The 57,671-nt window shown below is 63.2% G+C and carries 47 protein-coding genes; 30 read left to right on the forward strand and 17 right to left on the reverse strand.

Going from position 1 to position 57,671, the window contains the following annotated elements; translation table 11 throughout:
• Nucleotides 1-638: 638 nt before the first annotated feature.
• Nucleotides 639-1,601, reverse strand: a complete 963-nt coding sequence (gspK, locus tag GDV60_RS15000) for a type II secretion system minor pseudopilin GspK (protein WP_159907901.1) — start codon at nt 1,599-1,601, stop codon at nt 639-641.
• Between the two features lie 161 nt (nt 1,602-1,762).
• On the opposite strand from gspK, the gene tatA reads away from it, so the two are divergent.
• Genes tatA through tatC form a run of 3 tightly spaced genes read left to right on the forward strand, consistent with a single transcriptional unit; the run spans nt 1,763 to nt 3,017 of the window.
• Nucleotides 1,763-1,978 carry a twin-arginine translocase TatA/TatE family subunit gene (tatA, locus tag GDV60_RS15005; protein WP_070995708.1) on the forward strand — a complete coding sequence of 72 codons (216 nt, stop codon included), beginning with the start codon at nt 1,763-1,765 and terminating at the stop codon, nt 1,976-1,978.
• Nucleotides 1,978-2,274, forward strand: a complete 297-nt coding sequence (gene tatB, locus GDV60_RS15010; RefSeq protein ID WP_159907904.1) for a Sec-independent protein translocase protein TatB — start codon at nt 1,978-1,980, stop codon at nt 2,272-2,274. The genes tatA and tatB overlap by 1 nt, the downstream gene beginning before the upstream one ends.
• Nucleotides 2,271-3,017: a twin-arginine translocase subunit TatC gene (tatC, locus tag GDV60_RS15015; protein ID WP_029300586.1), complete on the forward strand. Its 747-nt coding sequence runs from the start codon at nt 2,271-2,273 to the stop codon at nt 3,015-3,017. Before tatB ends, tatC begins: the two co-directional genes overlap by 4 nt.
• 6 nt (nt 3,018-3,023) lie before the next feature.
• Here tatC and GDV60_RS15020 read toward each other — a convergent pair whose 3' ends face one another.
• On the reverse strand, nt 3,024-4,007 hold the full coding sequence (locus tag GDV60_RS15020) for a helix-turn-helix transcriptional regulator (protein ID WP_104912529.1): 984 nt from the start codon (nt 4,005-4,007) through the stop codon (nt 3,024-3,026).
• Nucleotides 4,008-4,263: 256 nt separating this feature from the next.
• Here GDV60_RS15020 and GDV60_RS15025 point away from each other — a divergent pair, with 256 nt between their 5' ends.
• Nucleotides 4,264-6,291, forward strand: coding sequence for a TonB-dependent receptor (locus tag GDV60_RS15025; RefSeq protein ID WP_256679304.1), 2,028 nt, complete (start codon nt 4,264-4,266; stop codon nt 6,289-6,291).
• Between the two features lie 355 nt (nt 6,292-6,646).
• Here GDV60_RS15025 and GDV60_RS15030 read toward each other — a convergent pair whose 3' ends face one another.
• Genes GDV60_RS15030 through GDV60_RS15040 form a run of 3 tightly spaced genes read right to left on the reverse strand, consistent with a single transcriptional unit; the run spans nt 6,647 to nt 13,089 of the window.
• Entirely contained in the window at nt 6,647-8,788 is a 2,142-nt protein-coding gene (locus tag GDV60_RS15030; RefSeq protein ID WP_159907907.1) for a TonB-dependent receptor, read from the reverse strand.
• 33 nt (nt 8,789-8,821) lie between these two features.
• Nucleotides 8,822-11,926, reverse strand: coding sequence for a hypothetical protein (locus GDV60_RS15035; protein WP_159907910.1), 3,105 nt, complete (start codon nt 11,924-11,926; stop codon nt 8,822-8,824).
• A complete protein-coding gene (locus GDV60_RS15040) occupies nt 11,923-13,089 on the reverse strand; it encodes an ABC transporter ATP-binding protein (protein ID WP_256679305.1) in 1,167 nt (388 codons plus the stop codon). Before GDV60_RS15040 ends, GDV60_RS15035 begins: the two co-directional genes overlap by 4 nt.
• A 31-nt stretch (nt 13,090-13,120) precedes the next feature.
• Between GDV60_RS15040 and GDV60_RS15045 the strand changes: the two genes are divergently transcribed.
• The 11 genes from GDV60_RS15045 to GDV60_RS15095 all read left to right on the forward strand — a co-directional run bounded on the left by GDV60_RS15045 (nt 13,121) and on the right by GDV60_RS15095 (nt 26,719).
• Nucleotides 13,121-14,842 carry an ABC transporter ATP-binding protein gene (locus tag GDV60_RS15045; RefSeq protein WP_159907913.1) on the forward strand — a complete coding sequence of 574 codons (1,722 nt, stop codon included), beginning with the start codon at nt 13,121-13,123 and terminating at the stop codon, nt 14,840-14,842.
• The gene (locus GDV60_RS15050; RefSeq protein WP_159907916.1) at nt 14,839-16,584 is read left to right on the forward strand and encodes an ABC transporter ATP-binding protein; all 1,746 of its coding nucleotides are present in this window, start codon (nt 14,839-14,841) and stop codon (nt 16,582-16,584) included. Before GDV60_RS15045 ends, GDV60_RS15050 begins: the two co-directional genes overlap by 4 nt.
• A gap of 119 nt (nt 16,585-16,703) precedes the next feature.
• On the forward strand, nt 16,704-17,216 hold the full coding sequence (locus tag GDV60_RS15055; protein ID WP_159907919.1) for a MarR family winged helix-turn-helix transcriptional regulator: 513 nt from the start codon (nt 16,704-16,706) through the stop codon (nt 17,214-17,216).
• A 50-nt stretch (nt 17,217-17,266) separates the two neighbouring features.
• The gene (locus GDV60_RS15060; protein ID WP_070995700.1) at nt 17,267-18,196 is read left to right on the forward strand and encodes a GNAT family N-acetyltransferase; all 930 of its coding nucleotides are present in this window, start codon (nt 17,267-17,269) and stop codon (nt 18,194-18,196) included.
• A gap of 34 nt (nt 18,197-18,230) precedes the next feature.
• A complete protein-coding gene (locus GDV60_RS15065; RefSeq protein ID WP_133714743.1) occupies nt 18,231-19,097 on the forward strand; it encodes a class I SAM-dependent methyltransferase in 867 nt (288 codons plus the stop codon).
• On the forward strand, nt 19,087-20,724 hold the full coding sequence (locus GDV60_RS15070; RefSeq protein ID WP_178121307.1) for an FAD-binding oxidoreductase: 1,638 nt from the start codon (nt 19,087-19,089) through the stop codon (nt 20,722-20,724). The genes GDV60_RS15065 and GDV60_RS15070 overlap by 11 nt, the downstream gene beginning before the upstream one ends.
• On the forward strand, nt 20,721-21,485 hold the full coding sequence (locus tag GDV60_RS15075) for a DNA alkylation repair protein (RefSeq protein ID WP_159907922.1): 765 nt from the start codon (nt 20,721-20,723) through the stop codon (nt 21,483-21,485). Before GDV60_RS15070 ends, GDV60_RS15075 begins: the two co-directional genes overlap by 4 nt.
• A gap of 19 nt (nt 21,486-21,504) precedes the next feature.
• A complete protein-coding gene (locus GDV60_RS15080; RefSeq protein WP_159907924.1) occupies nt 21,505-22,146 on the forward strand; it encodes a peroxiredoxin-like family protein in 642 nt (213 codons plus the stop codon).
• 63 nt (nt 22,147-22,209) lie between these two features.
• Nucleotides 22,210-23,880 carry an NAD(P)/FAD-dependent oxidoreductase gene (locus GDV60_RS15085; protein ID WP_159907927.1) on the forward strand — a complete coding sequence of 557 codons (1,671 nt, stop codon included), beginning with the start codon at nt 22,210-22,212 and terminating at the stop codon, nt 23,878-23,880.
• 5 nt (nt 23,881-23,885) lie between these two features.
• Nucleotides 23,886-25,358 carry an amidase gene (locus GDV60_RS15090; protein WP_256679306.1) on the forward strand — a complete coding sequence of 491 codons (1,473 nt, stop codon included), beginning with the start codon at nt 23,886-23,888 and terminating at the stop codon, nt 25,356-25,358.
• Between the two features lie 23 nt (nt 25,359-25,381).
• Complete coding sequence (locus GDV60_RS15095) at nt 25,382-26,719, forward strand: cation:proton antiporter (RefSeq protein WP_070995695.1); 1,338 nt, start codon at nt 25,382-25,384, stop codon at nt 26,717-26,719.
• Between the two features lie 158 nt (nt 26,720-26,877).
• Here GDV60_RS15095 and ycaC read toward each other — a convergent pair whose 3' ends face one another.
• Together ycaC and GDV60_RS15105 are read right to left on the reverse strand one after the other, a co-directional pair.
• Nucleotides 26,878-27,504, reverse strand: coding sequence for an isochorismate family cysteine hydrolase YcaC (gene ycaC / locus GDV60_RS15100; RefSeq protein ID WP_029300559.1), 627 nt, complete (start codon nt 27,502-27,504; stop codon nt 26,878-26,880).
• 63 nt (nt 27,505-27,567) lie between these two features.
• Complete coding sequence (locus tag GDV60_RS15105) at nt 27,568-28,257, reverse strand: isochorismatase family protein (RefSeq protein ID WP_038447913.1); 690 nt, start codon at nt 28,255-28,257, stop codon at nt 27,568-27,570.
• Between the two features lie 304 nt (nt 28,258-28,561).
• Between GDV60_RS15105 and GDV60_RS15110 the strand changes: the two genes are divergently transcribed.
• Both GDV60_RS15110 and GDV60_RS15115 read left to right on the forward strand, forming a co-directional pair.
• On the forward strand, nt 28,562-29,551 hold the full coding sequence (locus tag GDV60_RS15110) for a LysR substrate-binding domain-containing protein (RefSeq protein WP_159907933.1): 990 nt from the start codon (nt 28,562-28,564) through the stop codon (nt 29,549-29,551).
• A gap of 55 nt (nt 29,552-29,606) precedes the next feature.
• Entirely contained in the window at nt 29,607-30,128 is a 522-nt protein-coding gene (locus GDV60_RS15115; protein ID WP_159907936.1) for a ClbS/DfsB family four-helix bundle protein, read from the forward strand.
• 79 nt (nt 30,129-30,207) lie between these two features.
• Here the strand turns inward: GDV60_RS15115 and GDV60_RS15120 are convergent, their stop codons facing one another.
• Nucleotides 30,208-31,110, reverse strand: coding sequence for an AraC family transcriptional regulator (locus GDV60_RS15120; RefSeq protein ID WP_243733215.1), 903 nt, complete (start codon nt 31,108-31,110; stop codon nt 30,208-30,210).
• Between the two features lie 382 nt (nt 31,111-31,492).
• Between GDV60_RS15120 and GDV60_RS15125 the strand changes: the two genes are divergently transcribed.
• Entirely contained in the window at nt 31,493-32,749 is a 1,257-nt protein-coding gene (locus GDV60_RS15125; protein WP_029300551.1) for an MFS transporter, read from the forward strand.
• 41 nt (nt 32,750-32,790) lie between these two features.
• Here the strand turns inward: GDV60_RS15125 and GDV60_RS15130 are convergent, their stop codons facing one another.
• Genes GDV60_RS15130 through GDV60_RS15155 form a run of 6 tightly spaced genes read right to left on the reverse strand, consistent with a single transcriptional unit; the run spans nt 32,791 to nt 43,003 of the window.
• Nucleotides 32,791-34,134 carry an MFS transporter gene (locus GDV60_RS15130; RefSeq protein ID WP_154906074.1) on the reverse strand — a complete coding sequence of 448 codons (1,344 nt, stop codon included), beginning with the start codon at nt 34,132-34,134 and terminating at the stop codon, nt 32,791-32,793.
• A gap of 16 nt (nt 34,135-34,150) precedes the next feature.
• Nucleotides 34,151-35,365 carry an MFS transporter gene (locus tag GDV60_RS15135; RefSeq protein WP_133714750.1) on the reverse strand — a complete coding sequence of 405 codons (1,215 nt, stop codon included), beginning with the start codon at nt 35,363-35,365 and terminating at the stop codon, nt 34,151-34,153.
• Between the two features lie 60 nt (nt 35,366-35,425).
• Nucleotides 35,426-38,143, reverse strand: coding sequence for an AMP-binding protein (locus GDV60_RS15140; protein ID WP_159907938.1), 2,718 nt, complete (start codon nt 38,141-38,143; stop codon nt 35,426-35,428).
• Nucleotides 38,140-39,942 carry a CoA transferase gene (locus GDV60_RS15145; protein ID WP_159907940.1) on the reverse strand — a complete coding sequence of 601 codons (1,803 nt, stop codon included), beginning with the start codon at nt 39,940-39,942 and terminating at the stop codon, nt 38,140-38,142. The genes GDV60_RS15140 and GDV60_RS15145 overlap by 4 nt, the downstream gene beginning before the upstream one ends.
• The gene (locus tag GDV60_RS15150; protein WP_159907943.1) at nt 39,939-40,976 is read right to left on the reverse strand and encodes a methyltransferase; all 1,038 of its coding nucleotides are present in this window, start codon (nt 40,974-40,976) and stop codon (nt 39,939-39,941) included. Before GDV60_RS15150 ends, GDV60_RS15145 begins: the two co-directional genes overlap by 4 nt.
• A 17-nt stretch (nt 40,977-40,993) precedes the next feature.
• Nucleotides 40,994-43,003 (reverse strand): TonB-dependent receptor, encoded by a 2,010-nt coding sequence (locus tag GDV60_RS15155; RefSeq protein WP_159907945.1) that lies wholly within the window; start codon nt 43,001-43,003, stop codon nt 40,994-40,996.
• A gap of 305 nt (nt 43,004-43,308) precedes the next feature.
• Here GDV60_RS15155 and GDV60_RS15160 point away from each other — a divergent pair, with 305 nt between their 5' ends.
• The 8 genes from GDV60_RS15160 to kynB all read left to right on the forward strand — a co-directional run bounded on the left by GDV60_RS15160 (nt 43,309) and on the right by kynB (nt 50,226).
• Nucleotides 43,309-44,148, forward strand: a complete 840-nt coding sequence (locus tag GDV60_RS15160; protein WP_159907948.1) for an AraC family transcriptional regulator — start codon at nt 43,309-43,311, stop codon at nt 44,146-44,148.
• A gap of 33 nt (nt 44,149-44,181) precedes the next feature.
• On the forward strand, nt 44,182-45,273 hold the full coding sequence (locus GDV60_RS15165; RefSeq protein ID WP_159907951.1) for an aminotransferase class I/II-fold pyridoxal phosphate-dependent enzyme: 1,092 nt from the start codon (nt 44,182-44,184) through the stop codon (nt 45,271-45,273).
• Between the two features lie 106 nt (nt 45,274-45,379).
• Complete coding sequence (moeB, locus tag GDV60_RS15170) at nt 45,380-46,543, forward strand: molybdopterin-synthase adenylyltransferase MoeB (protein ID WP_029293802.1); 1,164 nt, start codon at nt 45,380-45,382, stop codon at nt 46,541-46,543.
• A gap of 10 nt (nt 46,544-46,553) precedes the next feature.
• Nucleotides 46,554-46,967: a M67 family metallopeptidase gene (locus tag GDV60_RS15175; RefSeq protein ID WP_133714755.1), complete on the forward strand. Its 414-nt coding sequence runs from the start codon at nt 46,554-46,556 to the stop codon at nt 46,965-46,967.
• Between the two features lie 21 nt (nt 46,968-46,988).
• Nucleotides 46,989-47,261, forward strand: coding sequence for a MoaD/ThiS family protein (locus tag GDV60_RS15180; protein ID WP_029293797.1), 273 nt, complete (start codon nt 46,989-46,991; stop codon nt 47,259-47,261).
• Nucleotides 47,262-47,285: 24 nt separating this feature from the next.
• Nucleotides 47,286-48,140 (forward strand): tryptophan 2,3-dioxygenase, encoded by an 855-nt coding sequence (locus GDV60_RS15185; protein ID WP_133714756.1) that lies wholly within the window; start codon nt 47,286-47,288, stop codon nt 48,138-48,140.
• Nucleotides 48,141-48,163: 23 nt separating this feature from the next.
• Nucleotides 48,164-49,549, forward strand: a complete 1,386-nt coding sequence (locus GDV60_RS15190; protein WP_133714757.1) for an NAD(P)/FAD-dependent oxidoreductase — start codon at nt 48,164-48,166, stop codon at nt 49,547-49,549.
• A gap of 20 nt (nt 49,550-49,569) precedes the next feature.
• Nucleotides 49,570-50,226 carry an arylformamidase gene (kynB, locus tag GDV60_RS15195; RefSeq protein WP_133714758.1) on the forward strand — a complete coding sequence of 219 codons (657 nt, stop codon included), beginning with the start codon at nt 49,570-49,572 and terminating at the stop codon, nt 50,224-50,226.
• A gap of 52 nt (nt 50,227-50,278) precedes the next feature.
• Here kynB and GDV60_RS15200 read toward each other — a convergent pair whose 3' ends face one another.
• A complete protein-coding gene (locus tag GDV60_RS15200; protein ID WP_133714759.1) occupies nt 50,279-50,797 on the reverse strand; it encodes an isochorismatase family protein in 519 nt (172 codons plus the stop codon).
• A gap of 162 nt (nt 50,798-50,959) precedes the next feature.
• Complete coding sequence (locus GDV60_RS15205; protein WP_159907954.1) at nt 50,960-52,408, reverse strand: PLP-dependent aminotransferase family protein; 1,449 nt, start codon at nt 52,406-52,408, stop codon at nt 50,960-50,962.
• A gap of 85 nt (nt 52,409-52,493) precedes the next feature.
• Here GDV60_RS15205 and GDV60_RS15210 point away from each other — a divergent pair, with 85 nt between their 5' ends.
• Nucleotides 52,494-52,940, forward strand: a complete 447-nt coding sequence (locus tag GDV60_RS15210; protein WP_159907957.1) for a GNAT family N-acetyltransferase — start codon at nt 52,494-52,496, stop codon at nt 52,938-52,940.
• On the forward strand, nt 52,937-53,608 hold the full coding sequence (locus GDV60_RS15215; protein WP_159907960.1) for an FMN-dependent NADH-azoreductase: 672 nt from the start codon (nt 52,937-52,939) through the stop codon (nt 53,606-53,608). The genes GDV60_RS15210 and GDV60_RS15215 overlap by 4 nt, the downstream gene beginning before the upstream one ends.
• On the opposite strand, the gene GDV60_RS15220 is transcribed toward GDV60_RS15215, so the two are convergent.
• Nucleotides 53,547-53,789: a hypothetical protein gene (locus GDV60_RS15220; protein ID WP_133714763.1), complete on the reverse strand. Its 243-nt coding sequence runs from the start codon at nt 53,787-53,789 to the stop codon at nt 53,547-53,549. The genes GDV60_RS15215 and GDV60_RS15220 overlap by 62 nt on opposite strands.
• A 1,632-nt stretch (nt 53,790-55,421) precedes the next feature.
• Here GDV60_RS15220 and GDV60_RS15225 point away from each other — a divergent pair.
• Together GDV60_RS15225 and GDV60_RS15230 are read left to right on the forward strand one after the other, a co-directional pair.
• A complete protein-coding gene (locus tag GDV60_RS15225; RefSeq protein ID WP_159907963.1) occupies nt 55,422-56,345 on the forward strand; it encodes a LysR family transcriptional regulator in 924 nt (307 codons plus the stop codon).
• A 109-nt stretch (nt 56,346-56,454) separates the two neighbouring features.
• Nucleotides 56,455-57,645 (forward strand): MFS transporter, encoded by a 1,191-nt coding sequence (locus tag GDV60_RS15230; protein ID WP_159907965.1) that lies wholly within the window; start codon nt 56,455-56,457, stop codon nt 57,643-57,645.
• Nucleotides 57,646-57,671: the final 26 nt, after the last annotated feature.

Below are 57,671 nucleotides of genomic sequence, written 5' to 3' on the forward strand. Positions count from 1 at the left end.
CGGATTCCGGCCAGCATGGTTTAACGGGGCGCCTAAGATCAAAATCACAAGCATAGCGAGGCGGCCTGACAGCCGGCCTGATCGTCGATTCGTGCGCGTCCCCTTTGTGGGAGCGGGCTTGCTCGCGAATGCGGTGGGTCAGTGATGGATATATTGACTGATACACCGCATTCGCGAGCAAGCCCGCTCCCACAAGGGGAATGCAGCTTCGCGCTCTGGCGTTGCTGTTGCTGTTGCTCTGTTTTTGATCTGGCTTTTGATCTAAGGCGCCCCGTTAAACCACGATGGCCGCAGGCAGGTATTGCTCCGTGGGCACCCCGGCAGGATGCCGGGGTAGCCGCGACACGGCCATGGATGGCCGATCGCGGCGGGCCCACGGAGCAATGCCTGCCTGCGGGCATGCCGAGCCGAGGCGAGGCACCGAGTGGTGGGGCAAGAGCGCTTTGGTTACTTTCGCGCTTCTCGAAAGTGACCCGCCGTCAGGGCGGAACCCTAAGCCGCCCTGACCGCAGCAACGGATATGTACACACCCCAAGAACCATCAAAGAGTTGTATAGACACTCATGCCGCGATAGCGCTGGATCAGTCAGAGATCTATCCACCGCCATCGCGGGCAAGCCCGCCCACATTGTTTACCGCTACGGCAACGGCTCCCGCGAGCGCAACAGCATGCCCTGCGCCGGCACTCGCGCATGCCACTTCACCACACCCTGGGCTTCGACACGGTACTGACTGCGAAACCGCTGGCCATCCAGGTCAACCTCCAGTTGCAACAGGAAGTGGTCACCGTTGAGCTGCAATCCTTCGCTCAGCCGCTCGAACATCGCATCATCCATCGCCCCCAAGGCCTGGCGCAGTTCGCCCGCATCACGATAGCCCCCTGCCGGGCGCGCGCTGATCAGCCGGGTCAGCACCGAACGCGAGACCTCGCCCTCGTACAACGCATCCAGCAGCGGCAGCATCTCCAGGTTCAGCGCATTGGCGTTCAGCCGCCAGCCTGCGGTCTCGTCCAGGCTGCACAATTGCGGATAGCGCACAGCCCGGAGCGCGTCGGGCACCGCCAGCAGGTTCAGCTCGCTGATATCGCGCATCCGTTGATTGGCCGCCAGGCGTGGGGGGGATTGGCGCAGGTATTCGTTGCTTTCGGCGCCTTGCAGGCGAGTCTGCTGGTCGGCGTCAAGCCAGTCAGCCAGGGTCTGGGCCAGGCGCTCGGCGGCCATGTCGGCTCCCAGCAGATGCACCAGTTGGCGCTGGGCGCGCTCGGCTTCGGGGCCGATCAGCGCGTTGACGTTGAAGCAGGTGTGCAGGTCGCGAATCTGGATGCTCGCCTTGCCACCCTTGAAGTCATAAGCCAACGGTTGCCCGCGCATGGCCTGCCAGAACAACGGGCTAGCGCGCCACAGCGGGTCTTGCAGGGCCTGTTCGGTAAAGGCCAGCGCCGCGCGCTCGATCGCCCGCGCCTGTACGCGCTGCTGCACCAACCGCACGCTATCGACCTGTTGGCGACCCTGCTCGACCATCCAGGCCATGCCGCCCGCGAGCATGGCCAGGGCCACCAGCACCATCAACAGCGCCGCGCCCTGCTGCCGCTTCTTGTCCATTGCCCCGCCACCTTTTATGGAGAACCTGGCGACAGTCAACACACCGGATGTTTCAACCAGGTGGCAGGCTCACACAATTCCCGCAAAAACGTCACCGCAGCGTCATAAAGCCTCGGCAAACTGCGCCTTCATATTTCAAATCAATGGCTTGGAGTGTCGATATGGGTGGTATAGGGATTTGGCAACTGGTCATCGTGCTGCTGATCGTGATGATGCTGTTCGGCACTCGGCGCCTCAAGGGCCTGGGCAGTGATGTGGGTGAAGCGATCAAGGGCTTTCGCTCCTCCATGGGCAGCGAACCGGGTGCCCAGGCGGCGCAAAAGACCAGCCTTGAGGCGCAAACCGAACCTCAGCCACCTGCCGACAGTAAGCACTGATGTTCGATATCGGTTTTAGCGAACTGTTGCTGGTGAGCCTGGTGGCGCTGCTGGTACTGGGGCCCGAGCGCCTGCCGATTGCCGCGCGCAATGCCGGGCTGTGGCTGGGTCGGGCCAAGCGGGCAATGAATACGCTCAAGGCCCAGGTCACCCAGGAACTGGACCACGAACACCTGCTGCAGGGCATCGATCAGCAACCCTTGCGGCAACTGGAGCAGCAACTGCGCGACGGCATCCGTCTGGACGCTAAACCGCTGCCAGAACCCACCACTGCCCCAGGACAACCTGCCCCATGAGCGACCTGCCCTTGCCTGCCCCGCGCCTGTCGGTGACCGGCCACCTGACCCGGTTGCGCTCGCGCCTGGTGCGCTGCGTCCTGGCGATCCTCCTGGTGTTTTGCGCCCTCTTCCCCTTCGCCCAGCAGCTGTACAGCTTTGTCTCGCAACCGTTGCGCGACTTCCTGCCCAGCGGCGCAACCATGATCGCCACCGGGGTGACCTCACCGTTTCTGGCGCCGCTCAAATTGACCATGATGATCGCCCTGTTCATCAGCATGCCGCTGTTGCTGCACCAGGCCTGGGGCATGATTGCGCCGGCGGTGTACCGCCAGGAACGCCGCACCGCCGCCTGGTTGCTGGCCGCCAGTGTGGTGCTGTTTTACGCGGGCATGGCGTTCGCGTTTTTCCTGGTGTTCCCGATGATGTTCGGCTTCTTTACCAGCGTGACTCCGGACGGCGTGGCGATGATGACCGATATCGCCCTGTACCTGGATTTCATCCTCGCGCTGTTGCTGGCGTTCGGCCTGGCGTTCGAAATCCCGGTGGCCACCTTCCTGGTGATCTGGGCCGGGATCACGGACGTGCAGACCCTGCAAAAAAGCCGGCCGTATGTGATCGTCGGCTGCTTTGTGGTGGGCATGCTGCTGACCCCGCCAGATGTGTTTTCGCAAACCATGCTGGCGGTGCCGATGTGGATTCTGTTTGAGCTGGGGCTGTTGGCCAGCCGGTCCGTGAACAAGCCGCGTACAGAGGCGCCGTAGGCCGCCTTACGGCTCAGGGGAAGGCCGCAGCAACGAGGTGCTGCGCCCGCCTTGCTTGAGCAGGGATGGATTGATCCCGAATTGCTTGCGAAATGCCGTGGCAAAGTGGCTGGCGTTGGCGTAGCCCAGGTCTGAGGCCACGCGCATCACCGACTCGTCACCTTCCAGCAAGCGACTGCGGGCCTGGGTCATGCGTGCTTGCTGGAACACCCCATACACACTGTTGAGGAACAGCTGGCGGAACCCGCGTGTCAGCTTGGGCTGACTCATTCCGGATTCGCGGGCCAGTTCAGACAGGCTGGGCGCTTTGCCCAGGTCAAGCAGCAAGCGCTCGCGGGCGCGCAGCAGGCGTTGACGATCAAGGGCGCTCAGGCGACAGGCGCAGTCCACGCTACGCCGCGCTTCCAGAAACAGGCTGACCAGAGTCACGCTCTGGCCATACAGCCACAAGCGGCTGCGAGGCTGGCCAGGCGCGTACGCCAGGGCATTGGATAACTGGTGGGCAGTGGCAGTCATTTCGCCGCTACGGTGGCCATCAAGAAAGCAATGGTCACAGGCCAGCGCGCTGTACAGGCTCGGATCGATCTCCAGGTCCCACTGGGTCAACAGGTCGGGATGAATCATCACCGTGATGTTGTCGATTTCGCCCTGCTGCTGATAGAGGCCGTCGCGGCAACGCCCGTAACTGATGCTGCCGCAACCCTGGTCAATGACATAGCGGCGCTGGCGCCTGCCATCGCGGAAGCTGCAGGAAGCCTTGCCCTTGAGCAGGTTGGTAAAACTGAAGTGGATGCGCTCGCTATCGTCGTGCAGGGGCATTTCTACCGGCTGCTCGAAGGTGCTTTGCCAGCGCACGATATCCAGCCCGCCCTGCAAGGTCACGCGGGTGACCCGACACTGGTTGCCGGGCCCGAAATCGCCCCCGTAACCGTCGGCAATAATCCGCGAGACCGGCATGAACGCCCGCGCCTCTTCCTCAGTGGCTGACATCTTGGATCTCCTTGCTGACCGGATACGGCTCGAATCAGACCACATCGGGGTAGAGGCGCGCAATTGATAATCACTAGCATCTGACGCGCTGCAGTTGCTCCCTTAGCCGCCGTCGCCCGCCGCGACGCGCATTGCCCGAAACCTCAGTCAAGGCCCCATCATGTCTGCACCCAGCCCATCGACGACCAGCCGTGGATCACCGTACATTCGTTATACTATAACAACTCTTATCGGTTGCACACTCACTCATTCAGCCTTGGCCGACACGGTCAGCCAAACCGTGCAGTTGCCGGCTTCGACCGTCACCGCGCGTATGGAGCAAGAGGACCCCAAGGAAGTACCGATCAGCCTCAGCGTAATCAGCGGCGAACAGTTGCGCACCCAGCGCCTTGATACCCTGGAGAGCGCCCTGCGCAACACGTCCGGGGTCAGCGTCAACTCCTCCGGCGGGCCCAATGATTTCAATGTGCTGATCCGTGGCGTGGGCTCGCTGTACCAGATGTCAATGGATGACAGCTCGGTGGCGTTCAATATCGATGGTGTGCCGGTTTCATCACGCAGCCTGGGTTTTGAAACCCTGGATGTGGACCGCATCGAAGTCCTCAAGGGGCCCCAGGGCACCTTGTCCGGAGCGATTGGCCAAGCCGGCGCGGTGAATATCACCACACGCCAGCCGACTCGCGAATTGGAAGGTTATGTGCGCGGCGAAGTCGGCCAGCAAGGCCAGTTCCTCACCGAAGGCGCAGTGGGCGGGCCGCTTACCGACAACGTCAGCGGCCGCCTGGCGGTGCGCCGGGCCGGGTACGACAGTTGGATCGACAACGACCAGACCCATCACCCCCAGACCAAACCCCGCAACGAAGCGTACCGGGGCAGCCTGCTGTGGGATATCAACGACGACACCCGCGCGCTGTTCAGCGCCGAGCGCCAGAAGACCACCCGCGCCACCAATTCCCTGGTGCTGCGCCCATACGGCAGCGACCCGAGCCTGGACCTCACTCCCGGCCTGTTCGACGACAACTACAAGACCACCGAACGTTATGCGATCAAGGTCGAACATGACTTCGCCAACAGCCGCCTGACCTCAACCAGCGCCACCTCCACCGCCGACTTCGAAGGGCTGATCGCCTATGACAGCAAGCTGATGGGCGCTCTCTATGGCACCCCCAGCGAGTTCTGGGTGGTGGACAAATCCTTTGAGCGCTCCTGGAGCCAGGACGTGCACCTGAGCTCCCTGCCGGGCGCCGAGGTGTTCTGGGTCACAGGGCTGGCCGCCGCGCGCAACGAGCGCACCTACGACACCCCGCGCAATACCTACGGCACCTCGGGCGCCAAGTTTCGCGACTTCACCACGACCACCTATGCCGGCTACGGCGAAGTCACTTTCCCCTTGACCGAGCAGTTGAAACTGACCACCGGCTATCGTCACTCCTGGGACCGCAAGACCTATGACGGCGAGTATTTCTCTGCAAATGCTTCAGTCAATGACTCACGCAAACTCACGGACAACTACGGCACCGGTCGCGCCGCCCTGAGCTATGCGCTTACCCCACAAACCAACGTGTATGTGCAATTGGCGCGAGGCTATAAATCCGGCGGTTTCAATGATTACGCGTCACAGGTCAGCGACAGCGAACCCTACAAGGCGGCTGTCAGCAACGCAGCCGAACTGGGCTTCAAAAGTCAAACCGATGACCATCGTGGCAGCCTCAACGGCGCGTTGTTCTTCACTCGCGTACACGACGACCATCTGCTGGGGTACGACGCCGCAACCTTCGCCACCAACGCCTTCAATGCCGACACCCGTAGCCGTGGCGCCGAACTGGAAGGCAGCTGGCGCTTCGACTACGGCTTGACCGTGGCCGCCAGTGCCACCTACCTCGACGCGAAGATCACCAGTGCTGTGAATGGCATCCAGGCCGGTGACGTCGCCGCCGGCAACCGGACCCCGGATGTACCCCGCTGGAGTGGCAACTTCAACGTCGCCTGGGAGCACCCATTGGGCAATTACGCCGGCCTGGGTGACACCACCCTCAACACCAGCCTCAACTACCACCTGGTGGGCGAACGGGCGGCCGATCCGCAGAACCATTTCAACCTGGATAACTACGAGAAACTCGACCTGCGCGCCGGCCTGCAAAGCAAGTTCGGCGAGGTATATGCCTATGCCGACAATCTGCTGAACCAGACCTACGACACCTATGGTTTCTACAGCGACCCAGTGGCCTACGGCGCACCCGCGCGCCGTCGTACTCTGGGCGTCGGCTACACCTATCAGTTCTGATCAATCCCCTTGTAGGAGCTGGCTTGCCTGCGAAGGCGGCAGGTCAGCCAACATCCTTGGCAGCGCCGACGCCATCGCAGCATGAGTATCTACACAACTCTCTCTTCTGGGGATGTGTACATATCCGTTACTGTGGTCACGGCGGCTATGGGTTCCGCCCTGACGGCGGCTTACTTTGGACTGGGCCGGCACTCCGGCTCTTCAAAAGTGAGCCGCCGTCAGGGCGGAACCCATAGCCGCCATAACCGCAGCAACGGATATGTACCCAACCCCAAGAACCATCAAAGAGTTGTGTAGATACTCATGGCCATCGCGGGCAAGCCAGCTCCTACAAGGTTTGTTGGCTAAGCCTCTGTCAGAACGAATAGCTGTAACCCACGCCCGCCGACCGTCCCCTGGCCGGCATCCCGGTCAGTACTTGGTCGGTGGAGTAGGAACCGTACAAGTCATAGCGTGCATTCAGCAGGTTGTCGCCCCACAGGTAGACTTCCGAGCCGCCGCTTTCCAGGCCCAGGTGCAGGTCCAGCTTGGCGTAGCCCTTGAGGTCATAGTGGTTCTGCGGGTCTGCCGGGCGGTTTTTCTGCAGGCGGTAATTGAGCAATGTATTGAGCCGCGGTGCCGGCAGGCCCAGGAGGTTGGGCAGATCCTTGTGCCAGGCCACGCTGAAGTTGCCACTCCACAACGGCACGTCCGGCACTCGGCTGCCTGCCACCACGTCGCCGCCAGAAACACCCGGCGCATCGGAGGTCACCAGCGCGTTGGTGTAGCTCACGGCACTGCCCAGGGTCAGTTGATCAGTAACGTGCCAGGTGCTCGACAGCTCGGCACCCTTGCTGCGAGTGTCGGCATTCACCGCACTGACGGCCACGGTCTTGAAGTCATACCCCAACAAATGGTCATCGCGTACCCGGGTGAAGAACAACGCGCCCTCCAGGCTCAACGCACCGCCCTCGCTTTCATGCTTGAACCCCACTTCGGCCGCACTCACCTTGGCCGCCTTGTACGGCTCACTGTCCGCGACCGAGGTCGCGTAATCATTGAAGCCGGCAGACTTGTAGCCACGGGAAAGCACCGCATAGAGATTGGTCTGCGGCGTCAACGCATAGGCCAGCGCCACGCGCCCGGTGCTGTAGTTGTCTTGCAGTTGGCGGCTGTCGCTGGCCCGATTGCCTGCACTCGTATATTCACCGCCGTAGGTCTTGCGATCCCAGGTGTGGCGCAGGCCGGTGGTGAGTTTCCAGTCTTCGGCAATCGGGAAGGTGATCTCGCCATACGCCGCGTAGCTGTTGGTACTGAACTCACGTTGCTGAAGCGCGCCGTTGGTGAAGTTGCTCGAGTCGAAATTGCGCTCGGAACGGGAAAGATTGACCCCACCCACCCAGAACACTTCGGCCTCTGGCAGAGAGCCCAGGCGCAGGTCCTGGCTCCAGCCCCGTTCGTGGGCCGAGTCCTCAATGAGGTATTCGAAGGGTGAGCCGTACAGTGCACGGGTGATGTTGCGGTCATAACCCTTGACGGCATTGAAGTCGGTGCTGGTGTAGGCAGTGATCGAGGTGATCCGCGCTTGCGCCAGATCATGGTTGAGCTCAAAGGAATAGCGCTCATTGGTCTTCTGGTTGCCGTCAAATACGCCGGGGGTGTAGTCCAGGCGTGGGCTGTTGCCAAAGGGCCGCAGCATTTCCAGGCCGGCGTAGTGCTCGGCGCGCTGGCGTTCGGCAACCAGCAGCCCAGTGGTACCGGCGTCGTTGTCCCACAGCAGGCTGCCACGCAAGGCCAGGTCGCGAGGCGTGGTCATCGGGTCGCCATCCTGCTGGTTGTCGACCCAGTTATCGAAGCCACTGCGACGCACCGCAATGCGCCCGGCCAGGGTCTCGGTCAAGGGACCGCCCACCGCGCCTTCGCTCATGAACTGGCCTTGCTGGCCGACTTCACCCCGCACATAGCCTTCGACCTCACGGGTGGGCTTGCGGGTGGTGACGTTGATCGCCCCGGCCTCGCTGTTGCGCCCCAGCAAGGTGCCCTGAGGCCCCTTGAGCACTTCGACCTGTTGCACATCGAGGGTGGCCATGGCTGCGTTGCGCACCGACATCGGGACGCCATCGACGTTCAGCACCACCGAGCCGTCATCCATGCTCATCTGGTTCAGCGAGCCCACGCCACGAATCCGCACATTGGCGTCATTCGCCCCACCCCAGGAATTGACATCCACACCCGGGGTGCCGCGCAACGCATCCTCCAGGGTGCGCAGGCGCCGGGTTTGCAGGGTGTGCTCGTCAAGCACCGAAAGGCCAAAGGGAATGTCCCTGGCACTTTCCTGGTTCAACCGCGCGCTGACGGTCACCGGCGCCAGCTCCAGGGCCTGCGCGGGAGGCTGGTAGTCGGCCGCAAACGCGCTGCACGCCTGGCTGGACAAGGCCAGCGCCAGGGCTTGGGTGAGGACGTTGGCGCGCCAACCCTGCGGGTGGTGTAACGGTTTGAGTAGCCACTGATCAAGCATGCAAAACTCCAGGCAGATAAGAGAGGGATAGGTTCATTGCGGCGTGCCCCAACGCTGGCGCGCCTGGGCGATCACCTGATCCGAGGGCGCACCCAGCAGCCCCTGAATCAAGGGGGGCCATCCCTGGCCTGTACGGATTTGTGCAGTCATGTCCAGCAGTTGCGCAGCGCTCTGGCTGGCAGCCCAGTCGAGGCTGGCCAGGGCCGCATAAGGCGCGGCCCAGCCCTGCTGCCGGGCGTTGGCCAGGGTACCGATCGGCTCGCCGTCACTGCCCAGCAAGCGGGTCAGGTCATCGGCCTTGAGCCCGATCAGTGCGGCACGGGCCTGGGGACCGTCGACTTCGCCGACACACAGCAAACCCAACGCTCCGGCAACCCCCTGACTCAGCCATACATGACCCGGTTGTTCGCGCAGGTCGCTGGCGCTGAGCAGCCGCTGGCGGGCCAACAGTTCGGCGATGTGGGCGCGTCGTGCCCAGCGCCCGACGCCGGCTGGCGCCACGTCCCAGTCCGGGGTCTGGGCCAGCAGCAGGTGGCCGTTGCTCAGGCGACTGTCCCCCATGCCGCTGGGCCATTGGCTCACCTCGCTGACCGGTGGACTGGCGCCCAGATGCTGCGCGACACAGGCAGACATGGCGGCGAGGTCCTCGCGCACCTCGCGGGCGGTGGTCTGGCGACTGGCATCGGCCAGCACTCGTACACCGTCCAGTTCATGGGTCACGGTCGCCGAGGTCAGGGCATAGGCGAAATCCAGCGGCTGTTCACTGCGACCACTGAGGGACTGCCCCTGGGCGTCGATGGTCCAGTGCCAGGCCCCGGCCGGTGCAACCGCTTGCGCGGCCACCGCCGCCCCCTCGGGCAGCACGGGTGCCACAGCAGGCAAGCCGGCGGCCAGACGCTGTACTGGCGCACGCAAGCCACGTTCCGGGTCCAGGCCCAGGCGCGGCACCACCTGCCGCGCTTGCAGCCATACCGCCCGAGGGCTCAGCCAGATCCCCTCGCCCTCGCTCGACCAACCGCTGGCACTCAGAGTCCAGTGCAAGGTCACCTGGCAACCGCTCGACGCACAGGCACCCAGGGCCAGCCGCAGATGATCATGGGCTTGCTCAACCACCACCGACTGGCCCATCACCCTGGCGTCCGTCACCTGCAGACCCGCTGGCAACTCGGCATCCAGATGGCCATTGGCGGCGATCACGCCTTCCAGGGTCCACTGCCCTTGCACGTGGCGTTGGGCACTGTCGATCTGCAACTGCAATTGCCCGCCGGCCACCTGGAAGGCACCGGCGCCGCCCAGCCAGTGCTGCTCCCAGGCGGCGCTGTCGGCACGGGCCTGGGCAGCGGTTTGGTAATCGCCCTGTACCACCAATTGGCGGTGCAACACGCTACCGCTGCCGAACATCACCAGCACCCCCACTGCCAGCAACACACCGGGCACGCCCCGTAGCCGCGCCCCCAGGTCGGCAAGACGCCGCCGCTCCGGTCCACGGGGCACTGCCAGCGCCGCCAGTGCGACCAGCACCAGGCACAGCGCAAGCTTCCAACTGGCCAGCGTGCCGAGATAGGCCAGCCATGGGGCCCAGCCGGTCAACGCCGACAACGCCACGTGGCCAGGGATCGCCATTTCATAGGCCGGGTAACTTACCAGTCCCAGTTCGTGATTGAGCACCAGGAAAAACGTCAGCAACATCGACGTGGCGTATGCCAGGCCGGACCGCCGGATCAGCGCATGCACCAGCACCGTCAGCATCGCCAACTCCAACAATGGCGGGGCGAACACCAACAGCGAGTAGATCAGCGCAAACCCTGGGGCCAGGCTGGCTGGCGCAACCACCGCGCTGATCACCAGGCTGGCGATGCCAGGCACCAAGGCCAGCGCCTGCGTGGCGAGCACCACACACAGCACCTGACCGAAGGTACGCAACCACACGGGCGCCGGCGTGGCGTGCAGCATTGCCCCCAGCCCCTCAACATCATCACGCCGGCAGATCAGGCCCACCAGCGCCGCCACCATAAAGGCAATCACCAGGAACAACGCGCTGGCCAGCAGCGGCAACGTCAAGTCGGCGCGCGGTACCATCGGCCCATGGGCATGCCACACCCCATGCACAAGGCCGCTGAGCACGCCCATCACCACCAGCAGGCCGAGGGCCAGCCACCAGACCTTGCGTGCAAATACCTGGCGGGTCTGCCAACAGGTTTCGCGCCATAGCGCCCGCGACCAGTGGCTGGTCAACACCGGGCCAGGCAAGCACACATCCAGGGCCAGTTGCATCGGTGGCTCTGCCAGTACCGCACCGCTGCGCCGGCCCATCAAGCCCTGGCGCGTCGCGCGGGCCAGGGACCAGGCCAACAGCAGCAGCGGCAGCACACACCACAGGCCCCGGTTGAGCCAGAACCCCGGCGTGAGGTCCAGCAGTGCCTGGGATTTTTGCGCTGCGGTCCAGGTTTCAACCTGGGCCTGGGCGAAAGTAAACAGCGACGGATCGAGGCTGGCCGCCAGCAGCGGGTTGATATGCCCACCCTTGAGCACCACCACCGCGAACATCCACAGCAACATCAACACCGTCGCCAGGGCAAACGGCGCGGCCAGGCCCCGGCTGCGCAGCGCCAGCCAGTAATACAGAGCGCCCACACCGGTACTGACCGGCAACAGCAACGCCACCCAGGCAAAGCCCAGCGCCAACCAGGCCGGCGCGCCGATACTCGCCGCCGGCACCCAACCCAGCCAGGCGAGGACCGGGCTCAATAAGAAACCGACAATCAGCGAACTGGCCAGCAGCCCACCGACCACGGCGGCGCCGATGAAGCGCCCCCATAACAACGCCGGCAACGACACCGGCAGTGCCAGCAACACCTCTTCCAATTGCGCCTTGCGGTCCCGCAGGGCGGGCTGGGCGAACACCCAGGCCCAGGCAAAAAACAGGAAAAACATACAGCCGCAGGCCATCAAGTAGATCAGGCTCGGGGCATTGCGCGGGATGTCGCTGGCGCCCATTTTCTGCACGTAATCGGCATTGGTCAGGGACATCAACAGGTAGCCGGCCAGGCCCAGAAACACCAGCAAGGGAATACCACTGCGCAGCCCGGCGCGCACTTCCACCCAGGCTTCACGCATCATCAGGGCGAAGGTGCTCATGCGTCGACCGCCTCGCCGGCCTGGGCCAGCGCCAGGTAATAAATATCTTCCAGGCGCGGTGCGTGGGGCATGAAGCGTGGGTCGGCCGGCCGTTCACCCTGCACAATCACCCGACTGCCCTCGGGGCTGGCCGCCACGTGCAAGGCCGCCGGCAAGGTTTCGCCGCGCCCAAACGACGCCGCCCACAGGCGCCCCTGCTCCGCGCCCAGCAACGCCTGAGGGCTACCCTCCACCAGGATCTGCCCGCCAGCCAACACCGCAAGGCGGCTGCACAGGTTCTCGACGTCTTCGACAATATGGGTCGACAACAACACAATCGACTCAGCGGCCACGTCCGCCAACACCCGGTGAAACCGGTTGCGCTCCGCCGGATCAAGGCCCGCCGTCGGCTCATCGACAATCAACAAGCGCGGCGAACCCACCAGCGCCATGGCGATGCCAAAGCGGCGCAGCATGCCTCCCGAATAAGTGGCTAGCGCACGGTGCGCGGCATCCTGCAGATTGACCTTGGCCAACAGGCCTTCGATTTCTGCGCGGCGTTGGCGACTATCGGTACGGCCCTTGAGCCAGGCGAAGCGGTCCAGCAAGTCGCGTGCGCTGACGCCCGGATATGCCCCCAGTTGTTGCGGCAGGTAGCCAAGGCGGCGGCGCAGGTGGTTGGAGTCGGCCAGCACATCCACGCCATCCAGATGGATGCTGCCCGCGTCGGGCTGCTGCAAGGTCGCCAAGGTGCGCATCAGGCTACTTTTGCCGGCGCCATTGGGGCCGAGCAACCCGTACATACCGGGGCCGACGCTCAGGTCCACGCCGCGCAGCGCTTGTACGCCGTTGTTGTAGCGCTTGCGCAGGCCGCGCACCTGCAAACCCGAATCGACTGACATCTGCAACTCCATGGGCAGCGCGCCGATACCGGCTCCCGATCCAGGGACAGCGGGCCTGCCGGGCGGCACTTGTTTGGGAATGATTGCCCTTAAGAGGGACAGCCCGTGACGGTAGCCACGCACGCGGGTGCGCTCTACCCGATTCAAGTCAATTTCCAACCGTATCGCGCAGTCGCCAGCGCCGCGGCCCACCGCAGCGGTGCTCAAGCCCGACACCGGCATGCGGATTGGAGGGGCAATCGACTCGATACGGGTAGCGGCCAACGTGACAGCGATTAGCATCGGTGCCCGTGTAAACGCCAACGGAAACCCCATGACTAGCGCCCTAGACACCCTGCAACGCCCGGTCAACCACCTGATTCGCCTTGGCGTGGCGCTCGCCGCCGTCGGGGCCTTGGTGAACCTGGTGCCCTATGTTGCCTTGACCGAACTGGCGCGCCTGCTAATGGCCGGCACTGCCGAACCGCAAGCCCTGTGGCTGTGCGCCGGCTGGGTGGTGATTGCCCTGAGTGTCGGCTGGATGGCCTGCGGCGCCGCCCTGTGGCTGACACACCTGGCCGACCATCGCTTGCAAGCCAGCCTGCGCGAATCGCTGGTTGGCAAGCTCGCACGCGTGCCGCTGGGCTGGTACACCGAGTCGAGTTCCGGCGCCGTGCGCAAGGTAGTCCAGGACGATCTTGAAGACCTGCATCACCTGATCGCCCACCACGCCGTGGAACGTACCGCCGCCATCGTCACACCCCTGGCAGGGCTGGTGTGGCTGGCCAGCCTGAACTGGCGACTGGCGCTGATGGCAGTGCTGACTCTGCCGCTCTATAGCCTGGCCTATGCCCTGATGATGCGCGGCTTCGGCAGCAAGATGCAGTTGCTGGACCAGAGCATGACCCGTATCAGCGCAGCCATTGTCGAGTTCGTCCACGGGATTGCCGTAGTCAAGGCATTCGGTCGCGTCGGCCAGGCCCATCGCGGCTATCAACAGGCAGTCAACCAGTTCAGCCAGCAGTACGCCGGCTGGGTGCGGCCCTTGCTGCGCCTGGAGGCCATTTCGTCCATGGCCCTGAGCGTGCCGGTGATTCTGCTGGTGAGCCTGGGGGTGGGCAGCCTGTGGTTGAGTCGCGGCTGGATCACCCCACTGCAATTGTTTGCCGAGACGCTGGTGGCGGTGGTCATTCCACAGTCCCTGCTGGTGATCAACCAGAGCCTGGCCGCCCAGCGCACTGCCCAGGCCGCCGCCGGGCGAATCGAAGCCCTGTTGAACGTAGAAGAACTGCCCACGCCGGACCACTGCCGCGAACCGGTGGGGCACGATGTGAGGTTCGAACAGGTCGAGTTTGGCTACGACGCAGCGCACCCGATCCTCAAGGGCATCGACCTGTATTGCCCGGCCGGTACGATCACCGCTTTAGTGGGCAGTTCCGGTGCCGGTAAATCGACCCTGGCCAAGTTGGTGCCGCGTTTTCATGACGTCAACGCTGGCCGGGTGCTGGTGGGCGGTGTCGATGTGCGGCAGATCGACCCGGGCCAGTTGTACCGGCACGTCGGTTTTGTTTTGCAGGATGCGCAACTGGTGCATGGCAGCGTGGCCGATAACCTGCGCCTGGGCTGCCCCGGTGCCAGCGATGAGCAATTGCAGGCGGCCGCCCGCGCGGCGCAGATTGATCAGCGCATCCTGGCCCTGCCCCGGGGTTATCAGTCCGTGATTGGCGAAGACGCGACTCTTTCCGGCGGCGAGGCCCAGCGCCTGTCAATCGCCCGTACGCTGCTGGCGGACACCCCGGTGCTGGTCCTCGACGAAGCCACCTCCCACGCCGACCCGCAATCCGAGGCGCTGATCCAGGATGCGCTTTCTGCGCTGGCGCGAGGGCGCACGGTACTGGTGATTGCCCATCGCCTGGCGAGTATTCGCGATGTCGACCAAATCGTCGTGCTCGATCAGGGTCGCGTTGTGGAATGTGGTCGCCATCAGCAACTGCTGCAGGCCAACGGCGCCTACTCTCGGTTATGGCACGCCAGCGCGCTGGAGGCCTCGTTATGATCCGCAGCCTGTCGACCTTGTTGGGCCCGGGCCACGCCACGCGCCTGTATCGCTACCTCGCCTGGCTGGTGGCCAGTGCCATGCTGCAAGGCTTGGCGGTGGCGTTACTGGTGCCGATCCTCCACGCGCTGTTTGCCGGCGACCTGCCGACGGCCATGACCTGGCTCGCCGGCCTCGCGGCGATGGTGGTGCTGACCTGCATTGCCCACTACCAGCAGGCGATGCAGGGGTTCGCCCTGGCGCTGCTGGTGCTTACCACTTTGCATGAGCGCCTTGGCCAGCACCTGATGCGCCTGCCCCTGGGCTGGTTCGACAGCGAGAAGGTCGGCCAACTGTCGCGCAGCGCCACCAGCGGCACGCTGATGGTCACCGGGTTGTTTGCCCATTATCTGGGCCCGGTGGTGTCCGGCGTGGTGGTACCTGCCACCGTGGCGCTGACCCTGTTTGTGTTTGACTGGCGACTGGGGCTGACGGCGGTACTGTGCGCGCCGCTGATCTATTTCACCCATCACTGGTCGGCCAATGCCATTGGCGCCAATGACGCGCGGGTCGAAGCCGCCGCCAGCGAAGCCGGCAACCGCGTGGTGGAATTTGCCCGCTATCAGCAAGTGCTGCGCGCCTTTGGCCAGGCCCAGGGCGGCTATCGGCCGTTGCAGGCGGCCAACCACGCGCAACAACAGGCCGGGGGCTCGATGCTGGCGCAGACCTTTCCCAAGTTGCTGGCCGGAGGCCTGAGCGTGCAACTGGCGTTCGCCCTGCTGGTTGGCGTGGGCATTGCCCTGGCCGTGACCCAACAGATCGACGCCATCGAGTTGGTGGCCTTGCTGGCCCTGGCCGCGCGGTTTGTCGGGCCCCTGGCGGAGGCCGCCGCGCGCAGTGGTTTGTTGCGTATGGCCGGCAACGACCTGGAGCAACTGGTGAGCATCCTGCACCAACCACCGCTGGCGGAACCGGCGCACAGCCAACCCATGACCGCCCCCGGCAGCCTCGAATTTGAACACGTGGGCTTTGCCTACCCCAGTGGCCCGCCGGTGCTCAAGAACCTGAGTTTCAGCGCCCAGCCCAACACCATGACCGCGATTGTCGGCGCGTCGGGCTCGGGCAAGACCACTGTCACCCGCCTGCTGATGCGCTTCTTCGATGCCAGCTCGGGCTGCGTCAAGGTGGGCGGCGTGGATGTGCGCGCGCTGTCCAGCGAAGCCCTGATGGGGCAGCTGTCTTTGGTGATGCAGGACGTGTATCTGTTCGACGACAGCCTGGAGGCCAACATCCGCGTCGGCAACCCGGATGCCAGCCCTCGGCAGTTGGCGCAAGCGGCAACATTGGCTGGCGTCGATGAGATCGTCGCGCGCCTGCCACAAGGCTGGGACACCCCGGTCGGTGAAGGGGGTGCCAGCCTGTCCGGCGGTGAACGCCAACGCGTGTCCCTGGCGCGTGCCCTGCTCAAGCGCGCGCCGATTGTGCTGCTGGATGAAGCCACGGCGGCACTCGATCCGCAGAATGAGGCTTACGTGCAAGCCGCCATTGGCACGCTGATCCAGCGCGCCACCGTGCTGGTGATCGCCCATCGCCTGCCGACCATCATGGCTGCCGACCAGATCCTGGTGCTCGATGAAGGTCGCCTCGTGGAATCGGGTACCCACCGTCAGTTGCTCACTAACAACGGGCGTTACGCCGGTTTTTGGCACGAGCGTCAACGGGCCGGCGGCTGGCGACTGAAACAGGAGCGGCCCTCGTTGTAGAAGCCGGCTTGCCGGCGATGGCGCCCTATAAAGCGACACGCATCCCGATGACGAAGGCGCCCAGCATCGACATTAAACAAAATGTTGACTTAGTAAGGCGCCAAGATAAACTGCGCCTTATGAATATTTTAGAGAACAAACACCACATCATGCTGCGCGAGCTTGATGGGGTGCCAGCCGAGGTCAGGGACAGTGTCAAGCTGTGCTTCGAGCTGCTGTCGGCCGCGGCCGCGATCAATCGTGTGTGTGCCATCCGCCTGGCGCGCTACAACCTGTCGGAGGGCCGCTTCGTCATCATGCTCACCCTCAAGAGTGCCGGCGGCAAGCTGTCGCCGCTGGAGTTGGCGACGCGCCTGTCGATTACCACCGGCACCGTCACTGGCTTGCTCGATGGCTTGCAGGGCGACGGGTTTATCAAGCGCAAGACCGACCCCACCGACCGGCGCAAGCTGATCATCAGCCTGACCGCAGACGGTAAACGCGTGGTCGATGAGGTGTTTGCCGAACACACCGATTGGATCAGCGCCATCATCCAGGGCTTGAGCCTTGAGCAGCGCCAGGCGTTGTCCGAGTCGATCTATTGCATCTCGGCTAGCCACGCGCTGTCTCAGCAACTGCCGGATGAGCATTAGGCCCGGGGTTCAATTGCTTCAATCGCGGTAGTCACACAAGGAGGTGTTTGATGCTGCACAGTCAACGAGTGATGACCAATTTCGGCAGGAAGCCACGGATCCACAGTGGCGTCGATGTCATCCGCCACAGCATGGTTTCCCTGGAACGCTACATCCCTCCCACGCTTTACCGGCGCTTGTTTATCAAGCGTATCGCCCGTCATCCCCTGGCCATCGAAGGCTTTGAGTTTCGCCCGGTGCAAAGCCTGTTCGAACTGGAAGAGGCGTTGCGCCTGGTCAACGACAGCTATGCACGGCGCGGTATCTCCACGGTGTGCCGGGCCGGAATGCGCTTTTCGGCGTTCCACCTGTTGCCGGGCACCACCACCTTTGTAGCGATCAAGGATCAACAGATCGTCGGCACCGTCTCGTTGATCGAGGACTCCATGCTCGGGTTGCCCCTGGAAGAAGTGCATGGCAACGAGGTCGTCATGCAGCGCCTGGCCGGCGGCCGGCTGGCAGAGGTCGGCACCCTGGCGGTGGCTGCAGGCTATCGAGGCAAAGGGGTGCCCTTGATGCTCTACAACGCGATGTTTCGCTGGGCCATGCATTTTCGCGGGGTACAGCGCTTGCTGATCGCCGTGCATCCGCGGGCGGGGGCGTTTTATCGCAATGTATTGTTCTTTTCGCCCATGGGCCGGGTGCAGCCCTACACCAAGCTAAACAATGCCCTGTCGCTGCCCTTGTGTCTGGATCTGGGCAACGCGCCGGCAATTTTCCAGCAGGCCTATGAGCGCCCTGCCCTGGGGTTTGCCGTCGAAGGTCAGCGCACGCATTTCTTCGATTTTTTCTGCCGCAGTGACTACGCCCATATCCGCCTGCCCGCTACCGGCAGCGTACGCCGCTGGGACGCACAAGAAGTGCTGACCCATATGGCGCGCTGTGGCGTGCACGGCCGAAACCTGTCGCCACGGGTTCAGCGAGCACTGGCCCTGGCGTAAGCTCGTTCAAACGTCATTTCATGGAGGAAGCAGTATGGACAGCGGATTGCTGCGCGCGATATTCAGGGAAATAACGATCAAGCAACCGTTCGAGCGCATACCCGAACCGGCCCTGGTCATGGAAGAACAACAGAGTGTGGCGTCTTATGCCGACAGTGCCGCCCAGGGCCAAGCCTTGTCCGGCACCCACCTTTATCACTGTGCGCAGATGTGCGCGCTGATCAAGCCCGGCGACGTGGTGCTGGACATCGGCTGCGGCCCGGCGGCCCTGTTGCTGCAAGTCGCACGGCTCAACCCACGGGCCGAGTTCATTGGCATGGACCTGTCGCAGACGATGCTGGAAGTGGCGCGCGAAGCGTGTCATCAGCAAGGCATCGACAACGTGCAACTGGTTGAAGATGACATGACCCGGCTCAGCATGATCGCTGACCGCAGCGTGGATGTAGTGATCTCGTCAATGGCCCTGCATCACCTGGAAAACCTTGGCCAGCTGGAAGGTACTTTTCGCAATATCTCCCGGGTACTGCGCAACGACCGGGCGATTTACCTGAATGACTTCGGGCGCCTGAAAACCATCGAGTCCGTCGACTACTTTGTCCAGCGTGCCAGCGACGGTGCGGACGCGGAAACCCTGCTGGACTATCGCAACTCGCTGCTCGCGGCGTTCTCGCTGGAAGAGTTCCAGACCCTGGCCGCCAGTTACCTGGGCCCCTGTGCCAAGGTCTACAGCACCGCGTTCAGCCCGTTGATGATGGTGATTCGCACGCCCAAGCGGCGCTGCGTGAAGGTGATGAAACCGGAGTTCCGCCGCCGCTACACTGCGCTGCCCGCCAGTCGCCAGGCGGATGTGAACCAGTTGCGCCTGTTCCTGCGTCTGGGAGGCCTGGCCAGTGCCTTTTGAACCCGCCCACCTGACACTTGCCCAGCAGCAATGGCGCGAGGTGCTCGGTGACGCGGGTGTGCGCGTCGACCCGGCAAGCATCGAGCGTTTCGCGCAAGACACCATGTGCTCCCCTGCGTATGCCCGCGTGGTGATTGCGCCACGCTCAACCGAGCACGTCTCGGCGTGCATGGTGATCGCACGGCGCTATGGGGTTGCCGTGCATCCGATCAGCACCGGGCACAACTGGGGTTATGGCAGCGCCTCGACCAACGACGCCCGCTGTGTGCTGATGGATTTGTCCGGGATGAACCGGATTCTGGGGTTCGATGAGGAGCTGTCGGTGGTGACCCTGGAGCCTGGGGTGACCCAGGGCGATCTGGCCCGTTATCTACAAGAGCACAACTTGCCCTGGCTGACACCCGTCACCGGCGCCGGCCCGACCTGCAGCGTGCTGGGCAATGCACTGGAGCGCGGTTTTGGCATCACCCCCCACACTGACCATTTTCAGGCGGTACTCGGCATCGAGGCGGTGCTGGCCGACGGTACGCTGTACCGCTCGCCAATGGCTCTGGGGGTCACCGCGCCCTGCTTCAAATGGGGTGTGGGGCCGTACCTGGACGGGCTGTTCAGCCAGAGCGGGCTGGGGGTGGTGACGCAGATGTCGATTGCCCTGGTGCGCAAGCCCGAGGTTATCCAGCCGTTTTATTTCTGGGTGGATGAAGAGCAAGGGCTGGAAGCCGCGTTGGCAGGTATCAAGCGCATGCTGGACCTGGCCCCTGGGCAGATTGGTGGTATCAACCTGATGAACCGTACGCGGCTGTTGACCATGGCCAGCGAAGATACTCAGGTGGTGGGCATGAATGAAGAGCAGCAACGGGCCGCCGCCGATGCCTTGGGCCTGCCTGCGTGGATGGGTGTCGGTTCGATCTATTGCCAGAAAGCCCAGCACGCTCCGCTCAAACACATGATCAGCCGGGAACTTGAGGCTTTCGCCAGCAAATCGCTATTCAAGACCCGGGGTCAATTGACCACCGCCCGACGCTTGCTGGGCCATCTGCCCGGCGGCTGGTCCCAGCGCTGGCAACGGACCCTGGGCAAGATGCTGCAAGGCATCGACCTGATGGAAGGCCAACCCAGCGAAGTGGCCCTGCCGCTGGCCTACACCGCCGGCGCCAAGCCGCTGCCCGCTGCGCCCCTGAACCCGGCGCGAGATAACTGCGGGCTGATCTGGTACGCACCGATCCTGCCGCTGAAGATCCAAGAGGTCGCCGACTTTGTGCGCACCATGGAGCGTCGGTGCCGCCAGCAGCAAATGCCTTGCCCGGTGACGCTGACCAGCCTATCGAGCCGTGCCATCGATTGCACCGTGCCGCTGCTGTTCGACCGTGCGGATGCCCAGGCGTCGAACCGCGCCCATGAGTGCTATCACCAGCTGTTCGCCCAAGGCAAGGCACAGGGCGTACTGCCGTATCGCGTGCCCACTCGCTTCATGCACCTGCTGACCGACGCCCAGGGGCCTGCCTGGCAGCTCGGGGCGCGGATCAAGGCAGCATTGGATCCGGACAACCTGCTTTCACCCGGGCGCTACTGCGCCACAAACCCAACGCCTGACCAGGCCATGACCGCGTCGGTGGTATCGAGATGAGTGAAGATCGCAAGGACCTGATTGACCAGGGCCGCCTGCCCACCCGCAATCTGGGCGAGTGCCTGGCCGTTGACCAGGTAGCGCTGGCAACGGCCCTTGGCGCGCAGTTGGAACCGTCCCTGGCGCAAACACTTTACAGCGCAGCCGAGGCCGGCCAGGCCCTGGGCATTTCCAAGAAAGTCGCCGCCCTGGGCCTTGCACTGGGGCAGTGGCTGGAAAGCGCCGCCCTGCCCCTGCGCGAGCACACCTGGGGCCTGCTGCTGGAGCATCCGTCGGACACTGTGCGCAGTTGGGCGGCTTTCGCCAACGCCTACTGCCAACGCAACAGCGAACTGGAACAGGCTTTGCTGAGCCAGTTCCAGTTCGCCACCGACGCGCATTTTGGCGTGCGCGAATGGGCCTGGATTGCCTTGCGACCGCTGCTGGCCCAGGACCTGACGCACGCGCTGGAACTGCTACGCCGCCATGCCCGCAGCGATGACCCGCTGATCCGCCGGTTCTGCGTTGAAATCCTGCGCCCGCGTGGGGTCTGGTGCGAGCACATCGCCCCGCTCAAAGCCGAGCCGCAGATGGCCGAACCCTTGCTGATTGCCATGCTCGATGAAGCCGACAAATACGCCCAGGACTCGGTCGCCAACTGGATCAACGACGCCAGCAAGACCCGACCGGATTGGGTCCGGCAGTTGTTCGAGCGCCACCCACCCAGCGGCAAAGCCGCCACCAGGATTTTTACCCGGGCTACCCGCAGCCTTTCTCAATAGACGTGAACAGGAGTCACAAATGTCGCTCAAGGAAAAGCTACAAACCGTCAAGGACCAGATGGCCCAGTTGCCTGCCGAAGTCCTGCACAAGTTCCAGGCATCGCTACAGACGCTGCTCGACAGCCATTTGGGCGACAAGGCCCTGAAGGCCAACGACAAGGCGCCCCTGGCGGTGCTCAAGGATGCTGACGAGCAGGATGTGGACCTGCGTCAGTTGCTGGATAAAGGCCCATTGGTGCTGGTGTTCTACCGAGGCATGTGGTGCCCCTTCTGCGGCCAGGCATTGACCGCCTACCAACAGATGGTCGCAGACCTGGCCGCCTCCGGCGCCACCCTGGTGGCGGTGTCGGCCCAGACCCCGGAGTTCTCGCGCAAGACCCGCGAAGCCCTCGGCATCAAATACCTGTTGCTCAGCGATACCGATAACCAGCTGGCGCGCCAGTACGGCATCGTGTTCAAGCTCGAAGACGAGCTGGATGAGGTCTACCGCTCCCTGGGTGCCGACCTCAAGCTGTTCAACGGCTCCGACGCCCTGACCTTGCCCATGGCCAGCGCCTTTGTGATCGGCCAGGACGGGCTGATCCGCGCCGCCTTCGTCAACGTGGACTACTCGCAACGGGTAGAGCCACAGCAATTGATCACGGCCGCCAGCCGCGCATAACCGGCAATCCTCGCCGAAGGCAGCCACGCCTTTGGCGAACCCACTTGTTCAGGGACTGACGACATGAAACGAATCGCAATCATGGGGGCCGGTGTAGCCGGTCACCTGGCCGCGCTGTACTTCAAAAAAAGGTTACCGGGTGTCGAAGTCATCCTGATCGGGCGCCCGGACCGCAAGCGCCCGATCGTCGGCGAGTCCACGGTCGAGTTGACCACCCACTTCTTCAAGGGCCTGGGGCTGGGGCGCCTGCTGGAAGAAAAGCACTACCACAAGTACGGCCTGACCTATTACCTGAAGCTGCGCAACAACCCCGAGTGCCGCAACTACGTGGTGCACGAGGCACCGGGCGTGATCCGCATGCCGGCCTACAACCTCAACCGCTTCAGCTTCGACAAGGACCTGCGCCAGATTGTCGGTGATCATCAGGTCCACATGATTGAGGCCGATGTGAGCGCCGTCGACCTCAATGCCGGTGAGCACGCCACCCACCTGCTGACGCTGCGCAGCGCCGCCGATGAGCAACAGCAACTGACCGCCGATTGGGTAGTGGACGCCACCGGCCGCAATCGCTTCATGGCGAAAAAGCTCAAGCTGCACAAAGAGGCGACGTACCAGCGCAGTACCTTCTGGCTCAGGCTCAAGGACTTCGACCGCAGCATCTTGTCTAGCATCACCGCGCACAAGGACAAGCATCACTGCTACGACCCGTACTACGTGACCCATCATTTTTATGGCAAGGGCTACTGGATCTGGATGATCCCGATGCGCAGCGATGATGGCAACGAGATGATCAGCATCGGCATCACCTACCGGCCGGACATGATCGAGCAGAAAATCAGCACCCTGGAGGCCTTCAAGGAAAAGGTCATGGCCGACCATCCGGTGATTACCGAGTTGATCGAGTCGGGCCAGCTGGTCGATACCCAGGCCATGCACAACTACATGTACGAGGCGCGGCAATACTACTCGACCGAGGGTTGGTTCCTGCTGGGCGACGCGGCCTTTACCTTCGACCCGGCCAACAGCGCCGGGCTGGCCTATGTGGCGCAGCAGATCCCGCAAGTCGCGGCGATGATCGAGAAGGATATCCATGGCAGCCTGACCCCCGCCTACGTCAACTGCCTGGAATCGCACATCCAGGCGCAACTGGCCCTGCAGGACACCTGGAGCAAGTGGTACGAGGTGATGGACGACCCGTTCATGATGGGCTGGACCCTGCTGTTCGCCAACATGGCGTACTTCCATGTGGTGTTGCCGATGTACATGACCGGGGATTTTCTCGATGGTCATCAGGCCCAGCAATTTGCCGACCTGCTGCCGCGCTACACCCGCGAGATGCAACCCTCGCCCCTGCCGTTTGCCTGCCTGCTGCAAGAGATCCGCCGCTCCAACCCGGGCTTGAGCCCGACGATGATGCCCAACCTCTATTCGCGCACCATCAACTTCGACCTGTACAAGGCCGACAACCGCGCACGGCCGATCTACGCCTCCAACTATTACCTGCGCTCGGCCTTGCTCCGGGTGCGGCTGATGAAAATGGTCAAGTGGTCGCTGTCTAGGCGCCACCTCACGTTGTTGCTGCGCCATGGCTGTGGCGCCGTGCAGGACCTGGCGCGGGCTGCGGTCCTGCGCCTGCGCCCTTCGCTGTTCTACAAATATGGCGAGTCGCCGGAGTTGCTCAAGTCGCCGTTTGGCAAGGACGGTGGCTTCCTCGACCTGGTACGTCGCGGATGAACGGCATGGCGCAGGTCCGCACAGACCTGCTGGAACTGAGTGCCGTGCAACTGGCGTGGTTGATCCGCGGCAAGCAGATCTCCCCGGTGGAGCTGATCGAGCAATGCATTGCGCGCCTGGAGCAGGTCCAGCCGTTATGCAATGCCATGGCAGTCGACCTGTTCGACGACGCCCGCGACGCCGCCCGCCGGGCCGAAGAGGATGTGCTCAAGGGGCGGCCATTGGGACGCTTGCATGGCGTGCCCTTCTCCATGAAAGAAGGCCTGGGCCTTGCGGGGTACCCCAAGACCTGCGGCTCACGCCTGCGCAGCAACAGCCGCGCCCGCAGCACCGCCACGGTCGCCACGCGGCTGCTGGCGGCTGGCGCCATCCCCCTGGCCCTGGGCAATCAGGCCGAGATGGCGTTGTGGCCCGAGACGGACAACCTGGTGTATGGCCGCACGCTCAACCCCTACGACCCCTCACGCACCGCCGGTGGCAGCAGCGGTGGCGACTCTGTGATGGTCGCCAGCGGTTGCGTGCCCTTTGCCCTGGGCACCGACGGCGGCGGCTCGATCCGCATCCCGGCGGCGTTCAATGGGATCTTTGGCCTGAAGCCGTCGCGGGGGCTGGTGCCGCTGAGCGGGCATCTGCCGCTGGATGAGCAGCGTGTGTCACTGCCATTGTCCCAAGCCGTTGCCAGCCACTTTGCAGCGGGCCCCCTGTGCCGGTACGCAGAGGACCTGGGCGCAGTGCTGGAGGTCATCGCCGGCAGCGACGGCATCGACCGCAATATCCACTCGAGCTATCAGCAACCGGCCCAGGCGACACCGCTCAAGCGTGTATTCGTCTGCCTGCCGGCCCCTCTCAAATGGGGCACGCCACTCTCGGCCGCCGTGACTGGCGGGGTGATCGAGACCGGCCAGCGTTATGCGGACCAGGGTGTGGAGGTGCAAGCCTGGAATGAAGGCTGTTTGACCAACGCCTTTTTTATCTGGCTGGCCGTCCTCAAGTGCGAAACCCGCATTCACCTGGCCGATTACCTCGGGGATGGGCAGCCACTGAATTATCCACGGGCGTTGTATGCAGCCCTGGCTGGCAGGCCGCAGTTCTCCCGGGGGCCACTGCTTGCCAGCTTGATGGACAGCTGCGGCGATCGGCTGGGCAACCCGGGGCTCGCGCGGTTCCTCAAGCAGCGTGATCACTTGCAGCAGACCCTGGCCGGGCTGTTCGACGGCCAGAGCATTCTGGTGTTGCCGGCCACCCCGAGCGTGGCGCCGGCCCATGGCAGCGCCCTGAAGCGCCCGTTCGATATCGGCTATTGCGCGCTGTTCAATGTTCTCGGTTTTCCGGCCCTGTGCGTGCCCATCGGGCGCCTCGACCAGGGCTGCCCGGTGGCCGTGCAACTGGTGGCCGGGCTGGGCCAGGACGCGTTGTTACTGGAAGCTGCGCGCTTTCTGGAAATGGAATTGGGCGGTTGGCGCAAGCCTGCGCTCTAACACTTCAAGCACTAGGACACCCCATGCAAACCAATACCAGCGCTATCACGCTCCAACCCCCTGCGCCTGCGGGCGGACAATCGGCCGTGGGTTCCCAGGCCGAGCACTTGACCCTATTGTTCCTGATCCAACTGATCGTGATTTTCAGCGCCAGCCGCCTGATCTCCTGGCTCAGCACCCGCTGCCTGGGGCAAACCCCGGTGGCTGGGGAGATTCTCGCAGGGCTGGTCCTGGGCCCGAGCCTGCTGGGGTATTTTTTCCCGGAACTGCTGAGCAGCATCTTTGTGCCGCAAACCTCCACCGCCTTTGTCGCCACGGCTCAGGTCGGCCTGATTCTGCTGATGTTCCAGGTGGGCCTGGAATTTGAATTCGGCGCCCACCTCAAGGGGCGTAAGCGCTCGATCATGGCCATCAGCTTGGGTGGCCTGCTGGTGCCGTTTGTCAGTGGTTTCCTGGTGGCCGAGTATTTCTGGCAACAGATCGTCGGCGACAAGCCGCCACTGCTGGCCTTCCAACTGTTTTTTGCCACGGCGTTGTCGATCACTGCCCTGCCGATCCTCGGGCGGATCTTCATGGAACTGGGGCTGTCCCGCTCCCGCGTGGCCACCCTGACGATTGGCGCGGCGGCCATCGATGATGTGTGCGGCTGGCTGATCCTCGGTGGGGTAACGTCGATCATTGCATCCAACTTCAGCGTGTGGGCGTCCCTGGGCAGGATCCTCGCGCTGGCGGTGTTTATCGTGTTGGTGCTGTGGGTGGTGCGGCCCTTGGTGCTGCGCTGGATCATCGGCGACCTGGAGCGCAAGCCGCTGTCGGCCCAGGGCATATCACTGATGCTGATCGTGCTGTTTGGCAGTGCGGTGATTACCAACCTGATCGGCGTGTTTTCGATCATTGGTGGTTTTATCATCGGCGTCGCCCTGCACACCCACCGGCCCTTTGTCACGCAGTGGAATGCCAAAGTCAGTGGCCTGGTCAATGCGTTTTTCCTGCCGGTGTTCTTTGCCTACACCGGCCTGCGCACCGACATCGGCTCGCTCAACGGCGACACGGCGCTGCTCAATTGCTTTTTGGTGTGCCTGGTGGCGTTCGCTAGCAAATTTTTCGGAGCCTATGGCGCCAGCCGCTGGCTGGGCGAAACACCGCGCAACAGCGCGCTGATCGGCGTGTGCATGAACACCAGGGCGCTGATGGAATTGGTGGTGCTTAACGTGGGCTATGACCTGGGTGTTTTGCCCAAGGAGTACTTCACCATGCTGGTGATCATGGCCATTATCAGCACCTTTATCGCCTCGCCGCTGATCCGCCTGCTGACGAGTGAGGAGCGACGGGTGCCGGTGGGCCAGCCTGCGGTGAAATAAGAGACCAGACACCCCGCGTTATCGTTAACGATTTTCGCCAGCCTCTTTTGTAGGAGCTGGCTTGCCAGCGAAAAACTCAAGCACGCCGCGGTTCTTCAGGTTTCCCGCGTTATCGTTGACGTTTTTCGCCGGCAAGCCGGCTCCTACAGGAGGTGGGGCTATTTGCCTTCGGTCAGCGCGTTGTAGCTGGTGAACAGGTTGCGATAGTCCGGGATGTGGTTGGAGAACAAGGTCCCCAGGCCTTCGATATCGTTGCGCCAGTCGCGGTGCAACTCACAGGCCAGGCCAAACCAGGTCATCAACTGCGCGCCATTGGCCGACATACGGTTCCAGGCCGATTGCTGGGTCAGCTCGTTGAAGGTGCCGGAGGCATCGGTCACCACAAATACTTCATAGCCTTCGGCCAGGGCCGACAGTGCCGGGAACGCCACGCACACCTCGGTCACCACGCCGGCGATGATCAGTTGCTTCTTGCCGGTGGCCTTGATGGCCTTGACGAAGTCTTCGTTGTCCCAGGCGTTGATCTGACCAGGGCGGGCGATGTACGGCGCGTCCGGGAACAGGGCCTTGAGCTCGGGCACCAGCGGGCCGTTGGGGCCGGTTTCGAAGCTGGTGGTGAGGATGGTCGGCAGCTTGAAGTATTTGGCCAGGTCAGCCAGGGCCAGGACGTTGTTCTTGAACTTGTCGGGTTCGATATCGCGGACCAGTGACAGCAAGCCAGCCTGATGGTCAACCAGCAGGACAGCTGCGTTGTCTTTGTCCAAGCGAACGTAGGGTTTAGACATCTTGATGCTCCTGGTAAAAAGGCGCGTCCCGAAATGGGCCGCACCGGGGAAGGTCAGCGGTATTTACTTGCGCTGGGAGTCTAGCTCTTCGTGGTTATTTGCCACTTCCTGCGCCTTGATGTAGCTCTCGATCAGCAATTGGTAGTGCGGCATCGCCTGGGTATAGACGTTCGCCCACTCCTGGGCATCCGGACGGTTCCACGAGCCTTGCAGCTCCGACAGCGTGCCCATGATGTCGATTGGCACCACGCCGGCCTGGGCCAAGCGTGCGACAGTCAGGTCGGTGGCCAGTTTCGAGTGGTTGCCCGAGGCGTCGACCACGGCGAATACCTTGTAGCCTTCATGCACTGCGGCAATGGACGGGAATGCCAGGCACACGCTGGTCAGCGTGCCGGCAATCACCAGGGTCTTCTTGCCGGTGGCTTTGACGGCGGCACGGAATTCAGGGTTGTCCCAGGCGTTGATCTCGCCACGGCGGGCAACGTATTGGGCGTGGGGCGCCGATTCATGGATTTCCGGGATCAGCGGGCCATTCGGTCCCTGAGGCACCGAAGCAGTGGTGATCACCGGGATTTTCAACAGCGTCGCCGCCTTGGCCAAGGCGATGGCGTTGGCGCGCAATTGAGGAACATCAATGTCCTTGACGATCTGGAACAGGCCACTCTGGTGGTCGATCAGCAACATCGCGGTGTCGGTGGGATCAATCGTCGGCTTCTGACCATTAAAGTTTGCAGCGTTACCTGAAGCGCTCATTTGCATATCCTCTTGCGTGGATGAACCTCCCTGGTGTCATTGCCTGCCAAATTCCCGGCAAGCTCTGCACGTCCTGTGCAGATACGAATGGGTTGTGACTCGACAGATCAGTTCGCTACCAGGCCTCTGGCTTCAAAGCGCCTGACCACAGCTGACAATTCCAACAATGGAACGCCCCCGCCCGCTGCCGTCTTCACCGCACATCGGCAGCCGGGAAGAAACAGCCGCTCCACCTTAGTCATCACGCTAGGTATCCGGTAGTGGTTGAATTAAACTTCAGAATCTCAAAAATGGAACGACCCCCATGTTCGACCTCAATGAACTCTTCCTCTACGCCAAGGTGGTTGAGCATGGTGGTTTCGCGGCGGCCGGTCGGGCGCTGAACATGCCCAAGTCGACCCTGAGCCGCCGGGTCAGCCAGCTAGAAGCACGGCTGGGGGCACGCCTGATCCAGCGCTCCACCCGTCAGTTCCAAGTGACCGACATTGGCCTGGCCTACTACCGCCACTGCGTGGCGATGACCGCCGAAGCCGAGTCCGCCGAAGACCTGATCGCCTTCAACAAAGCAGAGCCGCGTGGGGTGATTCGCCTGAGCTGCACCACCGCACTGCTCAATTACTGGGTGGCGCCGATGCTGGCCCAGTTCATGGCCCAGTGCCCCAGCGTCGAACTCAACGTGAAGAGCTTCAACCGTAAGGTGGATGTGATCAGCGAGGGCTATGACATTGCGCTGAACCTGTGCTTTCCCCCCCTGGAAAGCAGTGACCTGGTGATGAAGTTGCTCGCCAGGAGTTCCCAGGTACTGGTGGCAAGCCCAGGTTTTTTGCAGGAGCACCCACTGCCGCAACACCCCACTGACTTATCAGGACTGCCGACCATCAGTTGGGGCAACCCGATGCTGCAGTACGTGTGGGCGCTGACCGGCCCAGAAGGTGTGACGGCTGAGATCAGCCACGTGCCCAGGCTGATCAGCGATGACATGCCCACCCTGAAAAGCGCGGTGCTGCTGGGCGTCGGGATCGCCAACCTGCCGCTGGCGGTGGTCGAGGATGAGTTAAAACAGGGCCAACTGGTCCGCGTGCTCGCGCAATGGCAACCCACCGAAGGCGTGATCAGCGCCGTCTTCCCTTCACGGCGGGGGCTGCTGCCTTCAGTGCGGACCTTGATCGACTTCCTGGCCCAGGCATTTGAGGCACAACAACAAAGCCAGGCGCACGAACGAACACTAGCAGCAGTCACGCCTCTGAATCGTCCGCCCGCCGATCCCCCCAGGAAGATCGCCCCGAATGGCTGATACCCATGCTGGACACATTTCTGACGAATAGAATTTTCTGCATGACAGGTGATATATGGCGGTCCCTCAGAACAAACAAGAGCTGCTCGATGCCATCAACACCCAGTACGAAAAACTGCTCAGCGTCATCCAGCAGGTGCCGACGCAACGGGTCAACGAATGCAGCCTGGAGGGGCATGCCAAGGGGACGCAGATGAGCGTCGCCAACCTGCTCGCGTACCTGGTGGGCTGGAACGAATTGGTGCTCAAGTGGCTGGACGCAGACGCCGCTGGTAACGCCATAGACTTCCCGGAAACCGGCTTCAAGTGGAACCAGTTGGGCCAGCTTGCGCAGAAGTTTTACCGCGACTACGAGGGCATCGCTTTTGAGCCACTGCTTGATCGACTCGACACAGCAAAGCAGCGCATCGTCTCCATCATCCAGAGCCGCGACAATACCGAGCTTTATGAATGCCCGTGGTATGAGCACTGGACGATGGGGCGGATGATCCAGTTCAACACCGCGTCCCCTTATGAGAATGCACGCGGGCGCTTGCGAAAATGGCTTAAAACGCAAGGCACGCTGAACCTATCCTAAGCGCCGAAACGCTCCCGTTGTTCAAGGAGTACGCGCTCAGCCTGCACCTGCGTAGCAGCCTTAGGCAGCGGCCCGCTATTCAAACGACGCGGTTGCCACATACCGACTTGGGCGTGTGGCCAAAGTGACGGGTAAACGCCGCCGTCAGGTTATTAGGATGCTGGTAACCCACTTTGTATGCCACCTCGGACACCCGGTAGCCGGCGGCCAACAACTCCCGTGCGCGGGTCATGCGCAGTTCCAGCAAATAGCGCCCCGGGCTGATGCCGTGGACCTGGCGGAAGTATTCCTTGAGCCGGTATTCGCTCACGCCCATGGCCGTGCACAAGTAGGCGTTGTTCAGTGGCTTGTCCAGATTGGACTGCATGAAGAGGTCAATGCGGTCCAGGGTGTCGAGGTCCCTGGCCGTCAATTTGGCTTGTCGGCTCGACGTCACTTCGAGGGCTTGCAGTTGCTCCGACAGCAGGCTCAAGGCGTGAATGCGCTGTGTCAGGCCGTCTTCTTGGTGAATGCTCGGGCTTTTCAGGCGCCGCAGGTGTTCGCTGGGGTTGATGTCGCAGCAGGCCACCTGACGAAAACTTTCATGCGGGCCCAGAGCACTGCCGAGCAGGCCTTGGCAACGCTGCGGGCCAATAAAGCGCGCCAGGGCCGATTCGGTAACCACCAGGCGCAGTTGCTGGATCGGCGTATCGGCGGCATACACCCGCTGGCCCTGGCCCTCGCGAAAAATCGATACGGTGGCCTGGTTGGGCTGGAATTTCATTTCCCGGCCCTTCGGGCAACGGAACTCCGACTGCCCGGACAAGGCGAAGGCAATCACCAGCATGCGCTCTGCGCCCTCGTGCTGGCACAGTTCGGCGCAGATCTTATGGGCAGTCATCTGCGACTTGATCACCGTGAATCCCGCTTCGCAGTCCAACCGTTCAACCTGAAATGTGCCCGTCCCCGCCGCCCCTTCAAACTGGGTCCAATTGGAAGACACCGACGTTTCCTGGCTTGCCCGGGCCGGGCTCGATAACTCTCGCATATCCATCCCCCTTAAGTGCGCGCGTCTGGCTCGGCCGGCCGCGCTTGCCTACCTTCCTTGCGGTGCCATGACCAAGCAGGCACCGGTCTTATGGCTGCGGATCAGACTACAGGGCGCGGCAAATGCCTGGGCACCTGCCGTTTGCCATATGTAATTCACCGCCGCGCACACACAATGCTAATCATTCTCATCTCCGATTGCACTAACATCCCTTCCTGGCCGGCCATATCCGCCTGCGCCACTGCGCCCTGGGTTGCCAGGGCACCGCTGCCACAGCCTGCAGCCCGATCCGGGAGGTGGGCCTGCGCCTGATCGGGCGCCAATAAGGAATGCCGCAATGCCGACCCCTGCTCTACGCACTTCATGGTGGCCCCAGCAACTGTTGCTGGGCTGGCTCAACCTGGCGCTCACCGCGCCGCTGATCTACCTCTATATCGGCCTGCCCCTGGTCATGCGCCAGAACGGCTGGAGTGGCACGCAGATCGGCCTGATGCAATTGGCCGGCCTGCCCGCCATGCTCAAGTTCCTGTTTGCCACCCCAGTGGATCGTTACCGGCTGGGCCAGGCCAGCTACCGCAACTGGACCCTGTTGCTGATGCTCTGCTACGCCGCCGCCCTGGGCCTGCTCGCCGCCCATGACCTGGGTAACACGCCAGCGAGCCGGATGTTCCTGCTGGCGATGCTGGTCAGCGTACTCGGCACCTGGGCCGACGTGCCGTTGAACGCTCTGGCGATCCAGATCCTGCCGGAGTCGGAACGGGTACGTGCCGGCGCCATCCGTTCTGCAGCCATGTCCCTGGGCGCGATAGTCGGCGGTGGTGTGATGTTGCTGCTGCACACCCGCGCCGGCTGGGCCTGGCCCTTCTACGTGCTGGCGCTGGGTTTGCTGTCGGGGGTCTTGCTGCTGCCCTGGCTCAAGCCCCAGGCCACGCCATGCCAGAGCCTGCCCGCCCCACTCGCGCCCCTGGCCGGCTGGCGCCAGTGGCCCGGTTACTTCGCCATTGCCGAACATCGCACCTGGGCCTTGCTGGTGCTGGTGTATTACCCGTTCCTGGGCGCGGTGTGGCTGTACCTCAAGCCATTGATGCTCGACCAGGGCTTTGCGGCGGACCGCATTGCCTTGATTGTCGGGATCGTCGGCGGCCTGGCCGGCGCCCTCTCCAGCATGCTCGCCGGGCGCTTGACCCGGCGGATCGGCGCCAGTATCAGCCTGCCGCTGCTGGCCCTGGGCAATCTCGTGGCTATCGGCTTTCTGACACTGGTGATAATCGCGGGCCTGGGGCACAACGCGCTGATTGCCGCCGCCCTGCTAGTGGCCCTGGCTATGGGAGCCTCAGCCGGCCTGATGTTTGGTTTGATGATGTACCACACCCGTCCTGGGCTCGCAGCCGTGGACTACGGCATCCAATCGAGCCTGTTTGTCGCCGCGCGCACCCTGGTGCCCATACTCGCCGGGGTGTTGCTCGACCGTCTTGGCTACCCCGGCATGCTCGGCTGCCTGCTGGTGGGGCTGGTCCTGGTGCTGCTGCTGGCCTGGCATAGCCGCAGGCGGATCTTCAGCCTTGACCGCCCCGCTCAACTGCAAGGCGTATAAGGCTTCTACTGCAGGAGCGGGCTCGCCCGCCCCTACAGCCGTCACCCCAGCACCTGGCCCCGGGTTTCCCGGGCCTGTAAAGCGATGGCGCTGGCCAGCAGCAACAGCCCGCCAAGCAAGATAAAAATCGCCGTCGCGCCCCAATGCAGAGCCAGCACCCAGCCCATGCCCACCGCCCCCAACAAAGCCCCGCTGCGGTTGCACAGCGCGCCCCAGGCCGCCCCCTTGCCCCGCAACAACGTGGGATACAACTCGGGCGTGTACAGGTGCAGGCTCATGTTCGCCGCGTAAAGAAAAAATGAACAACTGGCGGCCAGCAACGCTACCAGCAGCACTTGCTGCCAGGCCACAGTCAAGGCGATCAGCAGCAGGCTCAGGCCGGCTCCCAGGTAGCCGCCAAACAACAAGCGCACACGCCCGATCCGATCCACGCACCAGGCTGCGGCCATGCAGCCGCCGAGGCCGGCGATGTTGCTCCACAGCGTAAAGTTCAGGGCTTGTGCCAGGGAAGTGGAAAACACCTCCACATAAAGGCTCGGTAGCCAGATCAACAAGGCGAAATTCACCAGATAGCCGAGGAACCACAGCAACCCGACACTGCCCGAGGCATGACGCAGCACCGGGTCGAACAGCTGCCGCCAACGCCCGCTGTCCCGAGGCCGTGCTACAGGGGCTTCGGTCAACAGCGGCGTGGCCACCGCATGGCCGCTGGCGCGCTCCATATACGCCATGCACGCCTGCGCCCGGCGCAGTTGCCCCCGCGCCGCCAGCCAGCGCGCCGACTCGGGCACATAGAGGTAGACCGCCACCGCCAACACCATCGGCACGCTGCCCAGCCAGTACAGTGGTCGCCAGCCCATCACCGGCAATGCCCAGGTGCAAGCCACCCCAGCGAACATCAAGCCACAGGGGAAGGACAGCTCATACAGCAGTACAAAGCGCCCGCGTACCTTGGAGGTGATGATTTCGCTGAGGTACAGCGCGGCAATCGGCACCTCGGCGCCAATCCCCAGCCCTTGCAGCAGGCGCCCCACCAGCAGCCCTTGCCAATCACTGGCACAGGCAATCAATGCACTGAACAACCCGGTCAGGAGCATCGCCGCCAGTAATACCGGCTTGCGCCCTACCCGGTCTGCCAGCGCCCCGGCGCACAATGCGCCCAGCAACATGCCAAAGGTGCCACTGCCAACGATCAGGCCGACCTGGGTTGGGTCCAGTTGCCATTGCTGCTTGAGCAACGGCAGGGTGAACGAAATCAACAGCAGGTCAAAGGCTTCAAAAAAGGTGATCACCCCAAGCAACAGGCGCACCCGGGCCTGCCAGCCAACCACCGGCAGGCCTTCGATGCGTGCGTTGATCTGGGCACTCAATGCAGTTTGCGACATGACGGCTCTCCTGTGCTCAATCAGCCAGGGTGCCGGGCTTGCCGGCGCGCAACGAGACGCACAACTCGAACAGCAAGATGACAATCAACGCCTGCAACGGCAGGTCCCAACCACCTGAGTACTGATGCAACAAGCCCATGCCCAGGGGGCCCAGCACCGCAATCATAAATCCAAAGCCCTGGGCCATCGCCGACAGCTGGGTCGTGACCTGTTGATCGGGGCTGCGCAGCACAAACAGCAAGGCACTCAGCGCCGGTCCCGCCCCCTGGCCGATCCCCAGTACCAGCATCGCCAGCCAAGCCAGGGACAATGGCCCGTACAGCAGGCCCAGGCACCCGGCGAGGCACAAGCCTACGGTCGCGGCAATATAGCCACGCTGGTCCTTGACCCGGGCTGCCAGCACCGGCGCGAAATAGCCGCCCAGTACCAGGCCTACCTGAGACACTGCCAAGTACAGCGCCGCCTCGGCAACCGTGGCACCACGCTCGATATAGATGCTCGGCAACCAGGCCAGCAAGGCGTAGAGGTTCAAGGCCTGGAAGCCGAAGAACAGGGTGATCGACCAAGCCGTACGGGTTCCCAGGACTCGCGGGCGGGCCGCGCTCAATGCGGTGGGTGCAGCGGCAAGCGGTTGGCCATGCCCCAGTTGGGGGATCCAGAACACCATGGCGACCACCGCAGGAATGGCCCAGGCGCCCAAGGTCAGGTAGGCCGCATCGACATTCGCGCCCAGGCCCTGGTAGATCGGCACGGTCAAGCCAGCCGTCAACACTGCGCCGCCGCCGAGCATCAGCGAAAACACCCCCATCATGTGGCCGATCTGCCTGGGCTGGAAGCGCTTGCGCACCAGGGCCGGTACCACCACGTTCATCACCGCGATCCCCACCCCGGCCAGCAAGGTCCCGGCAAACAGGCCACCTACCCCCAGGGCACGCACCCCACAGCCCACGGCCAATACCAGCAACGCGGCAAACAGCGTACGTTCCTCGCCGAAGCGCTGGCGCAGGCGCACGCCGACCAGGGCAAACAGGCTCAGGCAGATCGGCGGCAGCGAGGCGACCAAGGTGGCCTGGATCGTACTCAGGTGCAGCTCGCCGAGGATCGGTCCAACCCCGGCAAAAGCGATGCGCAGGTTCAGCGTTACCACAATAAAACCCAGGAGCAGCCACAGCTCTCCGCCTGCCGCAGCACGTGGGCGCAGCCCGCTGGTGGCGGATTGTTCAATGCTCATGTAAACCTCCAGACAATAAAAAGCCCTACCCATGGTGGTCCATGGGCAGGGTTGAACAGATCAGGTCGGGGAGCTGGCCAGCAGGCAGTGGATCGGCAGGCCTTTGAGGGGCTGGGCCGTGACCTCGGTAAAGCCCTGCTCCAACAGCAACGACTGGATAAAGCTCACGGCGTAGGTGTCGCCACAGTCGGTCAGGCCGAGCATCTGCGCAGCGAACAAACGGGGCAGCGGATCGAGGGCCGGGTCGAGGCCGGTGGTCATGAAATCGCTGATCAGCAGCTTTCCACCGGGCGCCAGCACCCCACGGGCGCGGGCGATCAACTGCCGGCAACGTTCTGGGTCGAAGTGGTGGAGGATCTGGCTCATGATCACCAGTTCGTACTGGCCGGGGATCTGCACCGAAAAGATATCGCCACCGATCACCCGCGCCCGCTCGGCCACCCCGAACTGCCTGGCAAAATCCTCGGTGACACTGGCCACCGACGGCCAATCGAGGCCAGTGACCTGAGCCTGAGGGTATTGCTGGGCGAAGGTAAAGCCATAGATGCCATTGCCACACGCCACATCAAGAATCCGCAGGGGCGTCTGCCGTGCCGTCCAGTCGTCCAACAGCTTCACCAGCCGCCGCGCCGTGGTGCGGCTGGTACTCTCGATCCCGGCGGCAAACTCCTGCCAGTAAGGATGGTCATCGGCCTCGATGTTCTGCGCCAAGGTACTTTTGCCGGCGATTACCGCACTTTTGAAATCGCGGAAGGTTTCCCACATCAGGTCGGCGCTGTAGACATGGGCCAGGCCTCCCACATACTGCTGGCTCTGGCTCAGCAAGTAGCGACGCGACAGGTCGTTGAGGTCGTAGCACCCGTTGTCGCCAATGTGCAACAGGCCCAACCCGGCCAGGGCCGAGAGCAGGATGCGCATGCCGCGCTCGCTGGTGCCCAGCTGCCGGGCCAGGGTCGCGGCGCTGGCGGGGTGTTCGGCAAGGCCATCGAAGACCTTCAGTTCAATGGCGGCGCGCAGCACCCCGGCCCGTTCGACCCCGGTCAGGAGGTCGAGAATCGGCGCGGCACTGAGGGTTACGCAAGAAGCAGATACGTTCATGTTATTGCTCGAGAGTTCGTCACGTAGAGTGGCTTTGTCGACTTTCCCCGAAGGTGCCAGGGGAAATGCCCGGTGCACGCTGATAGCGTCCGGCCACTTGAAGCGTTCAAGGCCAATCTGGTGTTGCAGGAAATGATTGACGGCCTCCAGGCTCAAGCCCTCGCGGGGATCGCGCAGCACCACACAGGCTTGCACCCAACCCTCGCCGCTTGCCTGGGGTACGGCGACCACCGCTACATCCAGTACCTGTGGATGTTCGTGCAAGAGCATTTCCAATTCACCGGCATTGACCTTGACCCCCTTGCGCAGGATCACATCGGACTTGCGCCCCACCACTTGCAGGCGGCCCTCGGCATCGAGTCGGCCTTTGTCACCGGTCTTGACCCAACCACCGGCTGCCCGTGCGCTCTGGTTCAGCTCCGGGGCGCCGTAATAGCACAGCGGGGTCATGGGGCCGAGGGCCCAGATTTCACCGACTTCGCCCAGCGCCAGCGCTTGCTGCTGCTCGTCCATGATCCGCACGCTGACCACGCGTGGGTCCGGCTTGCCCACACTGCTCACCAGCACCGACGCAGGGTCGTCGAGGGCGGTATGGCAGGCCACGCCATCGGCCGAGCCGTAGGACTGGATCAGGCTGCAACCCAACAGGCGCTTCACGCCACGGGCGGTCTCGGCACTGAGGGCCGACCCGCCGCTGATGATGGCCTCAAGCGCCAGTGCGCCCTTGGACCAGGGTTTTTGCTGCAACAACGGGCTGGCCAGCAACAGATCGACCATATTCGGCCCCGCATACAGGTGGGTAACCTGGTACCTGACCACCGCGCGCAGCACTTCATCGGGGTCAAAGCGCGGCAGGGTGACCAGCGCCCCGCCCTGGGCGGCCATCACACAGGAGGTGGCCAGTGAGCCGAATGGCGAGGCCAGGGGCACGCAAAACAGCGCCCGCACCGGCGCGCCGCTCTGGCTCAGGCTATCGAGATAAGCCGCCTGGCCACCGAGCAAACCATTGTGGGAATAGGCCACCAGCTTTGGCTCCGATTCCGAACCCGAGGACGCAATCAGCCGCGCCGGGCCATCGGCATCAATCCACCCCGCTTCATAGGCCAACTGCGGTCCATCCCACAGTTGCTCCAGATCGAGCCAGCCATCCAGGCACCGCCCCTGCAGAATGCGGATGCGCAAGGCCGGCAACTGCGCGCCCAGCTCATCGATCATCGCCCCGTAGTCGCTTTCGCCGACCCAGCGCGCGCAGACCAGCGCCTTGGCCCCGGAGCGCTGCAACAGCGAACGGCTTTCATGCTTCTTGCGACCAATGGGAAACGGCAGCACTACCGCCCCCAGCGCCGCTACGGCCAGGTCCAGGGCACAGGCCTGCCAACCATTGGCCAGGTTCACCGCCACCACATCACCGGCGACCACGCCCTGTTGCTGCAAGACCTTGGCCAGGCTCAAGGCGCGCGCCAGCAACTGTTGGTAATTCAGGCAGTAGTGGGCATCCGCCACTGCCAGCGCCTGGGGTTGTCGCATGGCCAGCCGATAAAACGAGGAGAACAGATCCAGGCCCTGATACAACCCTTGTTCACGCCACTGCTGTCGCAAGGCGCGGGGCACCAGGTCAATAAATTCGGGGTGGCCTGGGTGGCTGTCGACAGCCGCCCGGGCCAATAAGGCGCCATTCATAAGTTGGAAATCTCCCAGGGGTTGTTCACATGTAGGTAGGCCGATTGGCGCAAGGCGCCCGCCAGCAGAGGTAGATCGGGCAATTGGCGCAGGTCGGCAGTGACGGCTACTGCCATCACGCCCATTGCTTGCAACGCGCGGCAGCAGGCATGGGTGTCTTGCTCGGCGCACCAGGGCGCCAGGCCCGGGTCGGCTTGGAGGCGGGCCAGGCCATCGCGCCCTAGGGCGCTCTGCGCTCGGTCGAGCATCAACCAACCGTCGCGACAGGCGAAGGCCTCGGCCGGTTCCGGTGCCTGCCCATCGGGTTGCCCGGCCAGCAGCAGCGCGGCGGCGCCGGCCATACAGGAATCGAGGTAGCGCCCGCGGCCATCGCGTTGCCGGGCGTAGAGCGCGGCGACAATACCTTCGGCCGCCGCCACTGCGCCGAGTACGTCGACCAGGGTAATCAGCGCTCCACCGGCAGCGCCGCGGGGCTGGCGAATCCGCTCGGCCAGACCGCTGTAGGCCTGGATCATAAAGTCGGTACCGAGGGGCTGGTCCGATGTCGGTGCGGGCCCGGTGCCCGAGGCCGAGACATAGATCAACCGCGGCAGCAGGCGTGCAAGGGTGTGCGGCTGCAAGGCCAATTGTTCATCCCGCCCCGGAGCCCAGTTATGCAGAAACACGTCGGCGTGAGCCAGCAGAGCCAGCAGTTCGGCGCGCCCGGCGGGGGCTTTCAAATCGATTTGTACGCACTGTTTGCCCCGATTGATCGCGTCGAAATGCGCCGAGATTTCACCGGCCATTGGCGGCATGCCGCGCATCGGATCGCCTCCCGGCTGTTCGACCTTGATCACCGTCGCGCCCAACAGCCGCAGCACATGCCCGGCCAGCGGTCCCTGGATCAAGCGACAGCACTCCACCACGGTGATCCCTTGCAACGGCAGACCGGCATGCTGTGGTGGCTGGTGCTCGTCGGGCCCGTTCGCGCCTGGCCCTGGGGCGAAGTCGGTGCAACGCCAGCCACCGCTCTGAATCCATGGTTGGAACACCGGTTGGTTACGGCAATCCTGCCAACGCTGCAAGGCGCACAGTGCAGTGCCCGCCTCCTTCGCCATGGCTTGCAACTGGGCAAAATCATGTTCACTGGCAGCGCGCATCAGCGCGGCCGGCAACCAAGCAGTGGCTCGGGTGTAACGTTGCATAAAGGGACGCCATCCCTTGCCAGCCACGGCAATATCGACCCCGGCCTGCTGCCAGAATCGCAGCCAGGCATCCGGGTTCAGGGCTTCGAGTTCGAACACCACGCCATCGGCACTGGTAAAGGGAGGCCGCACCGCATCCGCCGGGGGAGCGGGCTCGGGTGGGTAGCCGCCGTCGGCGCTGTCCATGGCCAGATATTGGCCGATCGCCAACAGCGCCGCACCGCCATGGCTCATGGCAACCCGCGCCGCAGGCAGACCACGCGCCTGCCCCAGCAGGCTGGCCAGTGCGGCAGTCAACAACAGCGAGGCAGTGAACGTCGCGCAGTAATCCACGCCCAGGGGTAAAGGCTCGCCGCTGGAGCGTTGGTGCAAGGCAGTCAGGCCGACCACCGCCTCCACCAGCGCAGCGCTAGCGGCCACGGTCGAGGGCGCGGGCCATGGCCGCAGGTGCAATTGGACCTGATGCCCTGCGTCATCGCACAAGGTTTGGCCACCTGTCGCCACTTGCCCACCCTGAGCCTTCAGGCGGCGGGCCAGGGCCTCGGCCACCGGGGCCAGTTCTGCCGACCAGGCCGACGCCGAGAGGTGCAAGGTCAGGTGCTTGAGCAGGCTCATCGCACACCCTTGCGGGCCAGCCGTACGGTCAGCGGCGCCATCGGGAAGTCGCACTCACCGGCATGTTCTACCGTGGCGAAGCCGGCCTGGGTCAGCAGCCCGACCAATTCCCCGGCACGCGGGACGAAGCGCCCGGCCATGAGCATCGGTAGGTAGTAAGGCATGACTCGGGCATTCATCGCCGGTTGTTCGGAACGCTCGGCGTGGGCGCAGACAAACACCCCGCCGGGGCGCAGGGCGCCATGCACGCGACGCAGCAGGCCAAGGCAATCGGGCACGAAATGCAGCACCGAAGAGCACCAGATCACGTCATAGCCTTCGCCGAATCCGTCCTGGGCCAGATCGCCACCGATGATTGCGACCCGCTCCTGCAAACCCGCCTCGGCCGCCAGTTGCCCAGCCACCGCCGCCGTCGGTGGCCAGTCGAAAACTGTCGCGTGCAGGCCGGGGTAGCGCTGCGCCAGAGCCTGGGCCACCAACCCCGGCCCGCCACCAAGATCCAGCACCCGCTCGGCGTGCTGCACCTCGGGCAGCATCTGCAACAACCCCAACACTGCAGGCACACTGATCGCCCGTTGCTCTTGGGCAATATGGGTGGCTGCCGCCGCGGCCCAGTCCTGGCCACCGCTGGCAGGCTTGGCGGGCGCCGCGACCGGTTCGCCAAACACCCGCTGGCGCAGGCCGGCACCTGCCTGGCGCAGGGCCTTGACCCGATAATGCCAGGCGTCGACGCAGCCCTGCGGCCCTGGTAGCCAGTAGCGCCGGGAGGTTTCGCTGAGGCCATAGCGGCTGCCGTTCGGGCCGTCGATACGCTGCAACAGCGCCATGCTCCACAGCAGTTCAAGCCAATGCCCGGTGTTACCCGGCGCCAGTTGCAGGCGCGCAGCCACGGTCGGCACGTCGAGGGGCTGCGCCAGCACACTGAACAGGTCCAGTTCCAGGGCCAGCGTCAGGGCTTCGGCCTGGACCGCAGCGCCGGCCAGTTGCCAATAGGCCTGCAGCGGATGGCTGTGGTTGAAATCAATAATATTCACGGTCTGGATTCCCTTGTTTACATGTCGAACGTCAGGCGCAATCCCAACTCCCGAGGGGGGCTGTACACGTCCACGAAACCATTCTGGTAGCCCACGGCGTCGTAGCGTTTGTTGGCCAGGTTGTTGACGTAGGCGCTGACTTCAAAACGCTCGAAGCTGCGCCCCACGTCGAGGTCGATCAGGCCGTAGCCGGCGCGGCGGTTGCTGTTGGCCGCGTCCAGGTAGGTGCGGCTGACGGCGCTCAGGTTGAGCTGGGTGTACCAGCGGTTCTCGGCGTCGTAGCGCAGGCCCAGGTTGCCGGTCAGGTCCGGGGCGAAGGGGTTGTGATTGCCGCAATAGTCATTGGCAGCATCGGTAAACGTGTCGAAGCGGGTGCGGTTGAGGGCCACTGCACCCTGGAGCTTCCAGCCCTCGCCCAACAGGTAGTCGGCTTGTAATTCCAGGCCACTGGAGCGCGCGGACGCGGCATTGGCGATGTACACCACGCCGGGGGTGAGCATCTGCTGGACCTGCATATCATCGATATCCATGGTGTACAGGGCCACCGAGTACAGCAGGCGACGGTCAAGGGCGCCGCCCTTGAGGCCGATCTCCCAGGAGCGGACTTTTTCCGGGGCGTAGGCCGGGTAGTTGGCGGCCGGGCTGAAGGTATTGAAACTGCCGGCGCGGAAACCATCGGCAACGCTGGCATAGACGAAAGCGTCGTCCATCCATTCGTATTGCAACGCAACCTTGGGCGAGAAGCGCTTCCAGGACGCATCGCGGGAGTCGCCGCCCTGCGGGGTAAAGCGTACGAAGTCACGTTCGGCGCGACCGCCCAGGGTCAGGGTCCAGCGCTCGGCCACAGGGATCATCCAGTGGCTGAACAGCGCGGCGCTGTGCCCTTGCAGTTTGGCGCTGTAGGGCAGTAGGCGCATCGGGGTCTTTTGCTCGCCGCCCAAATCGTGGCGGTCGCGGTCGAAGTACACCCCGGTAACCCATTGGCTATCCCCCAGAGTGCCCTCCACGGTGAACTGCTGGGACAAGGTATTGAAGTGGTTATCACGCCCGATATGCAGGGCGTCGACGGGGCGAAAGTCGGTGTCCTGCAGGACCCGGTCATAAAAGTCGCTGTTGCCGGTCACTGAGCGAAACTTCAAGCCCGAAGCCAGTTCGGTGCTCAGGTCCAGGGACACGCTGCGCGCGCTGGATTGATCCCAGCCACGCACACCAGAACTGACCCGCGTGCGCCGGGTACCGGATGCACCCCATTGGGCTGCGCCGTCGTCATAATCCTGGCGCGAGTAACGCAGGATGGCCTCGGAGGTGTCATCCGGTGTCCAGCGCAAGGCCATGCGGCCGCCGTGCTTCTTGCGGTCGTCGGCCTGGCCGCCGTGGTAGCGGTCATCGATAAAGCCATCCTGCTCGCTCCAGTTGCCGGTGACCCCAAGGAACAAGCGGTCCTCGATCAGTGGACCACTGAGATCGGCGCGCGCTACGCGCTTGTTGCGGCTACCCAATTCGGTGGAGAGCCGGGCGTGGGGGGTGTTATCCGGGGCGCGGGTATAGATGTTCACAACCCCGGCTTCGGCGTTGCGTCCGTACAGCGCCGACTGCGGCCCACGCAGCACCTCGACGCGTTCGATGCCGAGCATGTCATGGTCAAAACCCTGTGCCATGAACGTCGGAACGCCATCGACCATCATCAGCGCCGATGAAGAATAAGATGCAAAGTTGGAGCTGATGCCGCGTACCACCGGTGGCTGAATCGCCGATTGACCGAAGGGCTGGAAGCCAAAACCCGGCACCCGCCGCAACACGCTCGGCAGGTCCTGCACATGTTCACGCTCCAGGGTCTGGCCATCGAACACACTCATCGCCGCCGGCACCGACTCGGCACTCTGGGACAAGGCATTGGCGGTCACGGTGATCGCCGGCAACTCTTCCTGCGCGTTCGCCGGCGGGGCCGTAACGACCAACAAGACGGCCCACAGCGATGTACTTTTTCCCCAGGCGTAACGACCGGCCCCAGGCTGATTGACGTTCATTTGATGCGCTCCCAAACATGCTCATTGGTTCAATGGCAAAAATGGTATCAGTCGCGCAAAATGATAATGATTCTTGTTTGTATGCCATTCAACGAATTTCGTATGGGTTCCGGCGCGGCCTATTCCACCCTCTTGGGAATAGCTCTAACGTGTGGTCAATCCCGACGAGACAACTCGAGATAACAGTGATGCTAGAAAGGATATCGGCTAGACAGGCTTACCCGACCACGCGGTGCCAGACCCAGGACTGGGTGGCTTATCGGCTGCCCTCACAGGTGGGTGAATGCCACTTCGAACGGCACCTGTTGGAACCAGGTTTTAGCCTGGTTCGCTCACGCTACATGCCCCATGCCGACCTGGTGGAAACCAGCCATCAGGAAACCGAACAACGCACCCTGGTGATCACCTTCGGTTTACGCGGCGAGTCCGAATATTGCGACCAGCACGGCAACCGAGTGACCTTCAAGGCCGGCCAGACTTCAATCAACAGCTTTCGCGATGGCCGTGGCGAGCGACGCTTCAGCGCTCGCCAGGATGTGCAACAGCTACGCCTGATCGTCAGTGAAAACACCCTGGCCGACTACATAGGCGAGGAGCGCTGCGCACAGTTGCTATGCGAGGCCCACGCCCCCAACAGTGGCCTGCGGCAGTTGACCTTCCATGCCAACACCAGCAGCAGCCGTGCGCATATCCAGGCCTTGACCCAACTGAAAGAAATCAACAACCCGGACAAACTGGGCCTGCGCATCCATGCCCTGAGCCTGCTATCGGAGCAGTTGCAGATACTCACACCGGCCACCGCCACCCAGCGCCGCCTGAGCGATCCTGAGCAGGACAAGCTTGAGCGGGCGCGCCAGATCATCTTCGCGCAGATGGCCCAACCCCTGACCAACCATTACCTGTGCAGTTGTGTGGGGCTTAGCGAATTCCGCTTGAAGGACGGTTTTCGCCGGTACTTCGGCGTGACGCCGCGACGCTGCCTGTTGGAAGCGCGGATGCACAAAGCCTGGCAATTGCTCGAAGCCGGCCGGCAAGTCGCCGAGGCGGCCTATAGCGTCGGCTATTCGCACCCCAGCAACTTCAGCACTGCGTTCAGCCAGTTTTTCGGGCGCACACCCAAGTCGGTGTCGGGCACACGTAATTGAGCACGCTCCCTTATTTCAGGACGTACAACCCAGATGAAATTCTCCAACTTCTTTAGAAACAGCCAGCTCTTCTCGCCCCAGAGCGCCAGCGTCGGCAGTGGCAGCCAGGGGGCAAGCCGCGCGGTCTACCTGAACTTCAACGAGTCACCCTTCGGCCCCCTGCCCCCGGCCCTGGACGCTGCGCGCGACAGCCTGCCGGGTTGCGGGCGCTATGGCTTCGGAGCGATCGACCAACTGCACCAGGCACTGGCGCTGGAGCTGGCGGTGCCGGCGGATCACCTGACCCTATACCCAGGCTCCAACCGTGCCCTGCACTATGCGGCGGCGACCTTTACCGGGCCCGGCCGCTCACTGGTCGTGGCCACCCCGGGCTACCCGATCTGCGAATTGGCGGCCCGACGCGCAGGGGCAGACGTCCATAAAGTGCCACTGCGAAAGGACGGTGCCCACGACCTGGCTCGCATGTGCGCCGTCGAAGACGCCGGCCTGATCTACCTGTGCAACCCCAATAACCCCACGGGCACCATTACCCCGCACAACGCCATCCTCCAGGCCTTGGCGCAGAAGCCCGGGGACGCGGTCTTGCTGGTGGACGAGGCCTACCTGCAGTTCTGCGATGAACCCTCGATGTTGCCCTGGATCGAGCAACGCGCGGACCTGATCGTGCTCCGCACCTTCTCCAAGATCTATGGCCTGGCGGGCCTGCGGATCGGCATGGCGATGGCCCAACCGCAGACCTTGCAGCGCATCACCACCCTACCGGCAGATGACGTCTCGATCACCGCCGCCCAGGCTGCGCTGGCCAGCCTTGGCCATGGCCACCAGGTAGCGCAGCGCAAGCAAGTGATTATCCGGGCGCGCAACGAAACCATCGACTGGCTGCAATCACGGGACATTCCATGCACGCGCTCGCAGTCGAGCTGTTTCATGATGAAAGTCGGCGAACAGGCCCCGCAGATTATTCAAACCCTGGCGGACAACGGCGTGCATATCGGCCGCACGTGGCCCGAAGCCCCGGAGTGGGTGCGCGTCACCGTGGGCAGCCTGGAGGAAATGGAGGTATTCAAGTCGGTGATGAGCCTCACCGTTTGCGCTCACCATCACGGGCTCTTCTACCCGATCTGAAAATTCGTTAATCAGTAGAACTTTTTTAACTGCAAACGCCTGCGCCACTCGCTGATCAAGGTGCGGACTTTTCTCATCCAAAATTTCATTCAAGACAGGAACAGTCATGCAACTTCCACCCTTGGTAGAAGCCAGCGCCACATTAAGTGCCAGTGAAATAAGCCGTTATAGCCGGCATCTGTTATTGCCGGAAATCGGCCTTGAGGGACAACAACGCTTAAAACACAGCCGAGTCCTGGTAATTGGTGCCGGCGGCCTCGGCTCGCCGACTTTGTTGTACTTGGCGGCGGCCGGCGTTGGCACCCTAGGCATCATCGACTTTGATGTAGTGGACGACTCCAACTTGCAACGGCAAGTGATTCATCGACTTGCGGAAATCGGCCAACTCAAGACGCAAAGTGCCAAGCGTACTTTGCAAGCGCTCAATCCACACATCCAGATCAACTTGCATAACGAACGGCTGGACAACGACAACGCCGTGGCGCTGTTTTCCAACTATGACTTGATGCTCGACGGCACCGATAACTTCGCCACCCGCTACCTGGTCAACGACGCCTGCGTGCTGGCGCGCAAGCCGTATGTCTGGGGCTCAATCTATCGCTTCGAAGGCCAGGCTTCGGTGTTCTGGGAACAGGCCCCCAGCGGGGGGATCAACTACCGTGACCTGTATCCCGAGCCGCCCCCCGCCCATCTGGCGCCATCGTGCTCGGAAGGTGGTGTGTTGGGAGTGCTCTGCGCGTCCATCGGGGCGATCATGGCTACCGAGGCGATCAAGCTGATCACCGGCATCGGCAACTCCCTACTGGGACGCCTGGCGGTGTACGACGCCCTAGAGATGAGCTATCGCTTCCTGCCCTTGCGCCCGGCCCCCCAGCGCCAGCCCATCACCGCGCTACTGGACTACCAGCACCTGTGCGGCCTGGGCAGCACAGCGCCCCCCGCCAGCGTGCCCAGCCTGGATGCCCATGCCCTGCAGGCCCTGCGACTGAGCAAGCAGCCCCTGCAATTGATCGATGTGCGCGAAAAAAACGAGTGGGACATCCTGCATATCCCCCAGGCGCAACTGATCCCGATGCAGCAGATGCTCAGCGGCGCGCACACCGCCCAGCTCTCGCCAGACGCCGAGATCGTCGTGTATTGCAAGGCCGGCAGCCGCTCCCGGACGGTGGTCCAGGCCTTGGCCGAGCAAGGTTTGCGTAATGTGCGCAGCCTCGAAGGCGGAGTGCTGGCCTGGGCCGCGGCCTATGCGCCGACACTGCCGGCCTACTGAGGACCCGCTTATGTTGCTGCTCAGCCAAGACATCATCACTGCGATCTTTGACCAGGCCCGCCAGGCGCACCCACTCGAGTGCTGCGGCATCATCGCCGCGGCCATCGACAGTGAGCGCGCCACACGCTTGATCCCGATGACCAACAGTGCCTGCTCCCCGGTGTACTTCGCCTTCGACCCACGGCAACAACTCCAGGTCTGGCGCGAGATGGATGCCCGCAACGAAGAGCCTCGGGTGTTCTATCACTCCCATACCGCATCGCGGGCCTACCCCAGCGCTACCGATATCGAGTTCGCCAACGACGCCAACGCCCATTACCTGATTGTGACTACTGCGGACTACGACCCGCCGCTGCGCAGCTTCCGGATTGCCCAAGGCTGCGTCAGCGAAGAAGAAGTGCGTGTCGAAACACCGCCCTATTAACCCTCCACGGAGTTCCATCCCATGAAGATCACTGTCCCCACCCTGATGCGTAACTTGACCGCCAACCAGAAAACCGTCGAGGCCCAAGGGCAAACGGTCAGGCAAGTTATCGACGCACTTGAGCAGCAGTATCCCGGCATCGCGGCGCGCCTGGTCGAGGGTAATAAAGTGCATAAGTTCATCAATATTTATATCAACGATGACGATATCCGCTTCTTGCAAAGTCTCGACAGCGCCGTCGCCCAACATGACCAAATTACCATCTTGCCTGCCGTCGCTGGCGGATGTTTTTAATTCCCCCCGGGGAGGAATAATTCCATGTGCCCTTGCCCCTACATGCACCAAACCAAACCCCAACAGTGGCATGACGCCAAACTGGACTTCGCCGAAATCATGAGTTACGGCGATTACCTGGGACTGGATAAAGTGCTGGACGCACAAGTTCCACGCTCCCAACAACATAACGAAATGCTCTTTATCATCCAGCACCAGGCCTCGGAACTGTGGATGAAGTTACTGTTGCATGAACTGCGGCACGCCCGCCAATTGATCGATCAGGGCCAATTGGCGGGCAGTCACCGGGTGCTGGCCAGGGTGTTGCGGATCATGGAGCAGATGGTCAGCTCATGGGCGATCCTCGCGACCCTGAGCCCCATGGAGTTCATCAGTTTTCGCTCGGACTTGGGCAACGCCTCTGGTTTCCAGTCCTACCAGTACCGTGAGATCGAGTTCATTTTCGGCAATAAAAACCGCGCCATGCTTCTTCCACACCAGCACACCCCGCAGATCGCCAAAAACCTTGAACAGTGCCTGCACACCCCGTCGTTATACGACGCGATCATCCGGCAGATGACCCGCCAGGACCTGCCCATCTGCGCACTGCGGCTGGACGCCGACCCCAGCGAGCCGACCCGCAGCGATGCTTCGGTGGAGGCCGCATGGGTCCAGGTCTACCGCCAACCGGAGCGCTACTGGGACCTGTACCAGTTGGGCGAAAAGCTGATGGATATCGAAGACGCCTTTCGCCAATGGCGCTTTCGCCACGTCACGGTGGTCGAGCGGGTCATCGGTTTCAAGAAAGGCACCGGAGGCACCGAGGGCGTCGAGTACCTGCGCAAGATGCTCGGCACCGTGCTGTTCCCTGAACTCTGGAGCCTGCGCTCAAGCCTCTGACCCCACCCCCACGAGAATTCGCCATGACTGCTACAGACAATGCTCGTCAAGTCACCATTATCGGCGCAGGGCTCGCCGGAACCCTGGTCGCGCGCCTGCTGGCCCGCAACGGCTGGCAGGTCAACCTGTTCGAGCGACGCCCCGACCCGCGCATCGAAACCGGCGCCCGGGGGCGCTCCATCAACCTGGCGCTGGCCGAACGAGGTGCCCATGCCTTGCGTTTGGCTGGGCTAGAGCGCGAAGTACTGGCAGAAGCGGTGATGATGCGCGGGCGCATGGTGCATGTGCCCGGCACGCCCCCCAGCCTGCAGCCATACGGGCGTGATGACAGCGAGGTGATCTGGTCGATCAATCGGGATCGTTTGAACCGCATTTTGCTCGACGGCGCCGAAGCGGCCGGCGCGAATATCCACTTCAACCTGGGGCTCGACAGCGTGGACTTTGCGCGCCAACGCCTGACCCTCAGCAACGCGTCGGGGGAGCGCCTGGAGAAACGCTTCCATCTGCTGATCGGCGCCGATGGCTGCAACTCGGCGGTGCGCCAGGCCATGGCCAGCGTCGTCGACCTGGGCGAACACCTGGAAACCCAGCCCCATGGCTACAAGGAACTGCAGATCACTCCCGAGGCCAGCGCGCAATTCAACCTGGAGCCCAACGCCCTGCATATCTGGCCCCATGGCGACTACATGTGCATCGCCCTGCCGAACCTGGACCGCAGCTTCACGGTGACGTTGTTCCTGCATCACCAGAGCCCGGCGGCACAACCCGCCAGCCCGTGTTTTGCGCAACTGGTGGATGGGCATGCCGCGCGAAGGTTTTTCCAGCGCCAGTTCCCCGGCCTGTCACCGATGCTCGACAGCCTGGAACAAGACTTCGAGCATCACCCCACCGGCAAGCTCGCAACCCTGCGCCTAACCACCTGGCATATCGGCGGCCAGGCCGTGCTGCTGGGCGATGCGGCCCATCCCATGGTGCCGTTCCATGGCCAGGGCATGAACTGTGCACTGGAAGACGCCGTAGCCCTCGCCGAACACCTGCAATCGGCCGCCGACAACGCCAGCGCACTCGCGGCGTTCACCGCCCAACGCCAACCCGATGCGTTGGCGATCCAGGCCATGGCCCTGGAAAACTACGTGGAGATGAGTAGTAAAGTGGCCAGCCCCAGCTATTTGTTGGAGCGCGAGCTGGGCCAAATCATGGCCCAGCGCCAACCGACGCGTTTTATCCCGCGATACAGCATGGTCACCTTCAGCCGCCTGCCCTACGCCCAGGCAATGGCCCGCGGGCAGATCCAGGAGCAACTGCTCAAATTCGCAGTGGCCAACCACAGCGACCTGACCTCGATCAACCTCGACGCCGTGGAGCACGAAGTGACCCGCTGCCTGCCACCCTTGAGCCACCTGTGCTGAACCTTCCAGGAGCCCCGTCAGTGCCCGCGCGCAAACTCTTCGATATCAGCCCGCCGATCACCACGGCCATCGCCACCTGGCCGGGCGACACCGACTACCAGCAGGAACCCGTGTGGGTGCTGGATCATGAATGCCCGGTAAACGTCGGCAAGATCACCCTTTCCGCCCACACCGGGGCCCACGCCGATGCGCCACTGCACTACAGCAACAGCGGCGCCGCCATTGGCTCGGTGCCGTTGGAGCCTTACCTGGGGACCTGCCGGGTGATTCATTGTTTCGATAGCGACGGCCTGGTCCGGCCGGCCCAGCTTTTGCCACACCTGGCCCAGGCGCCCGAACGCATCCTGTTGCGCACCTATCGCCACAGCGACCCCTGCATTTGGGATCAGCACTCCACGGCGATTGCCGTGGCTGCCATCGAACTCCTGGCCCGCCACGGAGTAAAACTGGTGGGCATCGACACCCCCTCGGTGGATCCGCAGCACTCCAAGACGCTGGATGCGCACCACGCGATCCAGCGCCATGGCATGGCCATTCTCGAAGGGTTGGTATTGGATGAGGTGCCGGCCGGCGACTATGAGCTGATCGCCCTGCCCCTCAAGTTCATGGCGCTGGACGCAAGCCCGGTGCGGGCGGTGTTGCGCAGCTTGCCAACGCAGGCGCCGCGCAGCGGTTAAATCACCCGCGCTGCTGGAACCACGCTGCGCGGTACCCAGCTCTTGGCGGCGCCTAGAAACACCACTCCTCAGCCCGGACCACCCGACAGAACGGCCCGTCGAGCGTGGCATTGTGATGCGCGACGATGTCCTGGGCGTTGATCTCTGGCGTGTCTGAACAGCTATGGCCGTCGGCGATGAGTACTGCGTCGAAGCCAAGATCGCGTGCTGCACGGCAGGTGCTGTCGACGCAGTATTGAGTTTTCAGCCCAGTGATCACCACGCCCGTAGCACCGCAGGCGCGCAAATTGTCCGCCAGGCCAGTTGATGCAAAGGCGTTGGGGCGCTGTTTATCGAACACCGTTTCGCCACCCAGCAGCTTCAATTCCTGCACGACTTCCGTCAACGGACTGCCGGGTTCGATGGCTGACCCCACCGGCCCGGTATGGCGGGCGAGAAAAACCGGCGCGCCTGCGTTGTGCGCCTTGTCCATCAAGGCGTTCACCGTGTCCAGCAGCGTTTCGCAGCGCCATGGCTTTTGCGGGCCGTGAACCAACCCCACTTGCATATCGAGTACTAAAAGGGCGTACATAGGTGCATCTCCTTGCGTTTGAACCAGCGACACAAGGGCATGAAAAAGGCCCTGTCCATCGCTGGCGGGCCTTTGAAGTTCGTTGGCTATTGGCTCACGACACCTCGCACGCTCCGCCTTCAGCGGTGGTGGTGGTCGTGGTCGAGGTCAGGCAATAGTCGGTCATGGATCGACACTAGCACAGATCTTCTCGGGATCGTGTGTACAAACCTGAATCACTTGAGCCAATCGAAGCGCCACCGTCGCCGCCTGCTCGGCAGTGGCGATGTTGGTAAAGCCCAGTACCAACCCGTGCCTGGGCTTGGCCTCCAGGTACCACTGTGACAGTGGCTCGACGGCGATACCAATGGCCCGGGCACGTTGGGCCAGTTCAACATCATCGCCGTCGCGCAGGCCTGCAATCAGGTGCATACCGCCGGCCTGGGGGTTGATCGACAGGCGTTCGCCAAACTGTTGCTGCAGCGCCGCGACCAGCCACTGGCGGCGGCGGGCGTAAAGGGTGCGCATTTTTTTCAGGTGCCGTGCAAAGTGCCCCTCGTAGAGGAATGCGCTGACGGTCGCCTGGAGGAGCTGCGGGCAGTGGTTATGCAAACGATCCGCCTGACGGGCGAAGGCGTCGCTCTGTGCGGGCGGCACCACCAGATAGGCCAGGCGCAGGCCTGGAAACAACACCTTGCTGAACGTCCCGGTGTAGAGCACGCGGCCCTGCTGGTCAAGGCTCTTGAGCGCAGGCAAGGGCTTGCCCTGATAGCGGTACTCACTGTCGTAATCATCCTCGATGATCCAACTGCCCTGGCGATTGGCCCAGTCCAGGAGCGCCAACCGACGCGGCAGTGACAGCGACACCCCCAGCGGGCTCTGGTGGGCAGGCGTGACGACGGCAAAGCGCGCATCCGGGCAGCGTGCAATGCCTTGGGCGACATCAAGCCCCTGGTCATCCACGGCCACCGGCACCAACTGCGCACCGGCTTCGAGTAACGCGTTGCGCGCCATGAAATAGCCGGGTTCTTCCAACCAGCAGCGATCACCGGGATGCATCAGCGTGTGGCTGATCAGGTCCAGGCAGGCGCGATAGCCCGCGCACACGAACACCTGCTCCGGGCGGCAGGTAATCCCTCGGGAAATCCCCAGGTAGCTGGCAATGGCCGCGCGCAAGGGTGCATGGCCGCGCGGGTCCGGGTACACCAGACCCTCAAGGCCAGCCTGGCGCAGTTGACGGCCTGCCAGCCGGGTCCAGAGTTTGCGCGGAAAGGCATCGAGTGCGGGCAGGCCCATCTGCAGCGCGAGCGGCAGCGCCCCGCTATGATTGGGCAGGTACGGCGCCGCAACAACCGGCGCATGAACGATGGACGACGAAACCGCCGCCAACTGCGGGCTGACGATCGTCCCGGCGGCCCCCCGAGCAATCAGGTAACCCTCCCCGATCAGCAGTTGGTAAGCCGCTTCTACCGTACCGCGCGCCAGGTTCAACTGCGCCGCCAAGGCGCGAACGGCGGGCACACGATCCCCAGGACGCAGGCGGCCGTCGGCAATGGCCTCGCGAAATCGCTGGTAAAGCTGGCGATAGATCGGCGCGTTCTGGCTTCGGTCGAGCGGGAAGGAAGGAATCATGGCCTAGTCGTTTATGCACTTTTCGGCCCTGTAGCTTAAGTCATCGTGGCTTTAAGGTCAGCCATCACTCTACGGCGCACAACATATGGCTTATACACTCCGACATCTCACCGACCAACAGGCCTTCGAGGCCAGCTTCGACCTTATGCGCATACTGCGGCCCCATATCGCCGACCCGGCCAACTATGTGGCGCAGCTGCTGCGCCAAACCGCACAAGGCTACCGTTTATTGGCCGCGTGGGACGCTGAGCGGGTGGTCGGCCTGGCCGGTTACCGCACCTTGGAAAACCTGCTCTACGGGCGTTTCATCTACGTCGATGATCTGGTGGTGCACCCAGACCTGCAGCGCAGCGGCCTGGGCGCACGGTTGCTGGACGCCGTCCGCGCTGAGGCCGTGCAGCACGATTGCGCCCATTTCGTGCTGGACACCGGGCTGCATATGCCGCTAGCCCAGCGTTTTTACTTTCGCCAAGGCCTGCTGGCCCACGGCATGCACTTCACCCAAAGTCTTCAGACAGAGAATCGGCCATGAACAGTGTTCTATTGATCAACGCCAGCCCCAATGGCCAGGTTTCCCATGCCAACCAATTGGCGTTGGAGTTGGTGGATGCCCTGCGCCAGCAGCACCCCAGGCTCGAACTGGTCGAGCGCGACCTGGGCACTCACCCGCTGCCGCCACTGGGCATGGACTACGCCCGTGGGCTGGCGACGACCACGCCGTTCGATGCACCGGTATTCGAGGTTTCCGAAGCGCTGATCCGCGAACTGGAACGCTGCGACATCCTGCTCATTGCCACCCCGATGCACAACTTCACGCTGCCCGCTGCGCTCAAACTGTGGATCGACTACGTGCTGCGCATCCATCGCACGTTCAGTTCAGGGCCCGAGGGCAAGACCGGCCTGCTGAGCAACCGCCCAGTGTATGTACTGGTCGGCTCCGGCGGTTTTCACCAGGGCGAAAAGGCACGGCAACCGGACTTTCTGACGCCCTACCTGCGCCAGGTACTGGGCACGCTCGGGTTGCTCGACCTGCACTTCACCTACCTCCAGGGCCTGGTGTTCGGTGAAGAGAGGGTTCAGGCCTCAGTCCAGGACAGCCGTGCGCGACTGGCCCTGGAGCCGCTGTTCAACTCGCTCGTCAAAGCACTCCGGGCACCACCAGGGTCAACCACGCAACACACGGCCCCACAAGGGCAATGACCGCGCTGTAGATCAACAGGCTGCGCAACACCTTTTCACGCTCCTGCGGTGGTGTATTGGCAACCACCAGTGCGCCATTGGTGGAGAACGCGACCGGTGCCAGCGACAGGCGCGCGCTGCGCAAACCACCGAAGACGACGAAGACCACCAGCACCACAATCGACAGAATTTCATTACTCATTGCTATCTGACTCCCCGCAGTCGGACGGTCCCGCAGGTACCGTCCTTGTTATTGTTTTTTCGGGATGTGGCGAGGGGGCTTGTCCCCCGCTGGGCTGCAACGCAGCCCCAAAAACAGCCACCTCGGTGTAGCTGGCAGACCGTGGTGAGGCGATTGGGGCGGCTTCGCCACCCAGCGCGGGGCAAGCCCGCTCGCCACAGAAAGCCAGCTGTTCGCCCCCCCTGTGGCGAGGGGGCTTGTCCCGCTGGGCTGCACCGCAGCCCCAAAACCAGCCACCTCGGTGTAGCTGGCAGACCGTGGTGAAGCGATTGGGGCGGCTTCGCCACCCAGCGCGGGGCAAGCCCGCTCGCCACGAAAAGCCAGCTGTTCACCCCCCCTGTGGCGAGGGGGCCACCCCCGCTGGGCTGCATAGCAGCCCCAAAACCAGCCACCTCGGTGTAGCTGGCAGACCGTGGTGAGGCGATTGGGGCGGCTTCGCCACCCAGCGCGGGGCAAGCCCGCTCGCCACAGAAAGCCAGCTGTTCGCCCCCCCTGTGGCGAGGGGGCTTGTCCCGCTGGGCTGCACCGCAGCCCCAAAACCAGCCACCTCGGTGTAGCTGGCAGACCGTGGTGAAGCGATTGGGGCGGCTTCGCCACCCAGCGCGGGGCAAGCCCGCTCGCCACGAAAAGCCAGCTGTTCACCCCCCCTGTGGCGAGGGGGCCACCCCCGCTGGGCTGCATAGCAGCCCCAAAACCAGCCACCTCGGTGTAGCTGGCAGACCGTGGTGAAGCGATTGGGGCGGCTTCGCCACCCAGCGCGGGGCAAGCCCGCTCGCCACGAAAAGCCAGCTGTTCACCCCCCCTGTGGCGAGGGGGCCACCCCCGCTGGGCTGCATAGCAGCCCCAAAACCAGCCACCTCGGTGTAGCTGGCAGACCGTGGTGAGGCGATTGGGGCGGCTTCGCCACCCAGCGCGGGGCAAGCCCGCTCGCCACGAAAAGCCAGCTGTTCACCCCCCCTGTGGCGAGGGGGCCACCCCCGCTGGGCTGCATAGCAGCCCCAAAACCAGCCACCTCGGTGTAGCTGGCAGACCGTGGTGAGGCGATTGGGGCGGCTTCGCCACCCAGCGCGGGGCAAGCCCGCTCGCCACAGAAAGCCAGCTGTTCACCCCCCCTGTGGCGAGGGGGCTTGTCCCCCGCTGGGCTGCAACGCAGCCCCAAAACCAGCCACCTCGGTGTAGCTGGCGGAACTTGGTGAGGCGATTGGGGCGGCTTCGCCACCCAGCGCGGGCGATGCGGCGTTCCGACAAGCCCGCTCGCCACGAAAAGCCAGCTGTTCACCCCCCTGTTCACGGGGGGCATAGCGAAGCTCGCGCTGTGATCTGCCACGACCATGTCGCAACTCATCACCAGGCCAACTGCGCGCAGTTGGGTGTCGCGATCCTGCCGTGGGAGGGTGCTGGCATAACACGGTGGTCGAGAGCAACGCTGTACAGAAGGTCAAGGCAACCATCCTTGAGCTGTTCGAGGCGTTCGGGCGCCAGCCGGGATGGGCGGACGGGCAGTGACAAGAGGCTGGGGCTCGACGCGGGCGAATAAACGGTACCATTGCCGCGACTGGCCCACTGATCGGTTCAAATGAAGGAACAGAAGACATGATCGAAACCCGCCTGCTGCGCCAGTTCATTGCCGTGGCTGAAGAGCTGCACTTTCATAAGGCGGCGATCCGCCTGCACATGGCTCAACCGCCGCTGAGCCAGGCCATCAACCGCCTGGAGGGCAAGCTGGGGTTCAGTCTGTTCAACCGCAGCAAACGCGGGGTAAAACTGACCCCGGCCGGTGACGCGTTCCTGCACGCCGCCTACAGCACCCTCAAGGAACTGGAACTGGGCATCGAACACGCTCGCCAAGTGTCCGAAGGGATCGCGGGCACGCTGACAGTGACCGCCGTGTCGATCACCTACTACGAGTCGCTGCTCAATAGCCTGCGCCGGTTCCGCGAACACTTTCCCAAGGTGCAGTTGATCATCAAGGAGATGCCCTCCTCCAGCCAGGCCAAGGCGATTGTGGCGGGAGAAGCGGACATTGCCTTCATGCGCAAATTGCCGATTTCGGCGCAAAACGTCGAGTCGCGCCTATTGCTGGATGAAGAGATCGTGATGGCGCTGCCTGCCCACCACCCCAAGGCGGATGCTGGCCAGATCGATTTGCGGCACTTTGCTGGCGAAGACTTCGTGTTCACCCCCCAAGCCCTGGGCACTGGCTATCACAGCCAACTTATCGCCCTGTGTGAAGCCGCCGGCTTTTACCCCAGGGTGGTACAGGAGGCCGCGCAGATCCATACCTTGATCGGCCTGGTGGCCTGTGGCTTCGGAGTCGCGTTGGTGCCTGAATCGATTGCCCACTCAATCATGCGCGACAAGGTCGTGTTTCGGCGGATCGGCCCCGTGAGCGCGGCCCCCAACCCGACAATCGGCCTGTATATGAGTTGGAACACCGACAACCCATCACCGTTGCTGGACAGTTTTATCGCCATGCTCGATTTCAATCCTGCCTCGGTGCCATCAACCTGGGGTTAGTCGTCGTCAAAGGTATCAGGCAGAGACTTTTATAGTATTTCCCAGCGGGCGAGCGGCGCCCCATCATCACCACAAGCCTCGCTCGCCCTCCTCCCGTCACTGAGTTCTTATGCCTGCCGTCATCTACATTTTTTCACTGTGTACCTTCACATTCGGCTTGTCCGAATTCGTCGTCGCCGGCCTGGTATCGGCCATCTCCCTCGACCTGAGCGAGTCCATCGCGCAAGTGGGTTCGGCCATTGCAGCCTACGCCCTGGGTGCGGCCATCGGCGCCCCGGTCATCACCGCCATGCTGGCCACTTGGCGCGACAAAACCGTGTTGCTCCTGACCCTCGCCGTGCTGGCCACCGGCAGCGTAGTCATCAGCCTGGCAGCAGATATCGTGACCCTGCATGGCGTACGCTTCGTTATCGGCCTGGCGCACGGTGTATTCATGGCCGTGGCCTCCAACGCCGCGGTCAAGCTGGTTGACCCGCTACGGGCCGGGCGTGCGCTATCACTGGTGTGGATTGGCTTGACCCTGTCGATCGCCTTTGGCGTGCCGATCGGTACCTTTTTCGGCAGCTACTGGTCATGGCGCATGGTATTCCTGGCAATCGGCGGCCTGGGCTTGATCAGCACCCTGGGCCTGATACTGCTGATGCGCCAGCCACCCGCCGACGCACTGCACAAAGACCTCGGCCTGAAACAAAGCCTCGCCGCCCTGCTGCAGCGTGAACTGCTAATGGCTGCCAGCATCGCAATGTTGGTGAGCGTGGCGACTTTCTCATTTTTTACCTTTGTGTCGCCGTTCCTGCTGGAGATCACCCGCGTTCAACCACAGGTGCTGAGTTTTGCGATGCTGGTGTTCGGTGTCTGCTCCATCCTTGGCAACGTGCTGGGCGGTTACCTCGCGGATGCATTCGACGCCGACCGATGCCTGCTCGGCGGGTTGAGCGCATTGATGTTCAACCTCTTGGGTTTGTATGTGTGGGGCGACTCGATCATCGCCACCTTGATGCTGGTGGGGCTGTTGGGGGTGGTGTTCTTTGCCATTGTGACCCTGTCGACCCTGCGTTTGCTGCGCCTGGCACACCAGCATATTCCCCAATCCAGTGCAGTGGCTTCGGGGCTCAATATTGCCGCGTTCAACCTCGGCACTGCGCTGGGTGGCATCGGGGCAGGCTGGGTGATCAGCCAGTTCGGGCTGGCCTATATACCCATTGCGGGTGCCGGCGCGGCGTTAGTAGCCATGGGCGTGCTTGGGCTGCAGATGAACCATGTACGATTGAACAATCCCTGCCACCCAACGGTTTTGTAGGAACTGGCTTGCCAGCGAAAAACTCA

Origin of the sequence: Pseudomonas sp. DTU12.1 (assembly GCF_009873475.1) — a bacterium.
GTDB lineage: Bacteria > Pseudomonadota > Gammaproteobacteria > Pseudomonadales > Pseudomonadaceae > Aquipseudomonas > Aquipseudomonas proteolytica.

Bases quoted from the DNA above. Each gene is read 5' to 3' on its own strand.
- gspK (WP_159907901.1), bottom strand. From the start codon at position 1,601: ATGGACAAGAAGCGGCAGCAGGGCGCGGCGCTGTTGATGGTGCTGGTG.
- tatA (WP_070995708.1), top strand. From the start codon at position 1,763: ATGGGTGGTATAGGGATTTGGCAACTGGTCATCGTGCTGCTGATCGTG.
- tatB (WP_159907904.1), top strand. From the start codon at position 1,978: ATGTTCGATATCGGTTTTAGCGAACTGTTGCTGGTGAGCCTGGTGGCG.
- tatC (WP_029300586.1), top strand. From the start codon at position 2,271: ATGAGCGACCTGCCCTTGCCTGCCCCGCGCCTGTCGGTGACCGGCCAC.
- GDV60_RS15020 (WP_104912529.1), bottom strand. From the start codon at position 4,007: ATGTCAGCCACTGAGGAAGAGGCGCGGGCGTTCATGCCGGTCTCGCGG.
- GDV60_RS15030 (WP_159907907.1), bottom strand. From the start codon at position 8,788: ATGCTTGATCAGTGGCTACTCAAACCGTTACACCACCCGCAGGGTTGG.
- GDV60_RS15035 (WP_159907910.1), bottom strand. From the start codon at position 11,926: ATGAGCACCTTCGCCCTGATGATGCGTGAAGCCTGGGTGGAAGTGCGC.
- GDV60_RS15040 (WP_256679305.1), bottom strand. From the start codon at position 13,089: ATGCTAATCGCTGTCACGTTGGCCGCTACCCGTATCGAGTCGATTGCC.
- GDV60_RS15045 (WP_159907913.1), top strand. From the start codon at position 13,121: ATGACTAGCGCCCTAGACACCCTGCAACGCCCGGTCAACCACCTGATT.
- GDV60_RS15050 (WP_159907916.1), top strand. From the start codon at position 14,839: ATGATCCGCAGCCTGTCGACCTTGTTGGGCCCGGGCCACGCCACGCGC.
- GDV60_RS15055 (WP_159907919.1), top strand. From the start codon at position 16,704: ATGAATATTTTAGAGAACAAACACCACATCATGCTGCGCGAGCTTGAT.
- GDV60_RS15060 (WP_070995700.1), top strand. From the start codon at position 17,267: ATGCTGCACAGTCAACGAGTGATGACCAATTTCGGCAGGAAGCCACGG.
- GDV60_RS15065 (WP_133714743.1), top strand. From the start codon at position 18,231: ATGGACAGCGGATTGCTGCGCGCGATATTCAGGGAAATAACGATCAAG.
- GDV60_RS15075 (WP_159907922.1), top strand. From the start codon at position 20,721: ATGAGTGAAGATCGCAAGGACCTGATTGACCAGGGCCGCCTGCCCACC.
- GDV60_RS15080 (WP_159907924.1), top strand. From the start codon at position 21,505: ATGTCGCTCAAGGAAAAGCTACAAACCGTCAAGGACCAGATGGCCCAG.
- GDV60_RS15085 (WP_159907927.1), top strand. From the start codon at position 22,210: ATGAAACGAATCGCAATCATGGGGGCCGGTGTAGCCGGTCACCTGGCC.
- GDV60_RS15090 (WP_256679306.1), top strand. From the start codon at position 23,886: ATGGCGCAGGTCCGCACAGACCTGCTGGAACTGAGTGCCGTGCAACTG.
- GDV60_RS15095 (WP_070995695.1), top strand. From the start codon at position 25,382: ATGCAAACCAATACCAGCGCTATCACGCTCCAACCCCCTGCGCCTGCG.
- ycaC (WP_029300559.1), bottom strand. From the start codon at position 27,504: ATGTCTAAACCCTACGTTCGCTTGGACAAAGACAACGCAGCTGTCCTG.
- GDV60_RS15105 (WP_038447913.1), bottom strand. From the start codon at position 28,257: ATGAGCGCTTCAGGTAACGCTGCAAACTTTAATGGTCAGAAGCCGACG.
- GDV60_RS15110 (WP_159907933.1), top strand. From the start codon at position 28,562: ATGTTCGACCTCAATGAACTCTTCCTCTACGCCAAGGTGGTTGAGCAT.
- GDV60_RS15115 (WP_159907936.1), top strand. From the start codon at position 29,607: ATGGCGGTCCCTCAGAACAAACAAGAGCTGCTCGATGCCATCAACACC.
- GDV60_RS15125 (WP_029300551.1), top strand. From the start codon at position 31,493: ATGCCGACCCCTGCTCTACGCACTTCATGGTGGCCCCAGCAACTGTTG.
- GDV60_RS15130 (WP_154906074.1), bottom strand. From the start codon at position 34,134: ATGTCGCAAACTGCATTGAGTGCCCAGATCAACGCACGCATCGAAGGC.
- GDV60_RS15135 (WP_133714750.1), bottom strand. From the start codon at position 35,365: ATGAGCATTGAACAATCCGCCACCAGCGGGCTGCGCCCACGTGCTGCG.
- GDV60_RS15140 (WP_159907938.1), bottom strand. From the start codon at position 38,143: ATGAATGGCGCCTTATTGGCCCGGGCGGCTGTCGACAGCCACCCAGGC.
- GDV60_RS15145 (WP_159907940.1), bottom strand. From the start codon at position 39,942: ATGAGCCTGCTCAAGCACCTGACCTTGCACCTCTCGGCGTCGGCCTGG.
- GDV60_RS15155 (WP_159907945.1), bottom strand. From the start codon at position 43,003: ATGAACGTCAATCAGCCTGGGGCCGGTCGTTACGCCTGGGGAAAAAGT.
- GDV60_RS15165 (WP_159907951.1), top strand. From the start codon at position 44,182: ATGAAATTCTCCAACTTCTTTAGAAACAGCCAGCTCTTCTCGCCCCAG.
- moeB (WP_029293802.1), top strand. From the start codon at position 45,380: ATGCAACTTCCACCCTTGGTAGAAGCCAGCGCCACATTAAGTGCCAGT.
- GDV60_RS15175 (WP_133714755.1), top strand. From the start codon at position 46,554: ATGTTGCTGCTCAGCCAAGACATCATCACTGCGATCTTTGACCAGGCC.
- GDV60_RS15180 (WP_029293797.1), top strand. From the start codon at position 46,989: ATGAAGATCACTGTCCCCACCCTGATGCGTAACTTGACCGCCAACCAG.
- GDV60_RS15185 (WP_133714756.1), top strand. From the start codon at position 47,286: ATGTGCCCTTGCCCCTACATGCACCAAACCAAACCCCAACAGTGGCAT.
- GDV60_RS15190 (WP_133714757.1), top strand. From the start codon at position 48,164: ATGACTGCTACAGACAATGCTCGTCAAGTCACCATTATCGGCGCAGGG.
- GDV60_RS15200 (WP_133714759.1), bottom strand. From the start codon at position 50,797: ATGTACGCCCTTTTAGTACTCGATATGCAAGTGGGGTTGGTTCACGGC.
- GDV60_RS15205 (WP_159907954.1), bottom strand. From the start codon at position 52,408: ATGATTCCTTCCTTCCCGCTCGACCGAAGCCAGAACGCGCCGATCTAT.
- GDV60_RS15210 (WP_159907957.1), top strand. From the start codon at position 52,494: ATGGCTTATACACTCCGACATCTCACCGACCAACAGGCCTTCGAGGCC.
- GDV60_RS15215 (WP_159907960.1), top strand. From the start codon at position 52,937: ATGAACAGTGTTCTATTGATCAACGCCAGCCCCAATGGCCAGGTTTCC.
- GDV60_RS15220 (WP_133714763.1), bottom strand. From the start codon at position 53,789: ATGAGTAATGAAATTCTGTCGATTGTGGTGCTGGTGGTCTTCGTCGTC.
- GDV60_RS15225 (WP_159907963.1), top strand. From the start codon at position 55,422: ATGATCGAAACCCGCCTGCTGCGCCAGTTCATTGCCGTGGCTGAAGAG.
- GDV60_RS15230 (WP_159907965.1), top strand. From the start codon at position 56,455: ATGCCTGCCGTCATCTACATTTTTTCACTGTGTACCTTCACATTCGGC.